Origin of the sequence: Veillonella parvula, assembly GCF_018366295.1 — a bacterium.
Classification (GTDB): domain Bacteria; phylum Bacillota; class Negativicutes; order Veillonellales; family Veillonellaceae; genus Veillonella; species Veillonella parvula_P.
Map to the genome: position 1 here is coordinate 1 of NZ_JAGZIJ010000012.1, position 57,671 is coordinate 57,671.

Consider the following 57,671-nt stretch of genomic DNA (forward strand, 5'->3'; position numbering starts at 1 on the left):
TGTGGTTTTCAGAGTACAAACTCTGACAGATTCAGTGGCGATGGCTATGAGGATCCACCTGTTCCCATCTCGAACACAGTAGTTAAGCTCATAAACGCCAAAAGTACTTGGCTGGAGACGGCCTGGGAGGATAGGAAGCTGCTGATTGATTAAAGGCACACCTGAGGGTGTGCCTTTTTTTGTATGGCTTCCTATCCTCCCAGGGGCCCTGGTAAGCAGGGCAGTAGAAGATACTATTATGCTTATATTTTTGCGTATATAATACATAAAAATCCCTATATGCTAAATTAAATTAGCATATAGGGATTATTTTATATTAAACTAATCTTTACTTGTTTATCTAAGGCAAATGCAATTTTACACATAGTTGTTAAACTTGTATTTGCACCTTTTTCTATGCGAGCAATTGTAGATTGCGGGATACCGGATTTTTTCGCTAAATCTCGTTGTGTTAAACCGGCAGCTTCCCTTGCCTTTAAGACTGTTGCTGCATTTTCTAGTCTAGCTTGTTCCTCATAATATCCTTCCTTAAATTTTGGATCTTCTAATTGCTCTTTTAGAAAATTGTCAAATTTTATTGTTGGCATATTGCTCCTCCTCATATTCTGCTTTAATTGTTTTTGCGTGTTGGATTTCTCTTACGGGTGTTTTCTGTGTTTTTTTAGTAAATCCATGTGTTACGATATATTTATTACTATCTTTATGAAAGTATAAGACACGTTGTATATGAGTGGATATCTTAGATCTTATTTCATAAATTTCATAGTCTAACTTTTTTACAAGTTCAAGTTGAAATGCTATAATCATTCCTTTTTTCTCTATAATTTCAATAGTAGCCATTAACTTTCTACGATCTTTATAAGGAAGTGTATTGTAAAATTCAAGGAATTCATTATGTCCATTAGGTCGCGTATAGAACTCAAACTTTGGTTTCTCCATCCCAATCCTTCTTTCCTCAATGATAGCATATATGCCTTCAAATCTCAATTTTAAAATTATTACTTATTCAAATTCTTATCTTTACTATATAGATTTAATAGTAGTTTTTTGTAGCTTAAAGAAATAATGAGGATAATTCTTTAGCCTTGTAATCAGGTTTCAAGCTTGAAGGTATTTAACTATCTTTAATGGGCTGTAAAAAGGAGAAATCAAGTTATATTATTTATTGTTATAAATAATACTTTTACAACTTAAACAACCTTTTTGGTTCTTTTATAAGAGTTGAATAAAACTAGTACTATTTAAATCAATGCTTAATTTGTATATTTTTAGCATTAATTATCGTGCTTTGAAGCACATATTTTTCTCATGGATATGGTATACTTAGGCTTATATCATATTTATAGGAGGTCATATGGCTAAGAAAATTGCGGTCCTCGTTAATGAGGAGACAATGCAGCGCTGTTCTTGTGGCGGTTGTTTGAAAGCATTTATGAATAAAGCGGATTCTTTTGAGCGTTATGCTGATGAGGATATTGAGTTGGTGGGGTTCACACATAGTGGTGGGGATCTAGCCAAGAAGATTGAGTCTTTCAAGAAAAAAGGTGTTACTGCGGTACATCTTTCTACATGTACGCGTGGTAAGAATGAAAATTATGAAAGCATCGCAGAGCAGTGTGCTGAGGCGGGCTTTGATGTAGTAGGCTATACACATGGTGGCGCTGTTTCTAAAGATGGTAAAGAAGCGATAGTACTTTCAGCTAAACCAGTAACGACAGATCAATAGTCAACAATGCTTGAATTAACTATAACAGTTTGCAACATCTTATGATAGATGAATGATTGTTCCATTATTCATTTTATATTTACACTAAACTTATATTATATAGATAGTATGTAAATTATGAGTGATATATTTATCATTATGAGAGGTTGAGAGAATGAATAAGAAACTTACAGCGGCTACTTTATCTATTGCTATGGCAGTGACAATGGCACCTACTGTGATGCAAACGGCTTCTGTCAATGCTGCTTCTGCTGCGGTACAATCCTTAGCTGGTGGTGCTATTGCTATGGCTTACGTATCTACTGCATTAAATAAAATGGATAATTCTGCAGAGGGGCAACAGGAGAGTTTGGCACGCACAAAAGAGAAAACTGGTTATTTAAACGATAGTGCAGCTCAAGAGCGTGTAAATCGAATTATGAAGACATTAGAGGCTACACCTAGTGTAAAGCGTTCCTACGTTGTCTATGCGAATCCTGATGAGGAGTTTAATGCGTTTGCCACACTTGGTCGTGTTATGTCTATTAACAAGGGTGCTTTAGATACACTGGATGATGATCAATTAGCCTATGTAATGGCCCATGAAATTTCTCATGGCGAGCATAAAGATATTATTAATGGCGCTAAGAAACAAATTGGTCTTTCTACAGCAGTCGGTATAGCCGCTGGTGGTAGTGAAGGCGCGGCTATTTTATCTAATGTGGCAGGCAACTACTTATCTAATCAAGTGTTTACGATGAGTCAAGAAAAAGCTGCTGATGAGTTAGGCTTTAAGATTTTAAGTGAATCTCCATACAATGTGGGTGGTGCAGCTGGTTCTATGGCAGTACTGCGCAACAAAGTGGGGGAACACTACCGCGAAGGGCTTTCACAAGTGGTAGCACCTAATAACCATCCAAAGTTGTCCGATCGGGTGAACAATAATATTTCTCGTATGTACACATATTCTGGGAATCATGTAAACGTATCGAATGGTACTGTGTACGTAAACGGTGATAATATCTATACTCCAGCAGGTAGTGGCCGCTACACAGGCGAAGAGCGTGCTTATTACATGGCTGGTAAATTGGCACGATTGTATCATAACAATCAAGTGACACCAGGTTCTGCATCCTATAGTGGTGACACTGTAACGGTAGCTGGTCAATCCATTGTTTCTACGCCAAATGCAGATGTAGCATTACAAGTGGCAACAAATCTTAACAATGCATTTGTAAAGCCTGCAGGTTCTGCTGTTAATGCGAAAAAACCAGTGAAGGTTAAACAAGAAAAACCTAAAAAGGTAAAAGAAAATAAAAAGATAAAAGCTGATAAAGCTAAAAAATAAATGAGAGTTATAAATGGCATATAATTTGCTTTAAGGATTTATGTTATTATAATCAGAATAATCAGAGGACTGAGCCCATGAAGGCTTAGTCCTCTTTTTATATGGATTGTAATTTTTATAGTTTGAGTATAAGTTTATATGTTAATAAGTTTATAAGATGTATTGAGGGATATACGAGTAAGAAATAGACTGTAAAGATATTGTTGATCATAAGTATAATTATTATTCATGTGTAAATAAATTATATTCATAAAGCAATAATAGATTCATAAAAATACAGAGAATCTTTTGAGAATGGAAAGTGAATTGTAATGGGTTTATACCATGAAATATAAGAAATTATCTTGTTAAACATAGTTGCTATAGAAGGTTTTATTATATTTCTTGTAATATTTATGAATTATTTATGCGATAACTTAGTGTTGTCTATATATGGTGGATAGATGTATATTTAAGGTGGATGAAATATGTGCTTAGAATGGAATCCTATAGAAATACCATAACGGTAGGGGGTATAGGGTTATTGTACTTATACATGCTTTATAGGATAATGTCAATGTTGGTGGTTAATCTAATAATATAGATGACCATTTTTTTGTTAAATAATACGTAATTTTATACATTATATGGAGGCTATGATGGAGTATACAATTCACCTATTTAATGCAGGTGGTTTCGTTATGTATCCACTTGTACTATTCATGTTAGCAGCATGTACTATTTTATTTGAACGTATTCGTACGTACAGAAACATCAATCATGAGTTACAACAGTTGTCCGATAGCATTGATGCAGGTCGTAATAGTAATAATTGGTCTACTCTAGAAAATTCTATAAAAAATAGTGATGACGCATTGAGTAGATTCGTATCTCCTATCGTGGAGTCTGTATATAGTGCGGAAGGTTTAGAGAACCGTTTACATGATGTGGTAGGTTACATGGATGAACGTTTAAAACGCGGTCTTAACTGGCTTAGCATGATGGTAACAATGGCTCCATTACTTGGACTTTTGGGGACTGTTGTTGGTATGATTCGATCCTTCGCAGCCGTTGGAGGCGATATTGGTGCGCCTACTGTTATCACAGGCGGCGTATCCGAAGCGTTGGTTGCCACTGCAACGGGGCTTTCAGTAGCTATCGTAGCATTAGCTATCCATAGTTGGTGTACAGATAAAGTAAATTCTGATATTGCAAAGTTAGAGCAAAAATTAGGTTCTATTATGGATTTATATATTAGGAGTCAACGATGAAACGTAGTTCAGTAGGCATACAAAAAGAACCTACCATCATGATTATACCTATGATTGATATCGTTTTCTTCTTGCTCGTATTTTTCATGATGAGTACGCTATACATGAATACAGAGGAACAAATTCCTCTTAACTTACCAAAGGCCTCCTCTTCCTCTGCGAAGACGATTGAGCCTATCACGATTTCATTAACAGCTACACATAAAATGTATTTGAATGAACGTGAGATTGCCCCTGATCAATTGGGTAATGAAATTCAAGGGATTGTTGCAAAAGAACCTCAACAGGCATTTATTGTACGTGCCTCTGAGGATATTGCATATAAGGACGTTATCAATATTTTAGATAATCTTAAAATTAGTGGTGCTCGGTTTGTTAGCGTAGCTACAGAACGGAAGTGATTCTATGGTAGACAAACGATATGGAATTCCTTTCGTAGCTGCATTGGTATTAAATCTTGTATATTGGGGTGTTGTAGGTGATTGGTTTGGTCATATAAAACCTCCAGAAACACAAAAAAAAGACTTGGTTATCAACCTCGATATGGGGCAGCAAGAACCTCCTCAAGAAAAGAGGAATCCTGAGAAACTAAAGATTCACCCTGACGACAAACCCGTCGCAGGGGGCGGTAAAGCAGGTAGTGTGTTGCCTGATTTATCGGGAAAGCCGACAGAAGGCTTAAAAAATCTGAATCCTTACTTAGGTGGCAATGAGACGGCATCAGTCAATTTGAATGGTAATACTGATAATCCTGTTGGTAATCCAGGAAGTGGCAATGTACCAGGCCCTGGTGGTGGTAATGCTGGCAATGGTGGGCTTAGTGAAGAAGGTAATGGATCTAAAGGTGGTGACCCAGGTCCCGGCGATGTAGAACGTCGTGGGGGCTCTTACGATAGTTCAGGTTATATCGCTCGCGTTGAGAGTAATAAAGTGATGCCGCAACAGGCGGTGCGCCGTGGACTCAGTGGACGAGTTTCCTTTGAAATCACTTTTGATGCCGATGGCAACTTTGCTGGTGCGAATATGATCGGTAGTAGTGGCTCTAGCATTCTCGATAATGCTGCTGCTAGCCTCGTAGAGAGCTCTGGAGGTATAGAGAATACAACAGGTGAGCCAGTTACGATTGTGGTTAATGTAGATTATGGTTATAATTAATCTTCTATAGCTGATAATGTATGAATTATGTTTGTGTGTAGTTGTAATTCAGAAAATACAAGAAACGCATTTGTTAGAGGATTAGTTTTAATATTATTTTTATTGTGTATTTATTGTGTGTGGAGGGTTTATGACGAGTCGTCGTATTTTATCTGCTGCTATTGCAGCAACGTTAGCGTTAGGTACGTATCAAGTATATGCGTATGATGAGAACTTCAAGGGTTATGAGGTTCATAATGTTTCGGTGAAAGCCGATGCGGCTAAGGATGAGTATGGTAATACCATTACTGAGCAATCTTATTACCGTACTGGTGGTGATGTAAAGGTTATCACTCGTGAAGAGATTGAAAAACGTCATTATCGCGATGTAACTGAAGCGATTAAACGCGTTCCAGGTGTTACATTCCAAAATCCTGGTTACCGTGGTGGTGAGTATGGCTACCAATTCTACAATAATGGTGTATCCATCAATGGTGACTCCCGCGTTGTAGTTTTGGTGGATGGTCGTCGTGTAGACAATATTACATCTGGTCGTTTAGGTGATAGTTCTGAAAGAGGTTCTAAATCTACAGGTGTAAATATCGATGAAGTAACCAATATGGATGCTATTGATAAAATCGAAGTTATCAAAGGCCCTGGTGCTTCTCAATACGGTTCTGATGCTACAGGTGGTGTAATCAACATCATTACACGCCGTGGTAAAGGCAATTTCAGCGGTTCCGTTGATTTGGCTACAGGCAGCTGGAATAAGCATAGCTATAATTTGACTGTACAAGGTGCGGCAGGTAAGAATGCGTCTACTGGTTACTTTGTAACAGCTACTCGCACTATGTCTCAAGACTCAAAATACAAAGATGGCGATACTGGTGAAGTAGCAACTCTTACAGGTTCTAAGTGGAAAGAAGAAGGCTTTAATGCGCGTATTGACCATGAGTTCAATAAGAAACAAAGCTTACAGTTTTCTATGAACTTCAAAAAAGGTCGTGATGGCTATCCAATTTCTACGCCTAGTCGTAAATACTGGAATGCAGATGATTGGCGTCGTATTATTTTCAATGCTGAAGTTGGCCAATATGATGCTAATTACAAGCTGAAAACAGATCCTAAATATGTAAATCCAGATAAAAATCCACAAGGCTATGCACCTAAGTTGTATGGTGACTCCAGAAACCCTGGTTACCACAATTTATTCGCTTTAGATGGTAACTATGGCTCTTATAGTAAGTTTAAAAACTTGGATACAGATTTAAAGTTTACTTTCGATCGCCAAGGCCAAATGGAAAGCTTTGCTAGATTGTATCGTTTAGATCATCGATATGAAGGTCGCGATACATATACATGGTCTAAGCTTGGTAGTGAGACTGCACGTGCTGCCTATGCGGCGGCATTCCCTAATGGCGCAACTGTTGAGCAATTTAATGCATGGGTTGATTCCAATTTGGCACCATTCCCTGATCGTCGTGATGCATTGCGTCAATGGATTTCTGACACAGGTGGTATGGCAGGTAGCCCAAATAGATGGTATAAAGAAAACAAAACAGGTGTAGAACTTCAATGGACTCGCCAACTTGATAAGCATGATATCATTGCTAATATCGACTATAGTCGCTCTAATTTGAACTCCCGTTCTATTAAACGTAATGGTGATGTAGTGTCTTCTGATATTCGTCGCAATACTTTATATGCTTATTTGCAAGATAAAATCTACATTGGTAACAATGTGGAATTAACACCAGCATTGCGCTATGTACACTATAGCAGCATTCAAGGTAATGGCAGCGGTGACTCCCAAGGTAAAGGTAGTGTAAGCGCCTTGACTCCTAGCTTGCATGGTCAAGTTAAATTTAATAAAAAGACTAGCATGTACGCGGGCTGGACTCGTATCTTAAGACCGCTTAAAACAGGCGACTATAGTGCGACTGATGGCGTATTTAATACACCGTTAGATGACGAAAGAGGAGATGCTTTCACATGGGGCCTATTACATACATTTGGTAAAGGTAATAATACTACTGTAGCAGTTCATTATGATTACACGCGTATGAGAAATGCCATCGCTACATTGCCAATTTTGAATAGCAGATCCGGCGAGTTTGAAAAAACAGCAGTTAATGCAAAAGAAAACAAACAATCTTTCAATATTACAGTAGACCACAGATTAAATGAACATGTAACAATGAGTGCGTCTTACTCTCATATGAAAGATAAATGGTTATCTAAAGGTGGTTGGATTCTTGATCCAAACTGGGGTTATAGCAATAGCGATGATATCAATGTGGCTATTAATAGCTTGCGTCCGCAAAACCACTATGCATTGAACATTTCCTATGATAACAAGCGTCTATATTCTGGCTTGTTGATTAACTGGTACACTGGCAACAGCGACTATGCATTCACTCATAGACGTTTCCTCATCGTGGACTGGAACCTCAACTATGATGTAACAAAAGATTTAACTGCGTACATCGTGGTAAATAACGTTCTTAACCGCGCTTATGAAACAAGCTATAGTGCTTACAATGGTCGTGGTAGTGCGGCTATGCCAGCACGTTCCTTCATGATTGGGGCGAAATATAAATTCTAATGATTAGATTCAGCGTATTAATACTATGTCTATTAATATGTGTAGGTTGTGGTCCTCAGCAGGTAACTGTTGAGGACCATCAGTCTACACCAGCACATATCGAATTGCAGCCACCAGTGACAATTGAATCCTTTGTACGCCGAGGGGAACCTTTTGAAAGTACCTATACGGCGGTGCCCGAGCGTGTGGTGGCGATGTGGCAAAACTCCATAGAAACTATCATTGCTCTTGGTGAAGGCGATCGTATCGTAGCGGGCATGGGGATTCCAGATCGCAAATACGTACGACCAGAATACCGTGAAGCGTACGATAAAATTCCATATAAGGATATGAAATACGCCAATTTGGAAAGCGTATTAATGATGAAGCCTGATTTGTTGGTAGGTTGGAAGTCTACTTTCACAAATAAAATGTTACAAACACCTACATTTTGGCAGGCGAGACAAGCGAATGTATATATTGCAGAGTCCTCCTTGGGGGCTCAATCGGCGCTCACCATGGATATGGAGTATAAATATATTCGAGATTTGGGGCGTATTTTTAATCGAAACATGGAAGCAGAGCGTCTCATTCAAGAGATGCAACAATCTGTGGCGTACACGGTAGCCCAAACGGCTCATGAGAAGCCACCAAAGGCATTGTTTATTGAGGTGCAAGGCAAGCATTTTCGATTGTATGGACATAAGACATTAGCTGGTAATATAGGGGCTTCCTTGCACGCCGATGTGATCGACACGGAAACGCCATCCATTAGCATGGAGGACGTGGTGGAGCAGAATCCGGATGTAATTTTCTTGATCGTGTCTGACGGCGAATATAGTCAAGCGGATGTGATTATGAACTATGTATTAACGCAGCCAGGTTTACAAGGTGTTAATGCATTGCGCAATAAACGCGTTCATTTCTTGCCATTGCTTGCTGTATATAGTCCTGGTATTCGTTTATTAGATGGTATCGACATCGTATCGCATGGGTTGTATCCTAATCTATATCCAGAAGGGGTACCAGATTTAATTCATTAATAAAGGAGCAGTATGCTAAAACGAATTGGATATACTGCTGGCGGATTTGTCCTCATAGGGGTGCTAGCAGTAGCCATTCTATGGGGACTTTCTGTTGGTACAGTACAGTTTTCACTTTCTCAAATTCTCAATATTGTAATAGATCAATTTTCTAGCCCATTGGCTATTGATGATCCTATGAATAGTCCTGATCAGACTATTATTTGGTTACTACGTATGCCGCGGTTGTTGATGGCCGCTATTATTGGAGCAGGTCTTGCCGTATCTGGCGTTATAATGCAGGCCATCGTTAAGAATCCACTGGCAGATCCTTATATCTTGGGGATTTCCTCCGGTGCGTCTCTCGGTGCTACGATAGCTATTTTATTTGGTGTAGGCGTTATGTTCGGTGAGAACTTCGTCGGCGTTATGGCCTTTATCGGGGCTATGGCGATTTCCTTCGGTGTATTGTTTATCTCGAACTTGGGTGGCCGACCAAATTCGGTGAAATTGATTTTAGGGGGCTTGGCGTTAAGCGCCGTATGTAGCTCCTTCTCTAGTTTTGTGGTTTATTTAGCGGACGATAAGGAAGGCATCCAAACCATTACATATTGGTTGATGGGTAGTTTTGCGGGCGCTAAATGGGATATGTTGCCGTTTATTGCCGTCGTTGTCCTCGTGAGCATCATCTTTTTCTGGTCTCAAAGCAGAATTTTAAACATGATGCTCTTCGGTGATGAGGTGGCCATAACTTTAGGGCGCGACTTACATACGTACCGCCAAGTCTATTTGATTATTAGCTCTCTTATCATCGGTTTTGTAGTGTACGCGGCGGGCATGATTGGCTTTGTAGGCCTCTTGATTCCTCACCTCGTGCGCATGACAATCGGAACGAATCACTGGACTTTGATTCCGTTCAGCGCATTAGGGGGCAGTATTTTCCTCGTCATTGCTGATGGCTTGTGCCGATGTATTATTCCTCACGCAGAATTGCCAATCGGCATTCTCATTTCTCTCATTGGGGCACCAACCTTTGTATACATGTTGGTGCGTAAGAACTACGGATTTGGAGGGGAATAATGAATATTCAAACAGATAATATCCAAGTCTCATTTGGTTCTAAAACGATTCTTCAGGATATTTCCCTAGATATACGAAATAAGGAATTCGTTGGCATTATTGGTCCTAATGGTAGTGGTAAAAGTACGTTCTTGAAATGCTTATACCGCGTGCTTCAGCCTAATCATGGGAAGATTTTCTTTGATGGCACTGAAATGAGTTCCTTAAGTCATCGCGATACAGCCTTAAAAATGGCTGTAGTGGCACAGCATAGTACGGTTAACTTTGATTTTTCCGTCCTTGAAATGGTTCTCATGGGCCGTTCCCCTTATAAAGGGCTACTCGATAGAGATCAAATTGATGACTATGAAATCGCCCGACATGCATTAGCTCAAGTAGGGCTTAGTGATTTTGAAAGTCGCAATTTTAATACCTTATCTGGTGGTGAGCAGCAGCGCGTTATCTTAGCGCGTGCCTTGGCACAACGCACAGAATGCCTAGTGTTAGACGAGCCGACAAACCATCTAGATATTAAGTATCAGCTGGAACTGATGACGATTGTAAAACGCCTTGATGCAACCGTAGTGGCTGCTATTCACGATTTGAATCTAGCAGCCATCTATTGTGATCGTCTCATTGCGTTAAAAGACGGTTCAGTAGTGTGTACAGGTACCCCTCATGAAGTATTGACAGAGGATACCATTCGCCATATTTACGGCGTGTCCGCCACGGTACAAACATTACCAAATGGACGATTAAATATTATATATAATATGGAATAATTGAAAAAAGAGGCGTGGATGATGAAACGAATGAATAAACAAGTCTATGTAGCAGTGCTTATGGCATTAACTACTATGTCAATTAATAGTTATGCTGCAGATGTAACAATGAACAATAATGAGGAAGAAGTTACCATAAATGTTACCGCTAATCGTACATCGTTATTAGATTTAGATACACCAGTATCGACTTCTGTTATTACTCAAGAGGATATACAAAATAGCGGTGCTAAGACGGCTTTTGATGCGGTCGCTAATGTACCGGGTGTAACCATTAACTCCTTTAGTGCGTCTGGCGCAGATTTTGGTGGCATGGATAGCCGTACGAATATTCGTGGTCTCGATCGCGGTGCACTTGTTCTTGTAAACGGTGTACCTATGAACTTAAATGGTAAGAGCGGAATTGGCTCTATACCTACCAGTGCCATTGAGCGCATCGAAGTTGTAAAGGGGGCGGCCTCTACCTTATATGGCGCAGAAGCTTTAGGTGGCGTTATAAATATTATTACAAAAACGCCGTCAAAAGAGGGCGGTTCTGCTACGGTAGCTGTAGGTAATCGAGGCTCCAAGAGATTTGATATTTCTTATGGTACTGATCGATTCCTCGTTGGTATCGATAGAAAATACTGGGGGACTCAAGATCCATCTACACCGGTGCGGTATGACTATACAGGCCGCAAGGGTTATGATTACTACACTACGCGCAATAAAGGTAATTCCTTAGGTGTGTTCATGAGCGGTAAGCTTTCAGATAAGATAACCTTAAATTATACTCGCGCTGAAAGCCGTTCCTCCTTTGGTTTGATTAGTACAGAAAGAAATCCTGTGAGACAGGCTCGTCATTCTACGACATATCATTACAAGGATGACCGTAATAATGCATCTTTGATTTATAAGGATGATAATACGACGGGAACATTGTTTTATAATGACCGTACTATGCGTGGTGAAAGCCGTGTTCATAGTGCTAAACAGTTCAAGCCGACCGAAACCAGTTATGTAGCTCGTCAATATGGTATAGATGTACAACATGAATGGGACTTTAGAGGCGGTAAGGATTATTTGATTGCCGGTGTTACAGGTAAGCAAGAAACCTATCGTGCCACACAGGCCCCTGTGTATACACGGCCTCATCGTAATACCTATGCGGTGTACAGTAGCTATTCTCGTGAAATCAATCCCAAATGGACTGCCATTTTGGGCTTACGTTATACAGCCATTAGTGATCCTATTAAGGACCAACATGTATTAACGCCTCAGTTCCAATTGTTGCACACCATCAATAAAGCTTCCTCCATGTACTTAAATATAGGGAAAGCTTACACGATGCCTAGCTTGAGTGATTCATTCCGTAGCGTGAACCGCCAATACACAGCAGTAAGTGGTAAAAATCTTAAGCCTGAAGAGGGTTGGAACTATGAATTAGGTTATAAACGTCTTAATAAGAAGGATAGCTGGAAGGTGGACGTGTTCTATATGGACTTCAAGAACTTCTTCCAATGGCAACCTGATGTAAATGGTCGCCCAACCGTTCGCGTAAACGGTGGTAAATTCCACAATGTTGGGATTGAAGCTGAGTATAGTAGACATTTGTCAGATCGACTCAAAATGAGTGTAAGTGGTTCTTATTCTAATCCAAAACAAAAGGAAATGAATGAAAGCTATTGGAAACAAGCGGCTCCTAAGTTACAGTTTACAACCGGCATTCATTATAAAAGCCCAACCTGGGAAGCTGGTACATCCTTTAGCTTTGTTACCAAACGTTTGCGCAATCGTGATGGCGGCTTGAATCCTAACATTGCTCTTTGGAATGCTTACGTTGGGTATCACTTTAACAAAGATGCTACATTACGCCTCGATGCACGCAATCTTTTGAACCGTCATAATGTAGTATCCAATGGCGATTATGAATATTGGGATGCACCATTCAATTATGAATTAAGTTATACACAAAAATTTTAATATGTATTAACGATACAATCCCCCGAGAATGCAGTAGCGGTAGGGGTATGGGTTTTGTGCGGGCCAAATAAATGTGTAATAATACAAATATGTAGTTTATATAATTGTGTGAATGTATATATGTGTTAAGTGAGGCATTTGGTATGAGACAACAAATTAAGCATCGTATATCTATACTTGTGGGTTTAGCATTGATAGGATTGTCTGTGAATGGATATGCAGCAGAGGTAAGTGCTGATAAGACTCCCACTACAGCTGCATCGAGTGAAACTAATGGAGTATCTGAAATCCATACTATTAATGTAACAGCAAATCGCATGGCTCTTTTAGATTTAGATACGCCGGCTGCGATGGATGTTATTACTCAAAAGGACTTAGCTAATAGCGGTGCTAAAAATGCATTTGATGCAGTTAATATGGTACCAGGCATTACGTCTTTTTCCTATGGTGCATCCGGTCTTGAATATGGGGCTATGGATAGCCGTGTGAATATCCGTGGCCTTGAACGGGGATCCTTGATTCTCATGAATGGGGTACCGATGAACCTCAATGGCAAGGGCGGCCTTAGTTCTATTCCGACTAGCTCTATTGAACGCATTGAAGTATTAAAAGGTGCAGCCTCTGCTTTATATGGCGCTGATGCTATGAGTGGTGTTATCAATGTAATTACTAAGACTCCAAGTAAAGAAGGGGGCTCTGCTACGGTAGGTTTTGGTAATATGGGTCGCCAAACTTATAAAATTAACTATGGCACGCCTCGCTTCTTAATTGGTGTGGAACGTAACTTCTTTGGTGCTCAAGATCCAGAAACCCCTATCCGCTCCGATATCGGTGCTTATGCTAGAGGCTATGAATATTATACAGCTCGTAACAAAGGGAATTCCTTAGGTGTATTTATGAGCGGTAAATTAAATGATAAGTTGACTTTGAACTTTAGCCGTTTTGAAGGTAATTCTTCCTTTGGACAGTTGAGTACGGAAACGAATCCTATTAAGCAAAAGCTTCACTCTACAACATATGCTTATAAAGATACTAAAAATAATGCGTCTTTAGTTTATAAAGATGGCAATACTACAGGTACAATCTTCTACAATGATAGAGATTTGTATGGTAAAAGTCGCATACATAGTAAAAAGACATATACGTTGAGTGATAACAACTATATTGCTCGACAATATGGTTTCGATGTGCAACATGAATGGGACTTCCGCGGTGGCAAGGACTATTTCATTGCAGGTGTACTTGGTAAACGAGAAACATATCGCACTACATCTGGTCCATACTATGGAAATCCACATCGCAATAGTTATGCCATTTATGGTACATACTCCTATCAAATCAATCCTAAATGGACTAGTATTTTAGGCTTGCGTTATTCGGATATTAAAGACCCTGTGAAAAATCAACGCGTATTAATTCCTCAATTCCAATTACAACATCGTATTAACAAGGAATCATCCATGTACATAAATGTTGGTAAAGCCTTTAGAATGCCGAACTTAAGCGATACTTTCAAGAAAATTAATAAAGGCTATGCCTCTGTTAGTGGACGTAATTTGAAACCTGAAGAAGGTTGGAATTACGAATTAGGCTATAAACACATTACTAACAAAGATAGCTGGAAAGTAGCGCTCTTCTATATGGACTTTAAAAACTTCTTCTCTTGGAAACCGGATAGCAATGGTAAAAACACGATTCGCGTAAATGGTGGTCGTTATAGAAATGTCGGTATCGAAGCTCAATATGGTCGTAAATTAACAGATCACTTAAAAATGACTGTGGGTGCATCGTATTCTAATCCAAAACAACGAGAAATCGATAAGATCTATTGGAAACAAGCTAACCCTAAATTGCAATTTACAGGGGGTATCCATTACAATAGCTCAACCTGGACTGCAGGTACTAGCATCAACTTTGTCACAAAACGGATGAAGAACCGCGATGGCGGTACAAACCCAAATCTTATAGCTTGGAATGCATACGTAGGCTATCAGTTCAATGAAAACTCATCCTTGCGGCTAGATGCACGTAACTTGTTAAACCGTCATAATGTTATTTCAAACGGAGACTGGGAATACTGGGATGAACCATTTAATTACCAACTCAGCTATACTCAAAAATTCTAGTCTTTATGTAATCACTAATTAGAACTATACAAGGAGTATCATCATGAACAAGAAAATTGGATTTTTCATATGTTTGATGATACTCCTTTGTGTATGTATAGCGGGTTGTGGACCTCAATCGGAGGCAAATGTAACGCCATATACTCGTTATGTTGAAAGTCACGATGGCGTTCAAGTTGCTGTTCCAGAGCATCCAAAACGGATTTTATCATTGTCTTCTGCGTTCGACACAATTTTATTAGGACTTATAGAACCAGAACGTTTAGCAGGCATTAATAAATTGTCTACCTATGAGGAATATTCGCTAGAGGCAAAGCGCGCAAAGCTGGTAAAACCAGTGTTGAGTTCGTATCCTTTGGAGAAAATCATAGCCTTGAAACCGGATCTCGTTATAGCGCCAGATTATATATCGGCTGATGTTATCTATGGCTTACGGCACATGGGTATAGCCACTGTTGTGGTACCTACCCCTTCTACGGTGGACGGAGTGATTCAGAATGTGATGGATATTGCTCATATTATCGGCGAAGATGAAAAGGGTAGCTTTTACATTCGGAAGATTCATCGTGAAATAGATGAAATAAAGCACCTAGCAGAATCTATTCCAATTGAGCAGCGCAAGACGGTTCTCTTTGTATCATCTATGGACGGATATACGGGAACAGGAAGCCTTTTTGATGATATGTGTCACTATATGAGTATCTATAATGCACCGAATCGGATTGGCTTACCGCCGCACATACCCTTTGGGGAGGAGCGGGTATTAGCCATGAATCCAGACTACATTTTTATTCCATCCTATAAGGGAATGGACAAGAATTTGGCGGATCGATATTTAAAAAATCCGGCCTTTCAAAATCTGCCGGCTATCAAGGAAAATCGTGTTAAGCCTTTACCGGCAGCGTACTTATATACTATGAATCAGCATATTGGGGAAGCGATGCTAGCCATTATGTATACTGTGTATCCTCAATTAGAAAGGAATTCTCATGACTAAACAGACACAACGCATCATGGCGATCACTCTGATTGGGGTATTGCTATGTATCGTGAGCTTATTGGCGCTCCATATAGGGACCATTATGATTCCTATTGGAGGGGGCGTCCAAAGTATTTTGAATGGTATGGGTATACCAGTGAGTTTTACTGAACCTATTTCTGCTGAACAAGAGGCGGTACTGTGGTTTATTCGGATGCCGCGCCTCATCATTGGACTACTCGTAGGCGGTGCCTTGGCAATCGCTGGCGCCGTTATGCAAGGGGTATTCTCGAATCCGTTGGCTGATCCAGGTATTATGGGCGTATCCGCAGGGGCATCTCTCGGCGCCGTTATCGCCATCGCCCTTGGTGTAACATCTCTTGGCATGTTTTACATGCCTGCCTTTGCCTTCGTAGGGGCCTTTGTATCCGTTGGGATTACTATATTGTTAACATGGCGTAATAACAAGCTCGACACGACCACCTTGTTGCTTGCTGGTGTAGCTGTTAGTATGCTGCTCGGTGCTTTCACATCGGGCATTTTGACTATGATTAATGAATACCGCTTGCGTGAATTCCTATTTTGGATGGTGGGTGGACTTGATTTTCGTCGCTGGGACCACGTTCTACTAGCGGTGGGGCCTATCATGACGGGCAGCGTTATATTAATGATGCTCGGTCGTCACCTGAATGTACTCGTTCTCGGCGATACAGAGGCGCGTGCCTTGGGTTTGCCTGTTATGGTGTATCGCATGCTATTCCTGTTTTTGGCATCTGTCGTTACTGCTACTGCGGTGTGCGTCAGTGGTTCCATTGGCTTTGTAGGTCTTGTGGTACCGCATATTGTGCGTATCTTAGTAGGGCCAGATCATCGAATACTATTGCCTATGGCGGCCGTTGGAGGCGCATTATTCCTCGTATTCTGTGATACATTAGGTCGCGTTATTGCTCAGCCAGTTGAGATTCGCGTAGGTATCATGACGGCTCTATTAGGGGCACCATATTTTCTATATTTACTTCATCGCTTGCGTCGTAAAGGAGGGGCCTAATGAAACTAGATGTTCAATCTCTATCTGTCACGTTAGGAGACACAACCATTGTAAAAGAGGCATCCTTTGCTATTGACCGGGGCGAGTTCGTAGGCATTATCGGCCCTAATGGCTCTGGTAAAACAACGTTGTTAAAAGCATTGCGTGGCCTTTATCCTACATCTGGTGGAGATGTTTTGTGGGATGGTAAAAGCATCTCTTCTTTGAGCGATAAAGAAATCGCTCATCATGTGGCGTATATGCAACAGTCTGTAAATGTTTCCTTCGATTATGAAGCCATCGATATTGTGATGACCGCTCGTTATCCTTATTTGAAATGGTGGGAACAAGAAGGCCCTGAAGATAAAGTTATCGTTGAACAGGCTATGAAAGAGGTAGGCGTTTATCATCTGCGGAATCGTTCTGTACAATCTTTGAGTGGCGGTGAGCGTCAACGGGTATTCTTAGCAAAGGCTTTGGCACAACAAACAGAGGTCCTATTACTAGATGAGCCGACGGCTGCCCTCGATCTAGTATATGCTGACGATATCTTTCATGAGGGTCGCAGATTATGTGACGAAGGTAAAACGATTTTAATTGTCGTTCATGACTTAGAATTAGCCGCAAAATATTGCACTAAACTCGTCTTAGTTAGTGATGGTCACATCGTTGATGTAGGTGCACCTCGAGATGTGCTCACTGCAGATAATTTAAAAGCTGCCTTCCACTTGTCTGCAGCAGTTTACGACGATCCATATTTCAAACAACAACGTATCTTTGTGTTCCCAAAAGGAACTACGGATATTGAGGATTATAAACAAACAGAGACTAGTGGAGAGATGTCAATTGACCCTCAACTGAAATAGACATATGGGTGCCTATGTATAGGTCAGTAAATTTCCTGTTTATCTTGATATATTTGTATTGCTATTCCTAGCGAGGTCAGGCTTATGTTATATCCATTTACTGCTATTGTTGGTCAAGATGAAATGAAATTGGCTCTTTTGCTAAATGCCATCAATCCGTCCATTGGCGGTGTGTTAATTGAGGGCGAAAAGGGCACTGCAAAGTCTACGGCTGTACGTGCATTGCCAAGCCTGTTACCTCCCATGGAAACAGGGACTGATGCGATGACCGTAGTAGAATTACCTATAAATGCTACGGAAGACCGCGTTGTAGGGTCTATTAATTTAGAAAAGGCGTTGCAAGAGGGGGTAAAAGCTTTTGAACCGGGGATTTTACACGCAGCACATCAAAATATTCTCTATGTAGATGAGGTGAATCTATTAGATGACCATATTGTAGATATTTTGCTAGACGTGGCCGCTATGGGGGTAAACACGGTAGAGCGTGAAGGAGTAAGCCATTCTCATCCATCTCGCTTCATCCTCGTCGGAACTATGAACCCTGAAGAGGGGGACCTAAGACCTCAGCTATTAGATCGCTTTGGGTTGTCCGTCATGGTCTATGGTGAACAGGATCCAGCCCAGCGGATGGAGGTGATTAAGCGACGTCTTGCATTTGGCGATGCTCCAGAAGCGTTTATAGCGTCTTATGAGGAATCGGAGCAAGCATTACATGAGCGCTTGCTACAAGCTCGCAAATTATTGCCAACCATTATTCCCTCCGATGATAGTTTGCTTAAGATAGCAAGCATTAGTATCGGCGTTGGCGTTGATGGCCATCGTTCAGATATTACGATGATGCACACCGCTCGCGCTCATGCAGCCTTTCACGGTCGCTCACAAATCGTAGATGACGACATTAAGGTGGCTGCAAGATTGACGTTAAAACATCGCATGCGGAGATTGCCTTTTGAAGAACAAGGTCACGACGAAGACCGCATCGATACAGCAGTATCTGCGGTAATCGAGGGCTAGCTATGGAAACATCTGTACAAGAGGCTCTCAAAATAGGCCTTGTAAACGACCAGATACATAGCATTGTCATTTCTGGGGGAACTGGTGTCGGTAAAAGTTTTATGGTTCGTCAGTGCCTCAATACATGGCATATTCCCTATCGTGTTATACCGGTTTATATAGATAGCTCACAACTTCAAGAAAGCATCGATTTTGAAGCCTCTCTCGAGCAAGGCAAGATGGTTATGTCCTCTAGTCTATTAGATGACGATAATACGCGATGCTGGCTCATCGATGATGGTCATGTGGTATCCCCAGAAGTGCGTCATGCCTTATTAACAGAGGCAAAAGGCCGTCACATCTTGTTGATTATGACCATAAACCATGAGCATAGAGCCTTAACTGATGCGGAATGGGAACTCGTAGATGTACACGTATCTATGGAACCAGCTTCATTGGAGTCTAGGGTGGCGGTATTACAACAAACTCGAGATGTAATTTCTTGTGCAGATACTGTGTTACCTTCAACAGAAGAGCACTCATCTAAGGATGTAGTCAGTTTAATCGATCATAAGCGGATTTCATCGATTGCCGTTCCTGATGCAATGATTTCATTAGCCATTTCCTATGCACTCCAAGCTCGTACTGTAGGTTACGGTGCAGAGTTTATATTGCTTCAAGTTATGAAATCACTGGCGCTTCTTGAGGGGGTTTCTTACTGTAAGCCCATTCATGCAGAGCGGGCCGCTCTTTATGTACTGCCTCATCGGATGAAGCGTGATGACACAACCACATCACAGCCTTCACAAGGGGAGAATGGAAATAGTAAAACAGATAGAAATCAACTAGAAAATAGGGCCGAACATGCATCGGACCAAGCTGATGAAGATGCACAATATGAAGCGGACCAAAATGATTCTATGGGCAATGAAGCAGCTCCTAAGGATTCAAACGCTAATGATGGGGACACTCATTCTGCTATGAATAGTGCAGAAGATGCATCTTCTCAGCAAGACGATTCAAGTGAAGCTGATGGTTCTAATCAATCTAACGACTTAGATGCTACACAGAAGGAATCCAGTGATTCCGAGGCTATGAACGTAGGTGGAGACGACTCACAACGCTTATCCTCTTTATGTTTGCCCGATACGGTTGCCCGTATAGCTAACCAATTATTCCAATGGAAACTAGAATCCTCTAAAACAGTAGACCGTCAGTATCGCAAGGGCTCAGGTCGTCGCCTCATGACCAAAACAAAGGACACTAGAGGGCGTATGATTCGAGCTTACCAAGATGAACATGCGCTAGAGGACTTAGCGCTAGTCGATACATTGCGTGCAGCAGCACCCTACCAACGATTGCGGGCTGCTACTAAAATGGAACAAGAAAAGCTATCTACTCAGTCCCAGCAATTAAAGCAACAAGGCGGCAAGGGATTATCTTTAGTGATAAAACCTCAGGATTACCGCCGAAAAGCCCGTGAAAAGCGCATTGGTGCATACCAGCTTTTCGTAGTAGATGCCAGTGGGTCTATGGCGGCGCGTCATCGTATGGAGGCCACTAAAGCGGCTATTCTCAGTCTCTTGCGAGATTCTTATATCCACCGTGATTCGGTAGGGCTCATTGCGTTCCGCAAGGAGTCGGCAGAGGTGTTATTGCCTTTCACGCGCAGCGTAGAGCGAGCAGAGCGATTGTTAGCCTCTATGCCTACAGGCGGTAAAACGCCGTTAGCTCACGGTTTACGGATGGCCTATACCATGTGCGATAGATTGTTGCGTGCCCATCGGGCGGAACGAATTCAGATTATATGTATCACCGATGGTCGAGCTACGTCGGGTGATTCTGAGGACCCTATAGCGGAGTCCAAGCAATGGGCTCGTATCCTTGGTACTTTGCCTGTAGATTGTATCGTTATCGATACGGAAACGGGCTTTATCAAACTTGGATTGGCTAAGGAATTATGTAAATTGATGAATGGCAGTTATTATGCCATGGATACTATTACTGCAGATCGTATTTTGCGAGTGTCTCGGAGGTAGATCATGAGTCGACTCATGTATATTTCTAACTTAGGAAAACAAATCCAATATATAGAAAAGGCCGTTGCTACCTACCCTGAATTGATACAAGGCGAGGTGGATATTTGCAATATGAAAAAGCCTCCTCTCTGGGACGGTGATTTTGAAAGTCGCCTTCGTGCTGCCGATGTAGTACTCGTAACAAACATGGGGGTTGGCTTAGACTCGCCATTCTTAGAACGCCTTGAACGATGGCTATATGCGCATCATCCAAAATACTGGATCGATGTGGTAGAACCTAAGAAAACGGATATTCTGTATCGTAATATAGATGAGGATAAACGGATTCGTCTTGAAAGTTATCGTCGTACTAGTGGCATCATGAACTATGTGCGGCTCATTAACGGTGCTTTCAGTACAAAACCAATTTCTGAATGGGAAGAACCTGACCGAATTCCGTGGCAAGCCATTATGGGGCGAGCAGGCAATATCTATGAGACCTATGATGAGATTATGGATGCCGAAGGAAACCCTGATTGGCCGTCCATTGCGGTGTACTTTTACCGTGACGAGTGGATTATGGGGGATATTTATTATCAACAGGCCTTATTTGAAGAAATTTATAAACATCAGTACAATCCGATTATTTTTTATGGGCAATACGGTTCGAATCCTCGCGTAGGCATTCCGAATATGAAATTGTCCATGAACCATCTTTTTGGGAAGGATATATTCCCCTTTGACGTGCTTATCAATACTTGTAAATTCTCCTTCCAGTCCTTAGGGGCTCAAACCTTGGAGGAGTTAAAATTACAGGACGTACCTATCGTTCAAGGGTATACCATATACATGGATGAGAAATCCTGGGCTGAGAATCCACAAGGAGTTACGCCGTTAGATGTGAATTTATCCATATCACAGCCTGAGTTAGATGGTGTTATTCAAGGCGGTGTAGTGGCTTGTCAGACCTTTGATGAGCGTGGTCACTATGTGTATTTACCTGTGAAAGAGCGCATTGCCGCCGTCGTTCAGCGAGCTATTAAATGGTCTAAGTTGCGGTATATTCCTGTATCTGAGCGAAAGATAGCCATTATTTTACACAACTATCCGCCTAAGAATTCTAATATTGGTTCTGCAGCAGGCCTTGATACACCTGAGTCGGTGCTACGATTATTAGAACAGATGAAAGAGGAAGGTTATACGATAGATTCTGTGCCTGATACGAGTGCAGATTTAATGGACATTGTTACATCCCACATGACAAACGACCGCTCCATGCTTACCGATGAGTTGCTAGCTTCGGCTGAAGGTCGCTTGAGCAGTAAGGATTACAAAGCATACTTTGAAACACTGCCAGCAGATTCGCAACAAGCTATGGTTACATCTTGGGGGGAGGCCCCAGGAGATGTATTTGTCTACGATGATGAAGTCATCATTCCAGGTTTTTCAAATGGCAATCTGTGGATTACGGTGCAACCACCGCGCGGCTTCGGAGAGAATGTATCTGCTATTTATCACGATCCATGTTTGCCTCCACCGCATCAATACTTGGCGTTCTACCATTGGGTTCGGAATGTCTTTGAAGCGGATGCGGTCATTCATGTAGGCACACATGGCTCCTTAGAATGGCTACCAGGTAAGGGGGCTGGTCTCAGCGCTAGCTGTTATCCTGAAATCGGTATCTCTAGTTTGCCAAATATTTACCCGTACTGGACAACCATCATTGGGGAAGGTATACAAGCAAAACGGCGTAGTTCAGCCTGTTTAGTGGGCCACTTGTCGCCACCGATGACGACGGCGGGACTCTACGATGAATTTGAAGAACTAGAAGCTTTACTAGATGAGCATAGTCATTTTGAACAGGAGCATCCTGAGAGTGTAGCTGACATAGGCGAAGTGATTCGCGAAAAGGCCCTGGCCTGTCATCTTATCGATGAAGAAAAGGGACCTACTATGGTGGTGGACGATATAATTACAGAAGTTCACGAAAAGCTAAGCGATTTGAAACATATGCAAATGCGCAATGGTTTACATATATTGGGTCAAGGCCCTGAGGGGACAGATTTAGAAGAATTTATTACCGCTATCATACGGACCCCTCAAGGAGATATTGCATCAGGTCTTGAAACGCTAGCCGCTGAGTTAGGGCATGATTGGTCGTATCTAGAGGAACATGCTGGCGAAATCAATGATGACGGAATTCGTAATAGTGTGATTATCGATAGAATTTGGCAGGAATTACGAGCGTTTGTGTCTAATATTATACATAAACCAGATTATAAGGCGCCTCAAAGTTTAGAGCCTTTGGTAGATGCCATAGTTCGTGAGTATATACCTAAATTAGGTCAAACCCAAAATGAGCTCAGCTCTATCTCTAAAGCGTTACAAGGAACCTATGTCGAACCTGGTCCCGGTGGAGCCCCATCGAGTGGTCAAGTCGATGTATTACCTACGGGTCGTAACTTTTATGGTTTAGATGAAAGAGCCTTGCCGACAAAGATAGCCTACCAATTAGGTATAGAGCTTGCAGATCAAGTTATGGTTGATTATATTTTAAATGAACAGCGCTATCCCGAGACGATAGGGATTATCTTATGGGCTAGTAGCAATTCTAGAAGTCATGGTCAGTGTTTAGGTGAATTCCTCTACTTGTTGGGGGTTCGTCCTAAATGGCAATCTAACGGTCGTATTTCAGGTCTCGAGGTTATTCCGCTAGATGAATTACAACGCCCTCGTATCGACGTGATGGGCCGCATCAGTGGTCTTATTCGAGATATGATGCCTACTGCCATTAGTTGGCTCGACAAGGCAGTTGAAATGGTAGCAGAATTAGATGAGTCCTTGGAAGACAACTACGTGAAAAAGCATATTCATGATGATGTGGATTGGCTTGTTGAACAAGGTGAAGATCCTATGCTAGCCACTAAAAAAGCGCGCCTTCGTATCTTTGGCGACCCACCACAAGCCTATGGCACGGGTGTGGGTGCCCTGATTGAAGGGAAAAATTGGGAGTCCTTAAGCGACATTGCACAAGTTTACAGCAAGTGGAGTAGCTTTCACCTGCATGAGGATATTCCTCAGGATATGAGGCTATTCCAACGGCGATTAACTACGATGGATGTAACCATTAAGAACGAAGATAATCGGGAAACGCACATTTTGAGTGCTGATGATTATTACAGCTATCATGGTGGTCTAATTGCGGCGGTGCGAAATGCAAAAGGTAGTGCCCCTCGTGCCTATGTGGGGGATAGTACAGATCGCAGCCGCGTCATGATGCGGTCCTTATCGGATGAGTTTCGCCGCGTTGTACAAGGGGAAACGCAGAATCCGAAATTCATTCAGGCCATGATGAACCATGGCTACAAAGGGGCATCGGATATGTCTAATGTGGTTTCTCATAGTTTTGGCTGGGATGTTACCAGTGATGTGGTGCCTGACTGGGTTTATGAGGGGTATGCTAACAAATATGCCTTAGACAAAGTGGTGCAAGACTGGATGCGCAATGTAAACCCTTGGGCCTTACAGCGCATTGCAGAAATTTTGTTAGAAGCCGCTCAACGTGGCTATTGGTATGCAGCTCCAGATATGCTGGAGGAATTGCAGTCTCTATATATTTCAATGGAAGGTGTTATAGAAGGTCGTTAATATGAAACAAAGAATATCTATTATATGTACCATATTAATGATGGTACTTCTGGTGGTCGGCTGTGGTCCTACGCAGACGGGGACTACGGGCACCACACATCAAGTTACGGATGGTACAGGGGTAGCCGTTACGGTGCCTAACGAGCCGAAGCGCATCGTTCCCGTCGCTGCGAGCACAGAGGATATCGTGTTATCTTTGGTTGATCCGAGCCGAGTGGCAGCTGTTGGCACGGTACCTAACAATGTGCCTGACGAGTCTGCCAAGGTTGAGAAACATGTGAAAGCAACTGCTGAATCCATGCTATCTGTACAACCTGATTTAGTGTTAGTTCCAAACTGGATGTCTCCAGATGCGATTGGGGAAATGCGAAATATGCAAATTCCTGTTTACGTCTATAAGACTCCGACTACGGTAGAGGAAGCAAAAGCAGTTATCCATGAAATTGCTGGACTTTTACATGCTTCTGATGAAAAGATGATTGCTAGTATGGATGCAGATTTGAAAACTGTCGAAGAATTAGCAAATAAACATACCGGTGAACGCCCTGTAGTGGCATTTTATACGCAATTTGGTTTAACCGGCGGCAAGGGATCAACCTTTGATGATATGACTAAATATCTGAAGGTTACCAATGCGGCGGCTCAATTAGGCTTAGGACCTTTTGATAATGGGACGCGAGAGGATTTAATTAAAGCGAATCCGGATATTATTATCATCCCATCGGTGGCCTATACTTCTGATGGTACTACGCCAGCAACGGCAGAACAACTCTATTCTGATCCTGCTTTGCAAGGGGTTAAGGCCATCGCCAATCGCCGTGTGTTCTTCGTAGATTCATCGCAGGTCATGACTTATTCCCAATTTATGACCCGCGCAATGGTTTCTATGGCACAAAATATATATAGCAAGTAATTTAGTGTGTGTGGAGGTTTTTATGAAAGTATCAAGAATGCAACGATTATCCATGTACGTAGGATTAGCCCTCGTATTTGGTAGCACTTTAAGTGCTCCTAATGTATTAGCTGTTGAAGCTGGTGATGCGAAAGAAGCGCATACCATTGTTGTTACCGCAACTCGTAGTGAACAACAACTTTCAGAAGTGCCAGCAAGTGTAGGCGTAGTAACAGGTGACGATATTCGTGAGCGCCATGCTACGAATATGAATGAAGCCTTGAACATCGTACCGGGCGTAGATATTAATACGTATGGTGGTGGCGTAGGTTACACGAACTCCAATGCATTCCGCATCAATGGGTCTGACCAAGTATTGTATTTGGTAGATGGCATCAATATGGGCGCAGCAGGTGTGAATCCGCCGATGACTATTTTGAAAGATATGTCTAGCATTGACCGCATTGAAGTCCAACGTGGTGCAGGCTCTACATTGTATGGTTCCGGTGCCATCGGTGGTGTAGTAAACGTAATCACTGCAAAACCTGAGCAAGGGGTACAAACTAAACTTCGTGTGATGGGAGGCAGCAATGATTTAGAACAATACGCTATTACAAACGAAGGTAGCAAAAAAGATTGGTACTGGCGTGTAGGCGTACAAAAAGATATCATTGGCTCCTACAAAGATGGTCATGGCGTGCGCATTCCTCAACATGGCAACAGCCATACTGCATCTTTCATGGTGGGCAATACAATCAATGATAAGAACGATGTAAAAATAGCTTACGACACATATCGTGGTGATGTAATGTACTCCGACCATTTGGGTGCCCTTAATCACATTCGTTATGGTAATGAAGCGAATGACTCCTTGCGCGCGATTTGGAACAATAAAATCAGCAATCGTTGGAGCCATCAATTATACTTGATGAACAATCACTATAAAACAACATACGATGGGTACTTAACAGATGTGAAGACTCGTGGTATTGGGGATCAAATTACGTATAAAGCGAAAGACCATACTGTAGTAGGCGGCTTCGACTGGCGTCAAGATAAAGTGGTTAACATGGGCGGCGTGAAGCTTACGAATGCATCTTACTTTATTCAAGATGAATGGAAATTTGCTCCTAAGTGGACTGTAACGCCTGGTATCCGCGTTGACCACCATTCTGCTTTCGGTACACATACATCTCCATCCATCAGCCTCGGCTATGATGTAAATGAGAAGACAAATGTGTATGCTGCGTATAAAGAGTACTTCTTGGCACCTACACCATACCAATTATTTGATGGTTTCAATGGCAACCGCAACTTGAAACCTGAAACAGGTCATGAATTTGATTTAGGTGTGCACCATAAATTCGGTAAAACTTGGAATGGTAATCTCAGCTTCTTCAGCCGTAGTACAAAGGATAAGATTGGTTGGGTTATGACTGATCCGGCAAACTTCACAGGTCAATATCGCAATTTTGACACTGAAAAAGCTCGTGGCATCAATGCGGATGTGCGTAAACAATTGACTAATCACTTGTCCGCACGTCTTGGCTATACGTATACTCATATCGATGCAACACCAACTCGCAAAGCAAACCGTGATGGATATGTACCAAAACATGCTGTTAACGCAGGCCTTGATTACAACGATGCTAAATGGGATGCTCATTTGGATATTCGTGGTATTATCAATCGTCCTGGTACAGCAGATAATGTATTCCCACGTAAAACATACTGGTTGGCTGATATCAGCGCTAACTATCGGGTACGCGAAAATGTTACTGTATTTGGTCGTATCAATAATATCTTTGATACATACTATGCGGAACAATCTAGCGTTCGTTGGGGCAACCCTGGTGACTGGTGGCCAGGTCAAGGTCGCAACTTCCGTCTAGGTGTAGAAGTGACTATCTAATAGATATAACTACTGCAATGGTTCGATTATAAAGCTATACTAATAATTGACAATTACGTCGTAGTTATTTGTTTAGCTTCAAAAAGTAATCTATATCATGGTGAAAGAGCCTCTCGAGGGGCTCTTTCATTTTTATTATAGTTTTTGATGGTATATTGAGACCGCACTAAATACCATGAGAGTTATTTTCAATAATCGATAAATTAAGTATAGGTAAATAAGCATATGTTATAAAACTATAGATTTTCTATAGTAAAAGCTCTATAATATTATGTATCTATCTATAGGTATTCATAGTTTATGTTTTGTGATGTACTTGTATATTTGCTTGTATAGTAAGTGTTTTGTTACTTTCACAGTTATCAAAACCTTCCAATGGAGAAGGTTGATTTTTAGAGGAGTTGGATCGAAATGAAACAACCAGAATTATCGCCGTATATGATGGCTCGGAAGCCGTCTGGCATTCGCCTAGGACAAATTAAATTCTTGGAACGTAAGAACCCGCCTATCTTGGTGAATGGTTCTATTGGCAATGTAATGCGTCCTATGCATCCCGCCATGCAGCGTAGGTTGTTTGATTTGGGCGGTGTCAATAGCCCGTTCCATAATGGGATTGTGCCATATGTACCAACTACGGGCACTGATGAGTGTCGAGAAGCATTCCTCCACATTTTGCGCAGCCAAGGCTTTGATACAACAGGGCTTGATGTACTTGTAACAGACGGTGCATCCATGGCGATGGAAATCATCATGCTCGGCGTATGTGGTGGTGCTGGTGAAGAAGAACGTCCTCTTTTGATGTTCAATCCTTCTTATACAAACTATGATGCAGTAGGTCTTCGCATTGGTCGTAAAACGGTTACTGTAGAACGGGAACTCAATGAAAATGGTGAGTTCGAATTGCCCTCTGTAGAGACTGTTGAACAACGCATTATCGAGACAAAACCTGGAGCGTTGCTTATCATTCCTTATGATAATCCTACAGGTCAATTGTTTAGCAAAGAAACGCTCATTGAATATACAAAATTGTGCGTTAAACATAATTTGTGGATCATCTCTGACGAAGCGTACCGTGAATTGGCTTATGAAAAAGGGAAAGAAACATCTAGCATTTGGGCCTTAACCGATAAAGATGTGCCTGGCATCGAAGGTCGCCGCATCAGCCTTGAAACGGCTAGTAAGGTTTGGAATGCGTGCGGACTTCGCATTGGAGCCATCATTACAGATAATAAATTATGTTATGAAAAATCCGTTGCGGAGTATACGGCAAACCTCAGCGCTAATACATTGGGCCAATATATCTTTGGCGCCTTGAAGCATGAGTCCTACGCGCAATTGCACAACTGGTATGAGCAACAACGCGACTACTATCGTCAAATGATCTTTGAACTCCACAAAGGTTTTAAAGAGGCAGAACCGGACTTTATCGTGTCTCGCCCTGAAGCGTCTATTTACTTTGTAATCGACGTGAGAAAGGTTGCAAAACCTGGCTTTGATGGTGTAGAATTTGCTTCTTGGTGTGCCGAACACGGTGCAGTAAGCCTTGATGATGGCAAGGAATATACACTCCTCATGGCGCCGCTCAATGGCTTCTATAGCGGTAAAAATGGCGATAATAACCCTGGTAAAACACAATTGCGTGTGTCTTTCTGTGAAAACCCAGAGCTATTGCGATTGGCTCCTGAATTATTATCTAAATTATTCAGAGCTTACGAAGCACAACGAAATGTATAAAAGTAAAGAGTGCCCTCCCAAATGGGAAGGCACTCTTTTTAAGTTATGAGTTGTATATATACTATAAGTGGTATAGTATCACATAAAAAAGAGCTATAATTTTGAATATTATAGCTCTTTTCGTTTTTCCCTAGATATGGTAAGTAGGGAAGGGCTTTTATTTACTTTCTTCATCATGCTGCGGTCCCTTAGTACGTATTTCGACTGCCAGTTGCTCGCTAGGTATGGAGCTTTCATCAATTGATGGATATGAAGTGTCTTCTAAGATAACCGTTTCTAATAATTTGTCAATTTCGTCAGATTGTATGGATACTTCTTTGTTGTACCATTCGCCAAATTCGTGAATAACCTCTTCGTTGCGACGGAAATAGGTATATTGGTCGATTTTACGCGATTCTACAAGTTCAGCATTCTCTAAGATGCTCATAAATGTAGAAATAGAAGATTGCGATACACCGCAGCGCTTTTGGATACTCTTAACGCTCACACTATGAGGGAAATCGATAAGAGTGTTAGAGTGTACTTGTACACCGAATTCTTTCTCTGGGCGTTTTAGCCACAATATAATATCTAACCGATGCGGATTTGATAATGCTTTCAAGATTTTTAACGGGTCCATAGGGCCTCCTCTTAATTAAAAAATAACGAGTTCCCAACCTTGACCGTGGACTTGCATTATGCGGTCGTATTATACGCGTCTTGCTCCGTATAGGGTTTTTGCTACCTTTATCATACGCTACTTTTACCGTGAAAGCTAGACTTACTTATAAAATTCACGAATTGATGAATTTTATTGCACTTATCTAGAACAGAAAGTATACATTAGTATTAATATATAATGAGTATATATACAACATGTATAGACTTTTATAATATATTTCTGAAAAATATAGAATATATTCATCTTTCTGTGATAATTTTTAAAGGTATTTTGGTTCTAAATAGAGAAATATATATACTATATGAACTTATGTAAGTCTAAGCTTTCATTTAAAGGAGCTGAGTATATGGCAATTGATCGCAATGAAACATTTGATGTTATCGTTGTTGGCGCAGGGCCAGCGGGTTCTGCGGCAGCATTACGCTTAGCGGAGCAGAGGGTAAAAGTTTTACTTATCGAACGCGGCACCGCACCAGGTGCTAAAAATATGATGGGGGGACGCATCTACACACATTCTTTGGAGCGTCTTGTACCGGTCTTTAGAGACCGTGCGCCGTTGGAACGAAAGGTGACAAAAGAGCGCATTTCTATTGGTACAGGCAATGAAATGACCACTATCGAGTACAGTTACCAAGATGGTGAACCTAATGAAGAATCCTACGTAGTATTGCGTGCTAAATTTGATAAATGGTTAGCAGAAGAGGCGGAGAAAAAAGGTGCTCTTCTCGTATCTAATGTACAGGTAACTGAGCTTATTACCGAAGGTGAAGGAAAACATCGCCGTGTAATAGGGGTACGCTGTCACGATGACGAAGTATATGCAAAACTAGTTGTCATCGCAGAAGGTTCTAATACATTATTATTGGAACAAGCTGGTCTTACAGGCCCTACAGATCCAAGAACAATGGCTGTAGGGGTGAAAGAGGTATATAAACTCAAAAAAGAAGATCTTGAAAATCGCCTCATGCTATCTGGTGATGAGGGGATGGCGTGGCTTACTTTGGGTGATATGACCGATGGTTTATTGGGTGGTGGCTTTATTTATACGAATAAAGACAGCCTTTCTGTAGGTATGGTTGTAGGCCTTGAAGATATCGGCAAAGCCAATAAATCTGTAGATGACATGTTGTTAGCTTTCACCAATCATCCAAGAATTGCGCCATTATTAAAAAATGGTCAATTGAAGGAACATAGTGCGCATCTCGTACCAGAAGGCGGATTTAAAGCTCTCCCTACATTGGGCGGCAATGGGTATGTTATCGTCGGTGATGCGGCGCGCATGTGTATGAATCTTGGGTATACCATTCGTGGGATGGACCTTGCCATTGAATCTGGCATGTGTGCAGCCGATGCGGTTAATGTAGCATTGCGCGATGAAAACATGGAGCGCGTTGCTAAATTGTATGAACGTCAAATCAAGAATTCTTGGTTATATAAGGATATGAAGCTTTATAAAAATATGCCTGCCTTCCTCGCATCAAACCCTCGCATATTCAAAGAGTATCCATCTCTTGTGAATCATGTGATGCGCGATGTATTCACTGTAAATGGTGATGGTGCAGTCCCAATGATGAAGAAATTGATGGGTAGTGTAAGTGACGTTGGTTTAGTTACCTTGATTCGTGATGCTTGGAAAGGGGTGCGTTCCCTATGAAATTAGAAGAGCGCTTGGGCGCCAATAAATATTATGTAGATGAAACGTCTCCTCATATCATTGTGGATGGCGCCGGCTTTAGCTTGGAAGAGAAAATGAAACTCGTAAACGGCTGTCCTGCCGGTCTATATACATTACAAGAAAATGGCGATTTAGCCTTTGATTTCGCTGGGTGTCTTGAGTGCGGCACCTGCCGTGTTCTTTGTGGCGAAACAATCGTAAAAACTTGGAAATATCCACGTAACGCTAAGGGCGTAGAATTTAGACAGGGGTGAGTGTATGGAGTTATTAGTATGTATCAAACAGGTTCCAGATACATCTGAGATTAAGCTGGATCCGGAAACGAATAATCTCATCCGCACAGGTCTGCCTAGTATTGTAAACCCTTACGATATGCATGCGTTAGAGGCAGCTCTTGCGGTAAAAGACCAATATGAAGGTAGTCGTGTAACCGTTGTCACTATGGGGCCTCCTCAAGCCGAGGCGGCACTTCGCGAGTGTTTATCCCTCGGTGCAGATGATGCGGTGCTCATTACAGACCGTGCTTTTGGTGGTGCTGATACATTGGCTACAAGCTATACGATTGCCTCTGCCATTCGTCATATTCAACGTACCATGAATCGCGAGTTCCAAATGATTTTCTGCGGCAAGCAGGCTATCGATGGAGATACAGCGCAAGTAGGCCCTCAAATTGCGGAGGAACTAGGCATGGCGCAAGCTACCTATGCTTGTGAATTATCTGTAGACCAAGCAGCTCAAAAAGCGATTGTAAAACGAGAACATGAAAATGGTTACGAAATTGTGGAAGTTCCTTTACCACTATTGGTAACGGCTACTGCTGAACTCAATGAGCCTCGTCAACCTGGTCTTTGGAGCTCGATTTACGCTAAACGATATACGATTACGCATATTACATTGCGAGATATGCCACATATTGATGAAAGCCGTATTGGGCTTAATGGCTCTCCTACACGTGTGCGCAAGGTATACCAACCACCGCTTCGGGGAAAGGTAGAGATGCTTTCATCCGTGGACGAAGGCGCTAAGAAAATCCTTGAATTGGCTTATAATATCAAGCCAGAAAAGTTTTCTCATCTGTTGGTGCCGAGCGAAGAATCGGTTGAAGAGCCTGTAGATAACAACGATGAGGGCGTGGATGTAAAAGATCCTGTGCAGCGGGCTGCCACTGTTGAAAGTGTATCCTCTAGTGAGTTTAAGGTTTTAGCGGCCGTTAAAGGTGAAGAAGGTTCCAAAGGAGGTGATCGATAATGGGAGTGACAAATTTTGATGAATATAGAGATGTCTTTGTCGTAGCCGATACCATCGATGACGTAGTGCATCCGGTTACGTACGAACTTATCGGTCAAGCTCGTCGAATCGCTAAGGAATTGGGCCAACTCGTTCAAGTTATGCTTCTTGGTGAGAATGTTCAATCCGAGGCGGAGGAACTGGTGGCACATGGTGCGGATATTGTTCACGTTTTTGAAAGCCCTCTTTTGAAATACTATACAACAGACGGCTATACAAAGGTTTTGACAGATTTCTTTGAAGACCATAAGCCTAATATCCTTTTGATTGGCGCTACAAACAATGGCCGTGACTTGGCACCTCGTATGTCAGGTCGCATGAAAAATGGTGTCGTAGCTGACTGTACCATTTTGACGGTAGATACTACAGAAGGCCTTGTAGAATGGACACGCCCTGCCTTGGGTGGCAATATTTTAGCTGAAATTATTTCTCCAAATCATCGTCCACAAATGGGCTCTGTCCGTCCTAATGTATTTAAAAAGCCGGACCGCATCGCAGATAGCTGGGGTCGCATTCAAATTGAACCATTCGACCTTAACCCTGAAGACATTCGCATGAAGCGTCTCGACTTCATTCCGTTTAGCAAAGATGGTTACAACATCCAAGAAGCGGATATCATCGTGGCCGGCGGTCGAGGCATGGGTTCCAAAGAAAACTTCGATAAGCTCTACGAACTTGCCGATGCTATCGGCGGTGTTGTAGGTGCTACACGCCCCCTCGTTGAAAAGGGCTGGATCGAATTACCATACCAAGTAGGCCAAACAGGTAAAACTGTAAGCCCTAAATTATACTTGGCATTCGGTATCTCCGGTGCTATTCAACACGTGAGCGGTATCTCCGGTGCTGACACAATCGTGGCTATCAACAACGATCCAAATGCAGAAATCTTCCAACACGCTAACTATGGGATAGTGGGGGATTGCATGGAAGTGTTAAATGATATGTTGGCGCATTTGAAATAAAACTATATAACTGATTACAAAGGATTACCGTTCCGAAAGACTCCGTAGTGACCTAAGTCGCTTCCAGAACGGTAATCCTTTTTCATTTCTATGCGTTTTGCCTTCAAATGCGTCAATATGTCATTTTGGGGAGTGGGAGAGCGTGGCATGCGTAGCGGCCTAGAGTCCATTACATATTAAAGTGGTATAATTAGGCTATAGATATAGTTCGGATTGATAAGGAGGTTCTTATGGCTCGTAATGTTTTTGTTACTGGTGCAACGTCTGGTATTGGTCTTTGTATTGCCGAGGCGTATGCAAAGTATGGCGATAATGTTTTGATTTCCGGCCGCCGTGCTGAGGTGTTGGCTGAGGTACAGGCTCGTTTGTCTAAGGAATATGGCGTGCGTGTTGAGACTTTGGTGCTTGATGTGCGTAGTCGTGAGGATGTTGAAAGCAAGGTTCCAGCAGCAATTGAAGCGTTTGGTGGTGTTGATGTCCTCGTAAATAACGCAGGCCTTGCGCAAGGTTTGGATCCTTTCCAAGATAGTGCTGTCGATGATGCGGTGACTATGATCGATACGAATGTGAAAGGCCTTTTATATGTAACAAAGGCTATACTACCTTATATGATTGATAAAAACGCAGGCCATATTGTGAATATGGGCTCTACTGCTGGTATATACGCATATCCTGGTGGCGCTGTTTACTGCGCTACAAAGGCGGCCGTTAAGATGTTGAGCGATGGTATTCGCATGGATACGATTGCAACGGATATTAAGGTTACAACCATTCAACCAGGTATCGTAGAGACTCCGTTTAGTGAAGTTCGCTTTCACGGTGATGCGGAAAAAGCTAAAGCCGTCTACGCCGGCATCGATGCAATCCAACCTGAAGATGTGGCGGACGTTGTACTATACGTAACAAACCAACCTAAACGCTTGCAAATTTCCGATGTCACAATCATGGCAAATCAACAAGCAGCTGGGTTTATGGTGCATAAGAAATAGTTACTTGAAATTTTATATCATTTAGAGTATAATTGCTGCGTGAGTTTTGATAAATATAATTTCATCAAATTCATTGCGCGGAGATTGTTGTATGGAACTAAAGATAAAGATATTTTTATTGGCTACTTTTGTATGTGCATTTATTGGTTTATATAACATTGTTAGTGCCGAAGCGCCGGCTAATAAAGGCGAGTCTATGCCTATGATTGGTGGCATATCAGTTGAAGCGGCAGAACCAAATGTTATTATGCCGAGTCCGGTACATGTGTTCACCACAGTTCAACAAGCAGCGGAGTATATGAATATAACACCACAGATGCCAAAGTTGTTACCTGTAGGCTTTAATATTCAATCTGTCATAACCTTAGAGAAAGATATATTACAAGTTGTTTATGTCTATGGACCTGGCGCGAAGCCACATTACAACAAAGCTAGCGGTGCACTTATTATATATCGCTCATCTAAGTTAGCTGGTGATATTAGTGGCGACCATAGAATTCATAAGGTAATAGAAACTGAACGTGTAGACGGTACAAAGGTTACTTTCAAAGGCAGTAAGAAAAAGGTCTATCTTGCATCGTGGATGAAAGATGGGCAGAATCACTCTTTAGAGTTTCAGCATCCCATTACGCGAGATATGGCGAAGGCTATAATTCGTAATATTGTTGAGGAAAAATCACATACAAAATAAATGTGTTTTTAATAATTTTCGTGTTGAGCGAAGGGAGATTATACCCATGGTTAAAAAATTTGTCTTGATGGCAGTTGCCTGTGCTTGTGTAGGTTCTTATACTGTTGCGGGTGCTCAAGGTACTGTTGATGTAAAACCAAATCAACCTAAATCTGTGGTAGCTCAACAAGAAGCGCCAATGGTTGGCATGTCAAGCCCGTTTCATGAGTTTTCTACTGTAGATGAAGCGGCTAAATATATGAACATTACACCTCAAATGCCTAAGGTATTGCCTGTAGGTTATAACATTGAATCTGTAAGCACTATTGATAAGGATGTATTGCAAGTGGTTTATGTTTACCAACCTGGTGAAGATGCTACTCGTAATCAAGCTGCAGGCAAACGCATCGTGTATCGCGTATCTAATGAAATAAAAGAAGATATTAGCGGCGATTATAGCGATTTTCGTGTAACAGCTAATGAAAAAGTAAACGGCACAAAGGTTATTTTCAAAGGTGGCAATAAAATGGTATATCTCATAGGTTGGACCAAAGACGGCCAAACTCATGGGATGTATTTCGAACGCCCTATAACTCGCGACATGGCGAAAGCAATCGTTGCTAATACAGTAGCTCCAAAACAACATACAAAATAATATACAAATTAATATACAAGTCCAGGCCTAATGGGATAGGCATGCGAGTTGTAGTGAAGCACTCGCATGGACACTGTAAGGGTTTTATATAGAACGGCTCCTCATATGAGGGGCCGTTTTTGTTGGTATGCAAAACTTTCATAATGATAATGATTCTAAATACCCATATGGGTATATCTATCTAAGTATTACATTGATAGAATATAAATATAGCTATTTTGTGATAAAGAAGGCAGGTGATGTATTGTATCGATTAATACTACAGCGTTTGGCGAGTATTGTAGGTATTTTATTTGTTGTTACCATCGGTACATTTGTATTGATAAAATTATCTCCTATCGATCCCGTGTCGATGAAGTTTAATCTTGTAGGGGCTACACCAGATCCAGTTGTAGTTGCACAGATACGAGAGCAGTTAGGTCTCAATGACCCTTGGTGGCAGCAATACCTACGTTGGTTAGGTCAAATTGTACAAGGGGACTTTGGTGAGTCCATTCTGTACGCTTTACCAGTGGCGACTATTCTTGGTGGCGCCTTGCCTAATACCTTGGGGCTAGTATCCTTAGCTCTTGTTATGGGAATCGTGGTGACCATACCGCTCGGTATGTTATCTGCAAAGTATCAAGACTCATGGATTGATCATGGGGTTCGTCTCGTTACATTCCTAGCATTAGCAATCCCTGGATTCTGGGTCGGTTTATTATTACTGTACTTATTCGGTGTTAAATTACAGCTAGTGTCGGTAACGAATACCAATGGCTTTTCTGCCTATGTATTGCCCGCGGTAACCCTTGCTTTATGGATATGTGGTCTCTACATTCGTCGATTGCGCAATGCTATTTTAGAAGTGTCGCGACAGCCCTTTGTACAGGGGGCGCGAGCATTGGGCTTGCCAGAATGGATGGTCTACACCCGTTACATATTCCCTCATGTGGGACTTATGTTGTTGCCTATGATGGGCGTAACCATGGGGGCCATGCTTGGGGGTTCTGCCGTTATTGAAACGGTATTCTCCATTAAAGGAATCGGCTACATGATGGTGCAGGGTATTATGGCTCGCGATTATGTATTGATGCAAGGCTATATCATCTGGATTACCTTGGTGTTCATCGTGATAAATATCATCATTGATGTATTGGGTGTTTGGCTGAATCCGAAGCGAAGAGTCGCTATAAAAGGAGGCTCTTATGAATAGACAAAAGCCCTATACTTTATACGCTATGTTAGTATTAGCAGCTCTGTGGATTGTATTTTTCTTATGTGCTCCCTATATAGCACCCTTTGATCCTGAAACGACGAGTATTGCGGACCGCTTACAAGACATTAGTAGTACCCATCTATTAGGTACTGACCAACTCGGTCGTGATGTGTGGTCTCGTATTCTGTACGGTGGTAAAGCCTCTTTAGGGATTGCTTTCACCATCATTGGCATTAGTGGGGCCATCGGTATCGCTATTGGTGGGTTAGCAGGATTCTCTACACCTAGCATTGACCGTTGGTTATCTCGCTTGATTGATTTGGTACTAGGGTTCCCGAACATGGTGATTGCCATTGCTTTCATCGGTATTATGGGACCTAGCATAACGAATGTAATCATTTCCTTGTGCATTACGAAATGGGCGGAATATGCCCGTATCACTAGAGGCCTCGTACAGATTGAACGCTACGCGGAGTACATTACCTTTGCTCGTATGTCAGGTGCTTCAAATCTACGAATTCTGTGGCGCTATATTCTGCCGAATGTATTGCCACCGTTGGTGATCGTTATTATTCAACATTTAGGGGACGCCATCATTTTGGTAGCCAGTTTTTCGCTCATCGGCATCGGTGTACAACCGCCGGATCCGGAGTGGGGCGCTATCTTGTTGAGCTCCCGAGATTTTCTACAAACGGCACCGTGGCTGCTAATTTATCCGGGGCTCGCTATTTTTATTACCGTTGTTTTATTTAACTATATTGGTGATGCGTTGCGCGATGCCCTTGATGTATCTCGTTAACCGTGCTGTGTATAGATTTTTTATGGTGAAAGCCTCGACGAGGCAATGTATTTTAAAGGAGATATTATGAAACGTTGGTTGTTAGCATGTTTGTCCATGCTATGCATGGTAGCTCTCTTGGTTGGCTGTGGCAATGATACTGCTAAAGATGGCAAACAAGGGAAGCATATGAATGTTGGTTTGTATTGGTTTGGTGAAACATTAGACCCAACTCACGAATGGGATGCGTGGACATTGACTCGTATCGGTGCAGGTGAAACCTTAGCCGTTGTAACACCGGATATGAAATTTGCCCCACAATTGGCAGATTCTTGGGAAAATGTAGACCCTACAACATGGAAATTCCACATCCGTGAAAACGTAAAATTCCACAATGGTACTCCGATGACACCTCAAAAGGTAAAAGAGTCCATTGAGTATACGATGAAACAAAGTGCTCGTTCCGCTAAAGCTGTTAAAATCGAGTCCATCACAGTAGATGGTCAAAACTTGATTATTAAGACTACAGAGCCTAATGGTTCCTTGTTATCTAGCTTGACTGAACCTGCTTTTGTTATCATGGATACTGCAGATCTTAAAGATGTAGCATCTAAACCAGTTCTTACAGGTCCTTATAAAATCACTGCTTTCAAAAAAGGTGAAACAATTGAACTTGCAGCCTTCGCAGATTACTGGGGTGGCAAACCAGGTCTTGATACTGTAACTGTAAAAGACATCGAAGACAATAACAAACGCGCTATGGCGTTGCAATCTAAAGACGTAGACGTAATTCAAAAAGTGGACTCTGCTAACCGCAGCTTGTTCAAAGACGGTTTTAATATTCAAGACGTTGCTGGCGTTCGTGTGTTTATGTTGAAAGCAAACCACACAGAAGCATCTCCATTGCATGATAAAGCTGTGCGTTCCGCTATTGCTCATATCATTAACTATGATTCCATGGCTAAAATCATCGGCAATGGCTCTACACCAGGGGCAGCACCATTCCCTCCATCTGCCAATTTAGGTTATGATGCGATTGCTAATAAACCGATGACAGATGTAGCAAAAGCTGACCAAATCTTGACTCAAGCTGGTTACGCTAAGAATGCAAACGGCATGTATGCAAAAGATGGCAAAGAATTAGCGATTACTATTGCTATTTGGGGTAAAGACACAAGCTTATACGAAGAAATTCAACAAGAATTGAAAAAAGCAGGTATTGCTGTAACTCTTAAGAAATTACAAAGCCCTGATGAAGTAGATACACTTGGTACAGATGGTTTTGATTTAGTAGAACGCAATGTAGTGACTATGTCTACAAACGATCCTTACTGGTTCCTCAGCTTATTCTACAAAACTGGTGCGAAAGCAAACGTTGGTGGCTACTCTAACCCTCAAGTAGATGCGTTAATCGACCAATTGTCAGTAACATTTGATCAAAACGAACGCTCTAATATTGCAAAACAAGCACAACAAATCTTAGTTGATGACGTAGCAGATATCTATTTGTTGTATCCAAGTGCAACAGTTGTATCTACTACAAAAGTTAAAAATGTACCGGTACATCCAATCGATTACTACTTATTAACAAAGGATTCTACTATTGAATAAATCTGATTGTATCGTATTTGATAAGGTTACAATTTCATATGGTGCGGAGCAAGCGGTACGCGATGTATCCTTCTCCGTGCCCAATGGTGAGGTCTTTGCCATCGTTGGTGAAAGCGGCTCTGGTAAATCTACGTTAGTTCGTGCCGCCTTTGGCATGTTAAAACAAGCTAGCATTAGCGGCCAAATTTTGCTAAATGGCACCGATGTTTCTACATTGAGTGATGGTGATTGGCGACAATTGCGGGGCGCGAAGATTTCTATGATCTTTCAAAATCCCAGCGCCTATCTAAATCCAAATCGCACCGTAGAAAATCACTTCAAAGATTTATTCCGTGCTCATGGTGAAAGCTATGATGTAAGCCGCGTTATAGATATGCTTAATCTTGTTCACTTAACTGACGGAGAGCGTATCTTGCAGTCCTATCCGTTTCAATTGAGCGGTGGTATGCAACAACGGTTAGCAATAGCCTTGAGCCTCATCTTGAAACCTAGCATTGTGTTTGCCGACGAACCGACTAGTGCCTTAGATATGCTGGTGCAAGCCTCTGTATTGGACCTTATGAAAGAGGTAACGCAGGCTCTTGGGGCAACGGTGATTATTGTAACCCATAATATCAAGGCGGCTGCTCGCATTGCCAATAGCATTGGGGTTATGAATAAAGGCCAACTCGTTGAAGTAGGCTCCACCGAAGAGGTCATGGCGCATCCAAAGGATAAGTATACTCGCGTCTTGTTAGATTCCGTAATGAAAGTGGTGTAGTATGATTCAACTCGAGAATATATGTAAACAATATACGAACCACAATCATACGGTCCGCGCCGTTGATAACGTATCCTTTTCCGTGGCTCCCAATGAACGAGTAGGCATTGCTGGAGGTAGTGGTTCTGGTAAAAGCACTCTACTTAGATTGATTGCCTTATTGGAAAAGCCTACCTCTGGTAATCTGTGGCTCTTTGGTAAAGACGTAACATCCATTCAAAACCATACAGAAATATATCGTTCTATGCAGATGATGTTCCAAAATCCCTTGGCGGTGAGTCCACCAAGGATGAACTTAGAAGCATTTCTCTTAGAGCCGTATATTAACTATGGTCTTATGGATGTGGCGGCAGCAAAGGACGATATCCGTAAGTGGATTCAACATGTAGACCTACCTGAAACGATTGTTAACAAATACCCGCATGAGGTCAGCGGCGGTCAATTGCAACGCGTTGTATTAGCACGAATTATGCTGATGAACCCAAAACTAGTACTCTTTGATGAACCTACATCAGCCCTTGATGTGGTGAACCAAAAACTAGTGCTAGACCTCCTACAAAAACTTCATACGGAACAACCCTTCGGCTACGTATTCGTCAGCCATGACATCGGCCTATTACAAGCCGTAACAGACCGAATCATCGTCATGAAAGACGGACAAATCGTAGAGATTATCGAATCAAAACGACTTAAAGAAGCGGTACATCCATATACACAAGCACTGGTTAGTGCTGGTGAATAAGGAAAGGCCCCTGTTTGAAACAGGGGCCTTTTGCTATATATTTATTGTTTAAGTATGTAAGTGTTGGTAAAGCAATTGCAATAACTTATATAAGAGGTCAAAATATTTTGTTACTATATAAGATTTGGTTTAGTTGTAGTTCTTCTAATAGTGAGTCCAGTATAGATTAGTTACATATGCTTATTTAATATTATAAAAAAGTGGTTATATCGTAGGCGATGTCTTCAGCGAAGAAGCGGCTTGTGATGTTGTAGAAAACTACACTGATATCATCACAGTAGGTCGTGGTACTTTGGTAGATCCTGAATTTGGTCATAAAATTATGACTGGAAAAGGCGATACTATCGTTCGCGAAGTAACACCGGAACATGTGCCAAATATGCACCTAACACCAGGTCTATTCGAAGCCTTCACACGCACTGACTCCTTGGGCTTGTCACCATTACCAGATGCAGAATCTATCCATGACCAACACAGAGGTACATACGATAACCATCCGCTAGCCATTCCATATGCGGAACAATAAAAAGCAAATACAACTAAAATAGTAAAAACATTTAGTAAATGATTTCGTAAATAATTACGTAAATAACTTCATAAAAAAACACAGATTGTTAAGTAAAATTTTTAGTTAAATAATCGAATCACAATACATTAAAACTATACACCCATAAAAACTTGTGAAGCGAGTTTGTAGAAAAAAGAGCCCCTGTTTGAACAGGGGCTTTTGTTTAGTTGAAAAATATATACTAAGTAATATAATGAACATAAGATTAAGTGTGTGAGTATTAATTTATATGCTGATTAGCATTTAATATATTGAGATTATATTTTTAGATACTAAGGGTGTGTTCTTTAGGAGGGTTAATTGTTATGATTGAACGTGTTATACTAAAAAATTATCGACAGTTTGAAGAATTGGAATTTAATTGCAATCTTAATAGAAATATTTTTATTGGTGATAACGGTGCGGGAAAGAGTACGATACTTGAAGCTATTAGGCTTGTTTTAAGTGGAAGCTTTTCAGGTATTAGTAAGGTTGGTATTCATAACCTCTTTAATTGTAATACTATTGAGAATTTTCTATCGGCCTATTTAGATAACAAAGAGGCAGAGCTGCCTATTATTCTAGTTGAAGTATATCTTGATTCTCATAGTGATAAGGTTAAAGATATTTTTAAATTAGAAGGAAAACATAATTCTAAGAATCGAAACTTATATGGAATGAGATTAGTGATTGAGCTTGATGAGGATTATAGGCAGGATTTTTATAATTGTCTTGATGGCAATCAAAAAATTTTTCCATTTGAGTATTATACTGTAAGGTATTCTACTTTTTCTGATGAGCCTTACAATAGCTTTAAAAAGCCTTTTAAGTATAACTGGGAATTTATCAATACTAGTGAGATAAATGTTGAAATAGCATTGAAACATTATGTTGCCCATATATTTGAATCAGTAACAGAAGAAGGTGATCGTGCTCGGATTTTTAATGGTTTACGTACAAAAAGTAAAGAGTATATTGGAGAGCTTTATAACGAAAATAAAATTAAAGAAGGAGAGTATAGAATAGATGTTGACGGGGTATATTCTTCAGATATTTGTAATTTTCTAACCGTGAAAAAGGATAATATTGATATTAATAGCCTAGGTCAAGGTGAAAAACTATTATTAAGTTTATTTAAGTATGAAGCAACTCAAGATATAGATGTATTGCTTATTGAAGAACCAGAAAATCATTTGAGTTTTGGAAATATGCAGTTATTGATTCAACTACTTGAAAAGTTAACTTGTGCACAATGTTTTCTTTCAACTCATTCTAATATGATTGCGACAAAATTAGAACTTAGTAATAGTTTTATTTTAGGTAATAATAAAATTACTAAGCTTAATCAATTAGATAAAGACACTGAAAAGTTTTTTGTAAAATTGACAAATCAAAATGTACTTAACTTTATTCTTTCATCTAAAGTAATTTTGGTTGAAGGTGCAGCTGAATATATTCTTATAGATGATATGTATAATTATTTTACTGATAATAGTTCTAGTCTATATGATGATAAAATTACTCTTATTAGCTGTAATGGATTGAGCTTTGAGCGTTATCTTGCAATTTCTAATCTTATAAAGAATAAAGTTGCCGTAATAACTGATAATGATCATGACTATAATCATAAAGTTATTGAGAAGTATAGAGCTTATGATACTAATTTTATTAAAGCTTTTTCTGATGAAAATAATGATCGATATACGTTTGAGGTATGTTTGTTTAATGATAATCAAGAATGGTTAGAGAAAAATAGAATTTCTAGGAGTGAGGATATACAGTCTTTCTTATTAAATCAAAAAGCTGAAGCCGCTTATAGGATTTCATCTAAATTAAGTTGTGAAAATGAATCAGAATTTATTATTCCTAAATATATAAAAGAGGCTTTCGAATGGATAAAAGAATAATTCATGCTGTTGCAGGTAGTGGTAAGACAAGATATATTATTGAATCCTTAGACTTAGATACGCGTATAGCAATAATTACTTATACTATTACAAACCAAATAGAACTGAAGAATAGAATAATAAAGAAATTTGGTAGACTACCAGATAATATTCATGTTTTTGGATTATTTCAATTTTTATACTCTTTTTGTTTACGTCCTTATTATTGTGAAAAAAAGCTCAAAGGAATTGATTTTAATAACAATAATACTTTTAGAGATTTTAATGGTGACTATATTTATAGCAATAAAATATCTAAAGTGCTTATTAATGGGGAACGTGAATATATCAATCGAATTAATCGTTTTTTTGATGTGATTTATATTGATGAGTTTCAGGATTTAACAGCATATGATTTTGAATTTGCATTAAGTCTAATTGAATGTTCCATAAAGGTTGTTTTTCTAGGTGATTTCTTTCAAAAAACGTATAGCTCATCTCAAGTAGGGAATAAAGGATCTAGAATTCATAGTAGTTTTGAATTGTGGAAGAAAAAACTATCTGCTTTTGAATGGGAGGACAGAATTCTTTCTAACTCTGTACGATGCCCAATAAAAGTTTGTGATTTTATTAGAAATGAAATGGGGATTAATATTAAAGGGACGAAAGATTTACCGATAGAGATTAAGGAGCTTACAGAAATAGATGAAATAGTTACTGTACTAGAAGATGATGCTATAAAAAAATTATTTTATCAGAAGTCTTATGAGTACCCCTGTAATGCTAAGAACTGGGGAGATAGTAAAGGCTCTGAATATGAATCAGTTTGTGTTGTTATAAATAATACTACTTATAAGGCTTATCAAAAAAATAATTTATCTTCACTTGTGCCGCAGACACTATCTAAATTTTATGTTGCATGTACACGGACAAAGGGAAATTTATATTTTATTGAAGAGAAAAAAGTAAAGAACTATTATAAGGATAATTAATTTAATACTTTAAGCGTTTTATAAAGTTTATACGATAAATTTCATATTAAGTAAGGTGGATAACTACAATGAATCAGGATATAGTAATGACTATAATAGCTACAGCATTAGATTTTTTATATGATAATGACCAATATTTAATAAGTAATGGGGAACGGTATTATGTCAGCGAACGATCTATCGCTCATAAACTGGGGTGCTATTTGTCTCAACTAATTCAAGAATATGATGTTGATTGTGAGTTTAGTAGAGATTTGGATGCAATTAAGCAAATGGGATGTGATAAGATAGTTCCGGATATCATTGTTCATAAGAGAGGGAATAATGATGATAACTTAATTGTTATTGAAGTTAAACCATGGTGGAACGATAAGAGCAAAGCATTTATAAAGGATGAAAATAAACTAACATACTTAACTAATTACAATAATCAATATAAATATAAGTATGGGTTTAGTTTAATTATTAACAAAAACAGAGAAGATACTGAAGTAAAAATATTTATTGATGGCAAAACTGATGATATTTACCATAAAATATAAAGATAATGAGTATAATGTAAAAAAAGTAGCTTCTTATATAAGGAGCTACTTTCATTTTTATTGATTATTTAATCTCTGCTTTCAAATCAATAATATTTTTAGCAGCTACGCAACCAGGGCAATCACAGAATTCTGCACCTTGTGCTTTAATGGATTTAGCGTGTTGTAATAGGTTAGTAGCACCTTCTTCGCCAAGAATTTGTACAGCGAGTTCAGAGCCTGCAAAGCCGATTGTTTCATCGATGAGGGCAATGTTTTGCTCTGCTACGGATACGAGTTGTTTTGTAAGCTCTGCTTGTTTTTCTGTGCCTTCTGCATCGAGCCAAAATTGAGCAAATTCTTTTACTTTAGGATTACTTTGTGGTGCATCTAATAACGCTTGTACGAGTTGTGTTAATTGTGTATGTGTCATGATTATTTCCTCCATATAACTACTAACTATAGTTTTGGAATAGTGCATTTAGTATCATATGAGCACCTGTTCCTTTTGTTGAGTTCATTATAGCACCTACAGTTATTTTGAATAGTAGAATAATTTGCGATAGATACTATCAAATATGATAGATTTATGATGATAGCTGGTTTAATTTTTGGAGCATAAAAAAGAGGAATGCTTTCGCACCCCTCTTTAACTTGGTTAGAATAAATCTGAGTGGCTACCTGTGCGAGTTAAAGATAATACTAAAATATCATCTTTAATTGCATAAATTAGAAGCCAATCTGGCTCGATGTGTAATTCTCTAAAGCCTTCGTAGTTTCCTGTTAATGGATGATCTTTATAACTAGGATCTAATAGCGTTTGATTCTGTAATTTAGTGATGATTGAATAGAGTTTATTGAGATTTTTACCGCGTTTCTTGGTGCGCTTTAGGTCCTTTTTGAACTTACTGCTAAGCACTAATCTCAACATAACTAATTACTCCAATCCTAAATCCTCAATCATTTCTTTTACATTAGCATATGATTTTGCTTTTACTTTTCCTGCTAATATATCTTTCGTTTCTTGAATAGCAGCTTCTGTTTCTGCATTATAACGAGGTTGTTTAGGTTGAAATGGAAATCCACCTTCCATTAGTGATGTATGGAGAAAAATATTAATCGCATCAGTTACGGATATGCCAAAGCTAGCATATAATGCTTCTAATTGTGCTTTTACAGCTGGCTCGATACGCAAACTGATAGAGGCTGTTTTAGCCATAGTATCACCTCCTGTTACTTATATTGTATTGCAAATACTTTATATTAGCAATCATATGATTACAATTTGCAAGCAAAATGCTTTTCCTTTTCTGGATAGAAAATCCTTATAAATATAAGAATATAAAAATATTAGGATTTTAGGTGATATAATTTACTTAATAAATGTAGTTTGTTTACAGGGGAATGTATTATGAAAAAGGTTGTATGTGCACTGGCTGTGTTAGCTTTCATAGGTTCCATCAATGTTGTCGCAGCAGATGAGTTGATGCGGTTTCGTCTTAATGGTAATTCTATTTATGACCAGCCCTATGGTGACAGAAATGAGTTTCCATGTCCAGACAGACTTGGCAGTTGTACTATAACTGATAGCGATTATAAAAGCACTCGTAAAGGTCAATTGCTAGAGGTGTTTGATGCTCTATATGAGGCTAAGCAACATTTGAACTTTAAAGCGCAGTTGCCAAGTGGATTAGAAGGATTACGTCCTGTACATGTATCCATTGTGGATCACGATGTATTACAAGTAGTGTATGCCTATAATGAGCTTTTAAAAGGAGCATATTATGACAGTGTAGATGATATGCCTAAATATATTAAGTATCGTGTATCGACTCTATCAGGTAATATCGCAGGCGATTATAAGGATTACTTGTCTCAAAAAACAGATGTTGTAAATGGGATGACGGTAACCTATCGAATGGTGGATGACGCCGTTTACTTAGCATCTTGGGAACATGAGGGGCAAAACCATGTATTTTTATTTAATGAGCCAGTTTCTGTTGAGCGAGTTAGAGAATTGATTAACGGTGTAAAATATTGAAAAAACACTTTAAGTGTTGTATATTATAGATAGACAATCGATAGTTGTGCAATTAACTATAAAATCCCTCGGAGCGGCAACTCCGAGGGATTTTTTACATTATTACGCTAATGCTAGAGCGTTGGACTAGTTGCTAAATAAAAGGGCTAGAAAAGCGTCTAACCACTTGCAAATGTAGTAGGCGAATACATTTACCATACGGCTAGCCAAAATAAATAAAATAGCTGTCACAAATACGAAATAGACATCGTAATTTATGACAGCTGCTTTGGCAGTACATGGTCAATCTAACAGTGTATTGTTATTTTATTTTTTAAAAGCCTCACTGATGGAATAAATTCCGTCAAATAAGAAACCGAAAGCGATGAAATAGATAAATGCTTCACCAGAAGCGATCGGCTCGAATATAAGTAACAGGCCTAATAGTAACAGAACAAGTGCGAGCCATTTTGCACTGCCTCCCAGTAGTGATACCATGGAGTCGGCATTTCTGGATTTAATGAAAATGATGATAGCATCGATTACCATCCAGATGCCGATTGTGATCGGGAATACTAACGGTAGGAATGCAAATCCGCCGCATACGAGAAAGATACCGAATAGAGCATTGATAATACCGCTGATGAGATACCAGCCGCTACGCAATTCAGGGGGTAACATAAAATAATTTATAATGGAGCTGACTGCACTGACAAAAAAGATAATAGAAAATAGCCAGGCAAAAGCCATGAGATTAATAACGGGGTTTAATAGTAAGAATATCCCCAGGATAATGCTTACAATACCCGATACAATAAAGAAGAATTTGCTTGAACCACTCATAATCATTCCTCCAATCTTTGGTACTGCCTATTTTCAGTATGCGTGAAATCATGGGGAATGTCAAATTGTAACGATAAAACTGTGCTTTCACAAAACTCACATGTCCATCCTGTTGACACAGTTCTATAGAATGCCGTATAATACCCTTATATCTTAAAACAAGCTATGAATGGGTATAAAGGTTTACAGATCCTACTTTCAGAGAGTTGCCGGCTGGTGCGAGGCAATAGAGGTTGTACGCTGACACTCTCCCGTGAGCTTTGATGGCGAATACAGCAGTAGTCATTGACGGTGGTTCCGTTATACCCGAAACGAGTCCCAATTAGGGTGGTACCGTGTTATGAATATAACGCCCCTTTGAGCAACGACAGTTGTTCTGAGGGGCTTTTTTATTTGTGAAAGTCTAGTAAGTCACAGATTATATATGGTGTCGACATTGGCGATTTTACAAACTTTCACTATGGATAGATATAATAAAGTGTTATGTTTTATGAGGATAGAAAAGGTGGCTATTATGGAACAGAATCGCGTATATTTCTTTGATACAACGCTTCGTGATGGGGAACAAACACCAGGTGTATCTTTACAAACTCCTGAAAAAATTGAAATTGCGAAAGGCCTAGTACGCCTCGGCATCGACGTAATCGAGGCTGGCTTCCCAGCTGCATCCCCTGGAGATTTTGAAGCGGTACAAACGATTGCTCGCGAGGTTAAAGGCACAACTATTTGTGGCTTGGCCCGTGCCAACGAAAAGGATGTGCAAAAGGTGGCTGATGCGTTGAAAGATGCAGAGCGCAGCCGTTTGCATGTGTTTATCGCTACATCCGAAATCCACATGAAATATAAATTGAAAATGACTCGTCAAGAGGTATTGGATCGCGTTGAATCTATCTTGGAATTTGCAAAAGGCAAATTTGATGAAATCGAGTTCTCTGGTGAAGATGCGGCTCGTACAGACTTAGATTTCTTGTGTGAAGTATTCGGCGTGGCTATCGCTGGTGGCGCTACAATTATTAACGTACCAGATACAGTAGGTTATATGAACCCTAATGAGTTCGGTGATAAAATCCGCTACATCAAAGAACATACATCAGGAATTGAAAATGCAATTATCTCTGTTCACTGCCATGACGACTTAGGCCTTGCCAATGCGAATACGTTAGCCGCTATTAAAGCAGGTGCACGCCAAGTAGAAGGCACAATTAATGGTCTGGGTGAACGGGCTGGTAACGTAGCGATTGAAGAAGTGGTAATGGCTCTTAAAACACGCCATGATTATTTCGATGACCTTCAAGTGAACATCGATACAAAACAATTTACGAAAGTATCTAAACTTGTGAGCCGTTTAACAGGTGTTGTAGTTCCTCCAAATAAAGCAATCGTTGGTTCTAACGCCTTTGCTCATGAGTCCGGTATCCATCAACATGGTATGATGAGCAACCCTGAAACGTATGAAATCATGACTCCTGAGTCCGTAGGGGCTGAAAAAACAGATCTCGTATTGGGCAAACACTCCGGTCGTCATGCTTTCGCAGATCATTTGGCAAAACTTGGTTTCCAATCTTTTGCAGAAGAGAAAATCAACGATCTTTTCGCTAAGTTTAAAGAGTTGGCAGACCGCAAAAAACAGGTATACGACGATGATATCGTAGCCCTTGTTGTAGATAATCTTCATCACAAAAAAGCATTCGAGCTCGTGGCTCAATACTATAAATTGGGTGAGAAAGGCTATGCCTATGCTGACGTTCGTCTCATGACTCCAGAAGGTGAAAAAGCTGATGCAGCCGTTGGTGATGGCCCAGTAGACGCATCCCTTAAAGCGGTTGAACGTGTGGTTGGCTTGCCAATCAGCTTAAAAGACTACCAAATCCGTGCTATCACAGCCGGTAAAGATGCCCTTGGGGAAGCAACCCTTAAGGTAGAATACAACGGTCGCTTGTACCATGGTCGTGGTATTAGCACAGATATCGTTAAATCAAGTGTGAACGCATATATTAATGCAGTTAACTCAGTATTCCTAGCTATGGAGCTAGAACAACAGGAGGAAGAATAATATGGGTATGACCATTACTGAAAAGAATATGGCTCGTCACGCGGGTCTTGATGTTGTAAAACCAGGCCAAATCATCGAATGTCAGTTGGATGCGGTATTGATGAACGACATCACATTCCCACCGGCTCGTAAAGAGTTTTTGAAGATTGGCAAACCTGTATTTGATCGTCATAAAATTTACTTGGTGCCTGACCATTTTACACCAAATAAAGATATTCAATCCGCTACACAAGCTAAGGTCATGCGCGACTTTGTACGGGAACATGGCATTACGAACTACTTTGAAGTAGGTAGAATGGGTATCGAGCACGTTATTTTGCCAGAAAAAGGGCTTATCGGTCCTGGGGAAATGATGATCGGTGCTGACTCTCACACTTGTACATATGGTGCGGTGAATGCATTCTCCACAGGCGTAGGCTCCACTGATGCGGGCGTTGCTATGGCAGAAGGTAAAACTTGGTTTAAAGTGCCTGAAACAATCAAGGTTGAGCTTATTGGCAAACCTAACAAATGGGTAACGGGGAAAGATGTAATTCTTGACTTGATTGGTCAAATCGGTGTAGACGGCGCTCGTTACATGGCTCTTGAATTCGCCGGCGAAGGCGTACAGCATATGACTATGGCTGACCGTCTTACAATTTGTAATATGGCTATCGAAGCGGGCGGTAAATGTGGCGTATTCCCTTACGATGCAATTACTGAAGAATACATCAAAGGTCGCGTAAATCGCCCTGTTGAGCCAATCACTCCAGATGCTGATGCGGTATATGCTCAAACGATTACAATCGACTTGTCCAAATTGCAACCAGTTGTAGCATTCCCTCATTTGCCATCCAACACGCATTACATTAACGAAATCGACAAGGATATTAAAATCGACCAAGTTATCATCGGTTCCTGTACAAATGGCCGTTACGAAGACTTGGTAGCAGCTGCGGAAATCTTCAAAGGTCGCAAGGTGGCTCCATTCGTTCGTTGTATCGTAATTCCTGGTTCCCAAGATGTATACGATCAAGCTATGAAAGATGGTTTATTGGACATCTTCATTCAAGCTGACTGTGCTGTGTCCACGCCAACATGTGGACCATGCCTAGGTGGTTACATGGGTATCATGGCTGAAGGGGAACGTACCGTTTCCACTACAAACCGTAACTTCCGTGGTCGTATGGGTCACGTTGATTCTGAGGTATATTTGGCAAGCCCTTACGTGGCGGCAGCAAGTGCTGTATTAGGCCGCATTGCAGGTCCTGAGGAGGTTTAATATGGATTTTGAAAGCAAGAAAATCTGGCGCTACGGCGACGATGTAGATACAGACGTAATTATTCCGGCTCGTTACTTGGCGATTGCCGATTGGAACGAATTGGCTGAACATGCGATGGAAGATATTGATACAACATTTGCTCCTAATGTGAAAGCCGGCGAAATCATGGTAGCTGGTAAAAACTTTGGTTGTGGTTCTTCTCGTGAACATGCACCGGGCGTTATTAAAGCCAAAGGCGTGCCTGTTATCATAGCACACTCCTTTGCACGTATCTTCTTCCGTAATGCTATCAACATCGGTTTACCAGTTGTGGAAATCGGTGAACAAGTTGATCGTATCGATGCAGGCGATGCTATAGGCGTAGACTTGTCTAAAGGTATCGTGTACAACTTGACGAAAAACGAACAATACCAAGGCACTGAATTGCCACAATTCATTCAAGACCTTGCGGCGGCAGGCGGTCTTGTGAACTTTGCGAAAAACCGCAAATAGGGGCGAGCCGAACACTCGTCTCAAGCCTCCACTGGCCAGGTCTGACTTCGGCCTGCGGCCTCCGCAGGGCCAAAGTCGTTTTCGACGAGCATTCGGCTCTCGGAAGTGTGAAGGCTCGGCACAGGCTATATAGACCTGAATAGTGCAATAAAGGCTGATGAGTTTGTGGTTCATTTATGAGCATTTACTATATGGAGAGGTAAGATGAGCGAAAAGAATATTGTATTGATTCCTGGTGATGGTATCGGTACTGAGATTATTGCAGCAGCGAAGGCTGTGTGTGATGTGGCTTTTGAGAAAGCCAATGTAAAGGTTAATTGGATTGATAAGAAAGCGGGCGGTGCGTCTATTGATGCGTATGGTGTGCCTTTGACTGAGGATACTATTGAGGCTTGTAAAGCGGCTGATGCTGTGTTGCTTGGCGCTGTAGGTGGTCCTAAATGGGATAATGTAGATCCGTCTATCCGTCCTGAAAAGGCAATCCTAGGCCTTCGCAAGGAGCTTGGTTTGTTCTGTAACTTGCGTCCTGTGAAAATTTATCCATCTTTACAAGAGTATTCTCCGCTTAAAAAGGAGCTCGTACAAGATGTAGATTTTGTCATCGTTCGTGAGTTGACTGGTGGTATTTACTTTGGTGAACGTGAAGAGGCACAAGGCGAAGGTGCTAACGAGTTCGCTTGGGATAAAGAAACATACAGCCGTTACGAAGTAGAGCGCATCATGGACATCGCCATGGAAACAGCTCGCAAACGTAACAAAAAGGTCGTATCCGTAGATAAAGCAAACGTATTGGCGTCTTCTCGTTTGTGGCGTAAAATCGCCCGAGAGAAGGCGGCTGCTAATCCAGACATCGCAACAGATTACTTCTATGTAGATAACACAGCGATGCAACTCGTTGTAAATCCTGCACAATTTGACGTTATCGTTACGACAAACTTGTTCGGCGATATCTTGTCCGACGAAGGCGCGGTTATCTCTGGTTCTATCGGGCTTTTACCATCTGCATCCATGGGTACAGGCACAGCATTGTATGAGCCAATCCACGGTTCCGCACCAGACATCATGGGCCAAAATTTGGCGAATCCATTGGGCACAATCTTGTCTGCCGCTATGATGTGCCGTCACTCCCTTGATTTACCTCAAGTGGCTGACGCTATTGAAAAAGCTGTAGAACAAGTGCTCGTTGATGGTTACCGTACAGGAGATATCTACCGCGAAGGCTTAAAACGAGTTGGTACCACAGAAATGGCACAAGCCGTAATCGAACGTTTATAAAAGCAATGAATTAAGATTCCTCAAAGTTATTAACGTGAGTTACGTCATTTTCAAAATCGTATCATAAGTGTTAAAATACAGATATTATAATATATTTGTCTAATTAAATAAGAGAGGGTTGTAAGGCCCTCTCTTTTTTGTAGGACGCCTAGCGGTATGTGTAGTTGCTCTTCATATATTAGAGTGCTATATTGGTAGATGTATGGCAAGATATTCTTTAAGGAGGCCTTTATGAATTCTTCGATGTATCGAAATTTAACCATTACTGCTTTATTGATGGCATTAGCCATTATGATTCCTATTGTGATGCCTTTGAAAGTTGTGATTCCACCGGCATCGTATACATTGGCGAGTCATGTTCCTATATTCCTGGCCATGTTCTTATCTCGTAAGATGGCAGCTTGTGTTGTCATAGGTTCTACGCTCGGCTTCTTTGTAGCAGGCTTCCCACTTGTTATCGTTATGCGTGCTGCATCTCATATCATCTTTGCCTTGATGGGGGCTTACTATATTAAACATCATCCAGGTGTATTAACAGGGGCTCTATCCTTTGTTGCGTTTAACCTTGCTTGTGCTATCATTCACGCTATTGGTGAGGTACTAGCATGCCTATTGTTCTATACTACAACTACGATGCCAAACATTGATCTCATCTACGTTGTATTCGTTCTTGTAGGCGGCGGCACCATCGTTCATAGCTTGGTTGATGGATATATTGCATTATATATCTATAAAGCTATCCCTGGACTATCTAAATCAGGTAATAAATAAATCATCCCTTATAATTACATATACTCGTAACCACTCATGGGGAATCGATGTGTACTAATGTACGGCATGTGATTACCTATGAGTGGTTTTTATAATAATTCTCAAATCTGTACCTACAGGTACAGACTTCATTATGTGATGTCCGTATAATAGAACCATAGTTAATGACCGATTTGTGTTGTATCTATTGATACAACATGGGGCCATATATTGGGTAATACCGGTGAAAGTTGCTTCTCTCATCTGTGGGCCTTGATAGACTCATTAAAAGATATGAGGTGAGTATATTTACTTTCACAGAACATGGAGGTTATTATGAGAAAGCACATTAAAAACAACGTATCATGGGTTGGTAAAATCGACTGGGAATTGCAAGAGTTTCACGGTTCTGATTACACCATTAATAATGGGTCTAGCCAAAATGCCTATTTGATTGAAGAGGAGAAGACGGTCCTCATCGATACTGTATGGAAACCTCATTCCTCTGAGTTCATTGATAATTTGGAATCTGAAATTAATTTGAATACGATTGATTTCATCGTATGTAACCACGGCGAAGTGGATCACAGCGGTTCCTTGCCTGCATTGATGGAAAAAATCCCTAATACGCCTATTTATTGTACGGAAAATGCTGTTAAGTCCTTGGTTGGACAATATCATCACCCTGAATGGAACTTTAAAACCGTTAAAACAGGGGACTCCGTAGATATTGGGAATGGAAAATCCTTGGTGTTCGTGGAAATGCGCATGCTTCACTGGCCTGATTCCATGGCGACTTATATGACAGGGGACAATATCTTGTTCTCCAACGATGCATTTGGTCAACATTTCGCTGTAGAGGAATTGTGGGCCGACAAGGCCGATCAATGCCGTCTATGGGAAGAGGCGATGAAATATTACGCTAATATTTTGAACCCGTTCTCTCCATTGGTAAAAGCTAAAGTTGAAGAAATTCAAAAGCTTAATTTGCCAATAGATATCATCGCTACGAGTCATGGAGCGATTTGGCGTGAAAATCCAATGCAAATCGTAGAAAAATACTATGAATGGTCGCAAGCATATCAAGAGAATCAAATCACAATAGTATACGACACTATGTGGGACGGCACTAAGAAGTTGGCACATAAGATTGCCGAAGAAATTGCGAAACAGTCGCCTGATACACGTGTTAAGATTTTCAATATTAGTAAAACCAATAAAAATGACATCATGACGGAAGTCTTTAAGTCTAAAGCTATTGCTGTAGGGTCTCCAACAGTAGGTAATAGCGTATTATCTTCCGTAGCTGGTTGGCTCGATTTCTTGCGTGAGTTGAAATTCAAAAATAAAAAGGCTGCTGTATTTGGTACCTATGGTTGGTCTGGTGAATCTACAAAGGTACTCCGTGAAGAGTTGACTAAATATGGATTCTCTGTAGTAGAACCGGAAATTAAATGCAACTGGAACCCAGAAGAATCCGATTTTAATAAAGCAGAAGCACTTGTAAGTGCATTATTAGCATAATTACATATAATAAAGAAAGATTCTTGTTATAAAACCCCTATTTTTGATATGTACCCCCTTTACTGGATAATCAGTAAAAGGGGTATTTTCATGAAGAATAGGGGCCTTCTTTTTTTAAACATATACATAAAATACTAGTCAATATAAATTGTATTTGTCATGTTTATTCTCATAACATTCTCGTTAGCGTTTTTTGGGGCACCGATTTGCATTGATAGATACTGGCGCTATAGAAATATAAAATTATAATAAAATGTTAAGTTGTTGATTAAATATACAAAACAGTTTAATTCACATATAATTCATGAATTAAGTGTGAATGTGAATTAATGAGGATATAAGGTATATTTTGCGTACTTATAAGGTGGTTATTTATTTATAAGTTATACAGTTTGTTATATGAGAAAAGTTTACAAAGTTGCGAAAAATTTAACTCATAAGGGGAAATAATGAGTAAAATTTATTTCCCTGTAAAGCTAGGAATAAAGTGGATTTTGATAGGTATAAAGACTTGGTAATTTGGTTTGTGTTAGAAAAAAGGGTTGTGTATATCGTAAAACTTTGATATGCTATGCGGGTAATCGACAATATAAATTTTTCTTAAACTGATTAGGGGTATTTCTTTATGCTAATTTAGAATATGCGCCTGTTCAGACCGAGGTGAGAGACGGAACATAGAGAGAATGAAAAATTGTATTGTAATTTGGATAATTTTTTAATTTAGTGAGGGTGTAAGATGAGAGAAATGAAACATTCCAAAAAATTAGCATTTGCTGTATTGGCTGCTGTCACTGCTGTTGGTGCGAATGTTAATCCAGTAGACGCTGCTTCTGTTGTAATGGACAACACTAATGTTGTTACAGGTGCTAATAATGCAGTTGCGTATGGTAGTGGTAATACTGTAAAAGAATCTGATGCAAACTTCCGTGATCGTGATTATGAAAATGAGCCAGATGATGCTACAAAGAGAACTGGTGACTGGAAAAGTAATTCTGTCGCTATAGGTGTTAACAATACTGCAGCAGGTACCTCTGCATTAGCAATGGGGAATTCTTCCAAAGCGTTGATGAATGAATCTATTGCTATTGGTCATTCTGCTGAAGCACAACGTACATGGTCTACCGCTATTGGTACTCGTGCAAAGGCTTCCGAAGTTCGCTCACAAGCTATTGGCTATGAAGCACTAGCGTCTGGCTATAAATCTAACGCGATTGGTTCTAGCGCACAAGCAACTAATAATCATTCTGTTGCTATGGGTTCCTCTGCCCTTGCATCTGGTGATCATGCTCAAGCATTTGGCGCTGGTGCACAGGCAACTAATGTGCGTTCTAATGCATTTGGTTCTGATGCGAGTGCTACAGCTGACTACGCTATGGCGATCGGTGATCATGCAAATGCAACACATTTAAACTCTATCGCATTAGGCACAGGTTCTACTACAAGTGAAGCTACAGCTCAAAGTAGTGCAACCATCGCTGGTCATACCTTTGGTGGTTTTGCTGGCGTAGGTTCTGCAGCTAATGGTTCCGTGTCTGTAGGTAAAGCTGGTGCTGAACGTCAAATTAAAAATGTTGCGGCTGGGGAAATCTCCGCTACTTCTACAGATGCTGTAAACGGTAGCCAATTATATTCCGTAGCTAATGACTTACAAACACAAATCAACAATTCCACACCAGGCCAAATTAATAACAATATCAAAAACTTGACTAATCGTGTTGGTACTGTTGAAAGACGCGTTAACAAAGTAGGCGCAGGTTCTGCTGCATTGGCTGCATTGCATCCATTGGACTTCAACCCAGATGACAAATGGACAATTGCTGCTGGTTATGGTCACTACCATAATGCTAACTCCGCTGCGTTGGGCGCATTCTACCGCCCTAACGAAGATACAATGTTCTCCGTTGGTGGCACTGTAGGTACTGGTGAAACTCAATTGAACGCAGGTGTATCTATTCGCCTAGGTAAACGTTCCCCTGAATCCCATTCCCGCGTAGCTATGGGTCGTGAAATTGCTGAATTGAACGCACGTCTTCAAGATATGGAAAACAAATATAATAACTTGTTACAAATCTTGACTCCACATGCAATTGATCCAAGCAAAACTGCTGAATTCCCAGACGTTCCTCGCAACCACTGGGCTTACCAATATATTAGCCAATTGGCTGGTAATGGTATCCTTGTTGGCTACCCTGATGGCACATTCAAAGGCGATGTTAAGATGACTCGTTACGAATTCGCTACCATGTTGTACCGTGCACTTCAAAATGGTGCTCCTATTGACGAAAATATGAAACGTGCATTGAATGAATTCGGTCCTGAATTACAAAATATTCGTCTTAACCACTTCCGTGTTGATCGTATTTCTGGTGATGATAACGATCGTCATAAAACTGAACGTGTTCGCGTTAACAACGAACCTAAAAACGAACGTGACGTATACGGTTCCCGTATATACAATAATCAATAGGATTAACTTT

The 57,671-nt window shown here is 40.7% G+C and carries 51 protein-coding genes, 1 rRNA gene and 1 other annotated feature; of the genes, 45 read left to right on the forward strand and 7 right to left on the reverse strand.

Annotation, left to right across the window (positions count from 1 at the left end):
• Positions 1-30 precede the first annotated feature (30 nt).
• Positions 31-147: ribosomal RNA gene (rrf, locus tag KHY58_RS09175) — 5S ribosomal RNA — on the forward strand.
• 164 nt (positions 148-311) lie between these two features.
• Here the strand turns inward: rrf and KHY58_RS09180 are convergent.
• The gene (locus KHY58_RS09180) at positions 312-587 is read right to left on the reverse strand and encodes a helix-turn-helix domain-containing protein (protein WP_278473165.1); all 276 of its coding nucleotides are present in this window, start codon (positions 585-587) and stop codon (positions 312-314) included.
• The gene (locus KHY58_RS09185) at positions 568-939 is read right to left on the reverse strand and encodes a type II toxin-antitoxin system RelE/ParE family toxin (RefSeq protein ID WP_278473167.1); all 372 of its coding nucleotides are present in this window, start codon (positions 937-939) and stop codon (positions 568-570) included. Before KHY58_RS09185 ends, KHY58_RS09180 begins: the two co-directional genes overlap by 20 nt.
• 415 nt (positions 940-1,354) lie before the next feature.
• Between KHY58_RS09185 and KHY58_RS09190 the strand changes: the two genes are divergently transcribed.
• The 20 genes from KHY58_RS09190 (at position 1,355) to KHY58_RS09285 (ending at position 29,041) form a co-directional block, all read left to right on the forward strand.
• Positions 1,355-1,726 (forward strand): CGGC domain-containing protein, encoded by a 372-nt coding sequence (locus KHY58_RS09190; protein ID WP_227065766.1) that lies wholly within the window; start codon positions 1,355-1,357, stop codon positions 1,724-1,726.
• Positions 1,727-1,880: 154 nt separating this feature from the next.
• Positions 1,881-3,053, forward strand: a complete 1,173-nt coding sequence (locus tag KHY58_RS09195; protein ID WP_278473169.1) for a M48 family metallopeptidase — start codon at positions 1,881-1,883, stop codon at positions 3,051-3,053.
• Between the two features lie 638 nt (positions 3,054-3,691).
• Positions 3,692-4,303 (forward strand): MotA/TolQ/ExbB proton channel family protein, encoded by a 612-nt coding sequence (locus tag KHY58_RS09200; RefSeq protein ID WP_004694376.1) that lies wholly within the window; start codon positions 3,692-3,694, stop codon positions 4,301-4,303.
• Positions 4,300-4,704 (forward strand): ExbD/TolR family protein, encoded by a 405-nt coding sequence (locus KHY58_RS09205; RefSeq protein ID WP_012863667.1) that lies wholly within the window; start codon positions 4,300-4,302, stop codon positions 4,702-4,704. Before KHY58_RS09200 ends, KHY58_RS09205 begins: the two co-directional genes overlap by 4 nt.
• 4 nt (positions 4,705-4,708) lie before the next feature.
• Positions 4,709-5,458, forward strand: coding sequence for a TonB family protein (locus KHY58_RS09210; RefSeq protein WP_278473170.1), 750 nt, complete (start codon positions 4,709-4,711; stop codon positions 5,456-5,458).
• Between the two features lie 130 nt (positions 5,459-5,588).
• Positions 5,589-8,042: a TonB-dependent receptor plug domain-containing protein gene (locus KHY58_RS09215; protein WP_278473171.1), complete on the forward strand. Its 2,454-nt coding sequence runs from the start codon at positions 5,589-5,591 to the stop codon at positions 8,040-8,042.
• A complete protein-coding gene (locus tag KHY58_RS09220; RefSeq protein WP_278473173.1) occupies positions 8,042-9,064 on the forward strand; it encodes an ABC transporter substrate-binding protein in 1,023 nt (340 codons plus the stop codon). Before KHY58_RS09215 ends, KHY58_RS09220 begins: the two co-directional genes overlap by 1 nt.
• A 12-nt stretch (positions 9,065-9,076) precedes the next feature.
• A complete protein-coding gene (locus tag KHY58_RS09225) occupies positions 9,077-10,123 on the forward strand; it encodes a FecCD family ABC transporter permease (RefSeq protein WP_278473174.1) in 1,047 nt (348 codons plus the stop codon).
• Positions 10,123-10,884 carry an ABC transporter ATP-binding protein gene (locus KHY58_RS09230; protein WP_195213586.1) on the forward strand — a complete coding sequence of 254 codons (762 nt, stop codon included), beginning with the start codon at positions 10,123-10,125 and terminating at the stop codon, positions 10,882-10,884. The genes KHY58_RS09225 and KHY58_RS09230 overlap by 1 nt, the downstream gene beginning before the upstream one ends.
• Before the next feature lie 18 nt (positions 10,885-10,902).
• Positions 10,903-12,846, forward strand: coding sequence for a TonB-dependent receptor (locus KHY58_RS09235; RefSeq protein ID WP_278473175.1), 1,944 nt, complete (start codon positions 10,903-10,905; stop codon positions 12,844-12,846).
• A gap of 143 nt (positions 12,847-12,989) precedes the next feature.
• The gene (locus KHY58_RS09240; RefSeq protein WP_278473177.1) at positions 12,990-14,972 is read left to right on the forward strand and encodes a TonB-dependent receptor plug domain-containing protein; all 1,983 of its coding nucleotides are present in this window, start codon (positions 12,990-12,992) and stop codon (positions 14,970-14,972) included.
• A gap of 43 nt (positions 14,973-15,015) precedes the next feature.
• On the forward strand, positions 15,016-15,969 hold the full coding sequence (locus KHY58_RS09245) for an ABC transporter substrate-binding protein (RefSeq protein ID WP_278473178.1): 954 nt from the start codon (positions 15,016-15,018) through the stop codon (positions 15,967-15,969).
• Positions 15,962-16,999, forward strand: a complete 1,038-nt coding sequence (locus KHY58_RS09250) for a FecCD family ABC transporter permease (RefSeq protein WP_278473179.1) — start codon at positions 15,962-15,964, stop codon at positions 16,997-16,999. The genes KHY58_RS09245 and KHY58_RS09250 overlap by 8 nt, the downstream gene beginning before the upstream one ends.
• Positions 16,999-17,844 carry an ABC transporter ATP-binding protein gene (locus KHY58_RS09255; protein WP_012863677.1) on the forward strand — a complete coding sequence of 282 codons (846 nt, stop codon included), beginning with the start codon at positions 16,999-17,001 and terminating at the stop codon, positions 17,842-17,844. The genes KHY58_RS09250 and KHY58_RS09255 overlap by 1 nt, the downstream gene beginning before the upstream one ends.
• Before the next feature lie 84 nt (positions 17,845-17,928).
• Positions 17,929-18,858, forward strand: a complete 930-nt coding sequence (locus KHY58_RS09260; RefSeq protein WP_278473181.1) for an ATP-binding protein — start codon at positions 17,929-17,931, stop codon at positions 18,856-18,858.
• Between the two features lie 2 nt (positions 18,859-18,860).
• A complete protein-coding gene (locus KHY58_RS09265) occupies positions 18,861-20,876 on the forward strand; it encodes a VWA domain-containing protein (protein WP_278473183.1) in 2,016 nt (671 codons plus the stop codon).
• Positions 20,877-20,879: 3 nt separating this feature from the next.
• The gene (gene cobN / locus KHY58_RS09270; protein WP_278473184.1) at positions 20,880-24,503 is read left to right on the forward strand and encodes a cobaltochelatase subunit CobN; all 3,624 of its coding nucleotides are present in this window, start codon (positions 20,880-20,882) and stop codon (positions 24,501-24,503) included.
• A 1-nt stretch (position 24,504) separates the two neighbouring features.
• Entirely contained in the window at positions 24,505-25,416 is a 912-nt protein-coding gene (locus KHY58_RS09275; RefSeq protein WP_004697851.1) for an ABC transporter substrate-binding protein, read from the forward strand.
• 22 nt (positions 25,417-25,438) lie between these two features.
• Positions 25,439-27,307, forward strand: a complete 1,869-nt coding sequence (locus KHY58_RS09280) for a TonB-dependent receptor plug domain-containing protein (protein WP_004697789.1) — start codon at positions 25,439-25,441, stop codon at positions 27,305-27,307.
• Between the two features lie 411 nt (positions 27,308-27,718).
• Complete coding sequence (locus KHY58_RS09285) at positions 27,719-29,041, forward strand: pyridoxal phosphate-dependent aminotransferase (RefSeq protein WP_120056167.1); 1,323 nt, start codon at positions 27,719-27,721, stop codon at positions 29,039-29,041.
• A 157-nt stretch (positions 29,042-29,198) separates the two neighbouring features.
• On the opposite strand, the gene KHY58_RS09290 is transcribed toward KHY58_RS09285, so the two are convergent.
• Positions 29,199-29,660 (reverse strand): ArsR/SmtB family transcription factor, encoded by a 462-nt coding sequence (locus tag KHY58_RS09290; protein WP_118091140.1) that lies wholly within the window; start codon positions 29,658-29,660, stop codon positions 29,199-29,201.
• A 388-nt stretch (positions 29,661-30,048) separates the two neighbouring features.
• Here KHY58_RS09290 and KHY58_RS09295 point away from each other — a divergent pair, with 388 nt between their 5' ends.
• The 16 genes from KHY58_RS09295 to KHY58_RS09370 all read left to right on the forward strand — a co-directional run bounded on the left by KHY58_RS09295 (position 30,049) and on the right by KHY58_RS09370 (position 44,996).
• On the forward strand, positions 30,049-31,356 hold the full coding sequence (locus KHY58_RS09295; RefSeq protein WP_278473187.1) for an FAD-dependent oxidoreductase: 1,308 nt from the start codon (positions 30,049-30,051) through the stop codon (positions 31,354-31,356).
• Positions 31,353-31,631, forward strand: coding sequence for a ferredoxin family protein (locus KHY58_RS09300; RefSeq protein ID WP_004694335.1), 279 nt, complete (start codon positions 31,353-31,355; stop codon positions 31,629-31,631). The genes KHY58_RS09295 and KHY58_RS09300 overlap by 4 nt, the downstream gene beginning before the upstream one ends.
• 4 nt (positions 31,632-31,635) lie before the next feature.
• Entirely contained in the window at positions 31,636-32,625 is a 990-nt protein-coding gene (locus KHY58_RS09305) for an electron transfer flavoprotein subunit beta/FixA family protein (protein WP_278473189.1), read from the forward strand.
• Positions 32,625-33,626, forward strand: coding sequence for an electron transfer flavoprotein subunit alpha/FixB family protein (locus KHY58_RS09310; RefSeq protein ID WP_012863686.1), 1,002 nt, complete (start codon positions 32,625-32,627; stop codon positions 33,624-33,626). Before KHY58_RS09305 ends, KHY58_RS09310 begins: the two co-directional genes overlap by 1 nt.
• 230 nt (positions 33,627-33,856) lie before the next feature.
• The gene (locus tag KHY58_RS09315; RefSeq protein WP_278473190.1) at positions 33,857-34,615 is read left to right on the forward strand and encodes an SDR family NAD(P)-dependent oxidoreductase; all 759 of its coding nucleotides are present in this window, start codon (positions 33,857-33,859) and stop codon (positions 34,613-34,615) included.
• 91 nt (positions 34,616-34,706) lie between these two features.
• The gene (locus KHY58_RS09320; protein ID WP_278473191.1) at positions 34,707-35,306 is read left to right on the forward strand and encodes a hypothetical protein; all 600 of its coding nucleotides are present in this window, start codon (positions 34,707-34,709) and stop codon (positions 35,304-35,306) included.
• Positions 35,307-35,352: 46 nt separating this feature from the next.
• Positions 35,353-35,940 carry a hypothetical protein gene (locus KHY58_RS09325; RefSeq protein WP_278473193.1) on the forward strand — a complete coding sequence of 196 codons (588 nt, stop codon included), beginning with the start codon at positions 35,353-35,355 and terminating at the stop codon, positions 35,938-35,940.
• A 244-nt stretch (positions 35,941-36,184) separates the two neighbouring features.
• Positions 36,185-37,135 (forward strand): ABC transporter permease, encoded by a 951-nt coding sequence (locus tag KHY58_RS09330; RefSeq protein ID WP_038150418.1) that lies wholly within the window; start codon positions 36,185-36,187, stop codon positions 37,133-37,135.
• Positions 37,128-37,937, forward strand: coding sequence for an ABC transporter permease (locus tag KHY58_RS09335; RefSeq protein WP_004697655.1), 810 nt, complete (start codon positions 37,128-37,130; stop codon positions 37,935-37,937). The genes KHY58_RS09330 and KHY58_RS09335 overlap by 8 nt, the downstream gene beginning before the upstream one ends.
• Before the next feature lie 66 nt (positions 37,938-38,003).
• Complete coding sequence (locus KHY58_RS09340) at positions 38,004-39,527, forward strand: ABC transporter substrate-binding protein (protein ID WP_004697952.1); 1,524 nt, start codon at positions 38,004-38,006, stop codon at positions 39,525-39,527.
• Complete coding sequence (locus KHY58_RS09345; RefSeq protein ID WP_004697863.1) at positions 39,520-40,287, forward strand: ABC transporter ATP-binding protein; 768 nt, start codon at positions 39,520-39,522, stop codon at positions 40,285-40,287. The genes KHY58_RS09340 and KHY58_RS09345 overlap by 8 nt, the downstream gene beginning before the upstream one ends.
• A gap of 1 nt (position 40,288) precedes the next feature.
• The gene (locus KHY58_RS09350) at positions 40,289-41,029 is read left to right on the forward strand and encodes an ABC transporter ATP-binding protein (RefSeq protein ID WP_004697689.1); all 741 of its coding nucleotides are present in this window, start codon (positions 40,289-40,291) and stop codon (positions 41,027-41,029) included.
• A 292-nt stretch (positions 41,030-41,321) separates the two neighbouring features.
• Positions 41,322-41,555: a hypothetical protein gene (locus KHY58_RS09355; RefSeq protein ID WP_004697793.1), complete on the forward strand. Its 234-nt coding sequence runs from the start codon at positions 41,322-41,324 to the stop codon at positions 41,553-41,555.
• Positions 41,556-41,902: 347 nt separating this feature from the next.
• Positions 41,903-43,483: an ATP-dependent nuclease gene (locus KHY58_RS09360; protein WP_004697820.1), complete on the forward strand. Its 1,581-nt coding sequence runs from the start codon at positions 41,903-41,905 to the stop codon at positions 43,481-43,483.
• The gene (locus KHY58_RS09365) at positions 43,468-44,454 is read left to right on the forward strand and encodes a hypothetical protein (RefSeq protein WP_004697927.1); all 987 of its coding nucleotides are present in this window, start codon (positions 43,468-43,470) and stop codon (positions 44,452-44,454) included. Before KHY58_RS09360 ends, KHY58_RS09365 begins: the two co-directional genes overlap by 16 nt.
• A gap of 68 nt (positions 44,455-44,522) precedes the next feature.
• Positions 44,523-44,996, forward strand: coding sequence for a hypothetical protein (locus KHY58_RS09370; RefSeq protein ID WP_004697861.1), 474 nt, complete (start codon positions 44,523-44,525; stop codon positions 44,994-44,996).
• A 64-nt stretch (positions 44,997-45,060) separates the two neighbouring features.
• Here the strand turns inward: KHY58_RS09370 and KHY58_RS09375 are convergent, their stop codons facing one another.
• The 3 genes from KHY58_RS09375 to KHY58_RS09385 form a co-directional block, all read right to left on the reverse strand.
• Complete coding sequence (locus KHY58_RS09375; RefSeq protein WP_004697802.1) at positions 45,061-45,408, reverse strand: hypothetical protein; 348 nt, start codon at positions 45,406-45,408, stop codon at positions 45,061-45,063.
• 225 nt (positions 45,409-45,633) lie between these two features.
• Positions 45,634-45,906 (reverse strand): type II toxin-antitoxin system YafQ family toxin, encoded by a 273-nt coding sequence (locus KHY58_RS09380; RefSeq protein WP_004697643.1) that lies wholly within the window; start codon positions 45,904-45,906, stop codon positions 45,634-45,636.
• Between the two features lie 6 nt (positions 45,907-45,912).
• Positions 45,913-46,194 (reverse strand): type II toxin-antitoxin system RelB/DinJ family antitoxin, encoded by a 282-nt coding sequence (locus KHY58_RS09385; RefSeq protein WP_004697933.1) that lies wholly within the window; start codon positions 46,192-46,194, stop codon positions 45,913-45,915.
• Positions 46,195-46,386: 192 nt separating this feature from the next.
• On the opposite strand from KHY58_RS09385, the gene KHY58_RS09390 reads away from it, so the two are divergent.
• Positions 46,387-47,016 carry a hypothetical protein gene (locus tag KHY58_RS09390; protein ID WP_004697902.1) on the forward strand — a complete coding sequence of 210 codons (630 nt, stop codon included), beginning with the start codon at positions 46,387-46,389 and terminating at the stop codon, positions 47,014-47,016.
• Positions 47,017-47,322: 306 nt separating this feature from the next.
• On the opposite strand, the gene KHY58_RS09395 is transcribed toward KHY58_RS09390, so the two are convergent.
• The gene (locus KHY58_RS09395) at positions 47,323-47,838 is read right to left on the reverse strand and encodes a DUF308 domain-containing protein (protein ID WP_004697874.1); all 516 of its coding nucleotides are present in this window, start codon (positions 47,836-47,838) and stop codon (positions 47,323-47,325) included.
• 156 nt (positions 47,839-47,994) lie between these two features.
• Positions 47,995-48,198, forward strand: a binding site (T-box leader).
• A gap of 154 nt (positions 48,199-48,352) precedes the next feature.
• On the opposite strand from KHY58_RS09395, the gene KHY58_RS09400 reads away from it, so the two are divergent.
• From KHY58_RS09400 to KHY58_RS09430, 7 genes are all read left to right on the forward strand, one after another.
• Positions 48,353-49,891 (forward strand): 2-isopropylmalate synthase, encoded by a 1,539-nt coding sequence (locus tag KHY58_RS09400; protein ID WP_038150391.1) that lies wholly within the window; start codon positions 48,353-48,355, stop codon positions 49,889-49,891.
• A gap of 1 nt (position 49,892) precedes the next feature.
• A complete protein-coding gene (leuC, locus tag KHY58_RS09405; RefSeq protein ID WP_004697873.1) occupies positions 49,893-51,152 on the forward strand; it encodes a 3-isopropylmalate dehydratase large subunit in 1,260 nt (419 codons plus the stop codon).
• 1 nt (position 51,153) lies between these two features.
• Positions 51,154-51,645 (forward strand): 3-isopropylmalate dehydratase small subunit, encoded by a 492-nt coding sequence (locus KHY58_RS09410; RefSeq protein WP_004697811.1) that lies wholly within the window; start codon positions 51,154-51,156, stop codon positions 51,643-51,645.
• 204 nt (positions 51,646-51,849) lie between these two features.
• The gene (gene leuB, locus KHY58_RS09415) at positions 51,850-52,920 is read left to right on the forward strand and encodes a 3-isopropylmalate dehydrogenase (RefSeq protein WP_004697759.1); all 1,071 of its coding nucleotides are present in this window, start codon (positions 51,850-51,852) and stop codon (positions 52,918-52,920) included.
• 231 nt (positions 52,921-53,151) lie between these two features.
• Positions 53,152-53,691 (forward strand): hypothetical protein, encoded by a 540-nt coding sequence (locus KHY58_RS09420; protein WP_004697650.1) that lies wholly within the window; start codon positions 53,152-53,154, stop codon positions 53,689-53,691.
• Between the two features lie 315 nt (positions 53,692-54,006).
• On the forward strand, positions 54,007-55,194 hold the full coding sequence (locus KHY58_RS09425) for a flavodoxin domain-containing protein (protein WP_278473200.1): 1,188 nt from the start codon (positions 54,007-54,009) through the stop codon (positions 55,192-55,194).
• A gap of 736 nt (positions 55,195-55,930) precedes the next feature.
• Positions 55,931-57,661 (forward strand): S-layer homology domain-containing protein, encoded by a 1,731-nt coding sequence (locus tag KHY58_RS09430; RefSeq protein WP_278473202.1) that lies wholly within the window; start codon positions 55,931-55,933, stop codon positions 57,659-57,661.
• The last annotated feature ends 10 nt before the right edge of the window (positions 57,662-57,671 follow it).

Excerpts from the sequence above, each read along its gene's own strand:
- KHY58_RS09395 (WP_004697874.1), bottom strand. The coding sequence starts at position 47,838 with ATGAGTGGTTCAAGCAAATTCTTCTTTATTGTATCGGGTATTGTAAGC.
- KHY58_RS09370 (WP_004697861.1), top strand. The coding sequence starts at position 44,523 with ATGAATCAGGATATAGTAATGACTATAATAGCTACAGCATTAGATTTT.
- KHY58_RS09210 (WP_278473170.1), top strand. The coding sequence starts at position 4,709 with ATGGTAGACAAACGATATGGAATTCCTTTCGTAGCTGCATTGGTATTA.
- leuB (WP_004697759.1), top strand. The coding sequence starts at position 51,850 with ATGAGCGAAAAGAATATTGTATTGATTCCTGGTGATGGTATCGGTACT.
- KHY58_RS09235 (WP_278473175.1), top strand. The coding sequence starts at position 10,903 with ATGATGAAACGAATGAATAAACAAGTCTATGTAGCAGTGCTTATGGCA.
- KHY58_RS09410 (WP_004697811.1), top strand. The coding sequence starts at position 51,154 with ATGGATTTTGAAAGCAAGAAAATCTGGCGCTACGGCGACGATGTAGAT.
- KHY58_RS09335 (WP_004697655.1), top strand. The coding sequence starts at position 37,128 with ATGAATAGACAAAAGCCCTATACTTTATACGCTATGTTAGTATTAGCA.
- KHY58_RS09260 (WP_278473181.1), top strand. The coding sequence starts at position 17,929 with ATGTTATATCCATTTACTGCTATTGTTGGTCAAGATGAAATGAAATTG.
- KHY58_RS09215 (WP_278473171.1), top strand. The coding sequence starts at position 5,589 with ATGACGAGTCGTCGTATTTTATCTGCTGCTATTGCAGCAACGTTAGCG.
- leuC (WP_004697873.1), top strand. The coding sequence starts at position 49,893 with ATGGGTATGACCATTACTGAAAAGAATATGGCTCGTCACGCGGGTCTT.
- KHY58_RS09375 (WP_004697802.1), bottom strand. The coding sequence starts at position 45,408 with ATGACACATACACAATTAACACAACTCGTACAAGCGTTATTAGATGCA.
- KHY58_RS09275 (WP_004697851.1), top strand. The coding sequence starts at position 24,505 with ATGAAACAAAGAATATCTATTATATGTACCATATTAATGATGGTACTT.
- cobN (WP_278473184.1), top strand. The coding sequence starts at position 20,880 with ATGAGTCGACTCATGTATATTTCTAACTTAGGAAAACAAATCCAATAT.
- KHY58_RS09320 (WP_278473191.1), top strand. The coding sequence starts at position 34,707 with ATGGAACTAAAGATAAAGATATTTTTATTGGCTACTTTTGTATGTGCA.
- KHY58_RS09305 (WP_278473189.1), top strand. The coding sequence starts at position 31,636 with ATGGAGTTATTAGTATGTATCAAACAGGTTCCAGATACATCTGAGATT.
- KHY58_RS09180 (WP_278473165.1), bottom strand. The coding sequence starts at position 587 with ATGCCAACAATAAAATTTGACAATTTTCTAAAAGAGCAATTAGAAGAT.
- KHY58_RS09255 (WP_012863677.1), top strand. The coding sequence starts at position 16,999 with ATGAAACTAGATGTTCAATCTCTATCTGTCACGTTAGGAGACACAACC.
- KHY58_RS09225 (WP_278473174.1), top strand. The coding sequence starts at position 9,077 with ATGCTAAAACGAATTGGATATACTGCTGGCGGATTTGTCCTCATAGGG.
- KHY58_RS09420 (WP_004697650.1), top strand. The coding sequence starts at position 53,152 with ATGAATTCTTCGATGTATCGAAATTTAACCATTACTGCTTTATTGATG.
- KHY58_RS09245 (WP_278473178.1), top strand. The coding sequence starts at position 15,016 with ATGAACAAGAAAATTGGATTTTTCATATGTTTGATGATACTCCTTTGT.
- KHY58_RS09425 (WP_278473200.1), top strand. The coding sequence starts at position 54,007 with ATGAGAAAGCACATTAAAAACAACGTATCATGGGTTGGTAAAATCGAC.
- KHY58_RS09240 (WP_278473177.1), top strand. The coding sequence starts at position 12,990 with ATGAGACAACAAATTAAGCATCGTATATCTATACTTGTGGGTTTAGCA.
- KHY58_RS09230 (WP_195213586.1), top strand. The coding sequence starts at position 10,123 with ATGAATATTCAAACAGATAATATCCAAGTCTCATTTGGTTCTAAAACG.
- KHY58_RS09285 (WP_120056167.1), top strand. The coding sequence starts at position 27,719 with ATGAAACAACCAGAATTATCGCCGTATATGATGGCTCGGAAGCCGTCT.
- KHY58_RS09205 (WP_012863667.1), top strand. The coding sequence starts at position 4,300 with ATGAAACGTAGTTCAGTAGGCATACAAAAAGAACCTACCATCATGATT.
- KHY58_RS09300 (WP_004694335.1), top strand. The coding sequence starts at position 31,353 with ATGAAATTAGAAGAGCGCTTGGGCGCCAATAAATATTATGTAGATGAA.
- KHY58_RS09340 (WP_004697952.1), top strand. The coding sequence starts at position 38,004 with ATGAAACGTTGGTTGTTAGCATGTTTGTCCATGCTATGCATGGTAGCT.
- KHY58_RS09325 (WP_278473193.1), top strand. The coding sequence starts at position 35,353 with ATGGTTAAAAAATTTGTCTTGATGGCAGTTGCCTGTGCTTGTGTAGGT.
- KHY58_RS09360 (WP_004697820.1), top strand. The coding sequence starts at position 41,903 with ATGATTGAACGTGTTATACTAAAAAATTATCGACAGTTTGAAGAATTG.
- KHY58_RS09265 (WP_278473183.1), top strand. The coding sequence starts at position 18,861 with ATGGAAACATCTGTACAAGAGGCTCTCAAAATAGGCCTTGTAAACGAC.
- KHY58_RS09390 (WP_004697902.1), top strand. The coding sequence starts at position 46,387 with ATGAAAAAGGTTGTATGTGCACTGGCTGTGTTAGCTTTCATAGGTTCC.
- KHY58_RS09185 (WP_278473167.1), bottom strand. The coding sequence starts at position 939 with ATGGAGAAACCAAAGTTTGAGTTCTATACGCGACCTAATGGACATAAT.
- KHY58_RS09295 (WP_278473187.1), top strand. The coding sequence starts at position 30,049 with ATGGCAATTGATCGCAATGAAACATTTGATGTTATCGTTGTTGGCGCA.
- KHY58_RS09380 (WP_004697643.1), bottom strand. The coding sequence starts at position 45,906 with ATGTTGAGATTAGTGCTTAGCAGTAAGTTCAAAAAGGACCTAAAGCGC.
- KHY58_RS09310 (WP_012863686.1), top strand. The coding sequence starts at position 32,625 with ATGGGAGTGACAAATTTTGATGAATATAGAGATGTCTTTGTCGTAGCC.
- KHY58_RS09400 (WP_038150391.1), top strand. The coding sequence starts at position 48,353 with ATGGAACAGAATCGCGTATATTTCTTTGATACAACGCTTCGTGATGGG.
- KHY58_RS09290 (WP_118091140.1), bottom strand. The coding sequence starts at position 29,660 with ATGGACCCGTTAAAAATCTTGAAAGCATTATCAAATCCGCATCGGTTA.
- KHY58_RS09250 (WP_278473179.1), top strand. The coding sequence starts at position 15,962 with ATGACTAAACAGACACAACGCATCATGGCGATCACTCTGATTGGGGTA.
- KHY58_RS09315 (WP_278473190.1), top strand. The coding sequence starts at position 33,857 with ATGGCTCGTAATGTTTTTGTTACTGGTGCAACGTCTGGTATTGGTCTT.
- KHY58_RS09430 (WP_278473202.1), top strand. The coding sequence starts at position 55,931 with ATGAGAGAAATGAAACATTCCAAAAAATTAGCATTTGCTGTATTGGCT.
- KHY58_RS09190 (WP_227065766.1), top strand. The coding sequence starts at position 1,355 with ATGGCTAAGAAAATTGCGGTCCTCGTTAATGAGGAGACAATGCAGCGC.
- KHY58_RS09280 (WP_004697789.1), top strand. The coding sequence starts at position 25,439 with ATGAAAGTATCAAGAATGCAACGATTATCCATGTACGTAGGATTAGCC.
- KHY58_RS09200 (WP_004694376.1), top strand. The coding sequence starts at position 3,692 with ATGGAGTATACAATTCACCTATTTAATGCAGGTGGTTTCGTTATGTAT.
- KHY58_RS09195 (WP_278473169.1), top strand. The coding sequence starts at position 1,881 with ATGAATAAGAAACTTACAGCGGCTACTTTATCTATTGCTATGGCAGTG.
- KHY58_RS09350 (WP_004697689.1), top strand. The coding sequence starts at position 40,289 with ATGATTCAACTCGAGAATATATGTAAACAATATACGAACCACAATCAT.
- KHY58_RS09385 (WP_004697933.1), bottom strand. The coding sequence starts at position 46,194 with ATGGCTAAAACAGCCTCTATCAGTTTGCGTATCGAGCCAGCTGTAAAA.
- KHY58_RS09365 (WP_004697927.1), top strand. The coding sequence starts at position 43,468 with ATGGATAAAAGAATAATTCATGCTGTTGCAGGTAGTGGTAAGACAAGA.
- KHY58_RS09220 (WP_278473173.1), top strand. The coding sequence starts at position 8,042 with ATGATTAGATTCAGCGTATTAATACTATGTCTATTAATATGTGTAGGT.